The sequence below is a fragment of the Ilyobacter polytropus DSM 2926 genome, assembly GCF_000165505.1.
Taxonomy (GTDB): Bacteria; Fusobacteriota; Fusobacteriia; order Fusobacteriales; family Fusobacteriaceae; genus Ilyobacter; species Ilyobacter polytropus.
Genome location: NC_014633.1, coordinates 747,254 through 804,924 on the forward strand (window position 1 = coordinate 747,254; position 57,671 = coordinate 804,924).

Below are 57,671 nucleotides of genomic sequence, written 5' to 3' on the forward strand. Positions count from 1 at the left end.
TTCTCCTTTCTAAAAAGTCTGACGTTTTTCTCTTTTCACCTTGTATACATTCCCCAATACATCCACTTGGTATTTTTTTATGTTCTTGACAGTTTTTATCCCGATTCTCATTTGAATTTTCCCATCCTGAGTGTCTATAGTAGCCGCACCTGTAGATGTATCCATTCCCCGATAGTACCCCAAAACTTCACTTAAATTAACTTCAGGAATTTCAGTTTTAGTAAGTTTATTATCATTTTTTATAGATTTACTTTTACCAAATTCAATTTCAATCAAATCATTTGGATAGAATGAATATAAAAACTCAAAGCTACCGTCTATCAAATCCCAATCTTTATAGGGCTTTCCATTTATTGCCCTATTGGGAAGTTCTTTAAGCAGGGTTTGGTGAACATAAATTGGAACCGTGTAAAATTTTCCGTTTTTCCTAAAAACGTCTATCCTGACCATGCTTCCATTAGATGCTTGTCCTCCGTTAACATAAACTCCGACATTTTGTTTTTCCTCTACTTTTATTCCTCTGACAAGTGGTCCTCTTTTGCCACTGTTAGTCGGTTTATAAAAAGGTTCCGCAAAGGCTTTTTCAGGTTTGTCATCATATTCTTCCAGTCTATTTTTTAGTGCTTCATAGAGTTTTCTATCCGTATCTCTCCCCTGCATTTTTTCCAAGTCTTTCAACTTTATTGAATTTAAGGGTTTCTTTGATACTGCTATCTGATTACTTATTTTTTTGCTGCTTCTTATTGTTTCTTGGTGGGCCTGGCCCTTTACCCCACGGTTAGGCATCCTAGACACAAACACAGGTCTTAATTTTTCTATAAACCCTTCTTCGTAGTTAAACCATCCCAAATACCTCTTATCTGAGAGCAGATTATAAAATTCTTCTCTGGGATTTTCACTTTCAAGTCTTTTTTGTAGTTCCAAATCAAAACCACTCCAAGGCATTGGAAAACGGGTGTCTTTTACTTCTTCAAAATAAACTTCTCCTGTCTCTTCATCTGCGTGGTATTCGATACTTGGAATTACATCTTTACAATTTTTTAATTCTTTGTACCTTGAAATGTTTGATATATTATTTATTGCCTTTTGATCTGTCACAGCAACCACAGCTGCGTCAAGTGCATGATGTAAATCTCCATTTTCTCTGACTTTGTTAAGCCTCCATCTTGCTCTCAGCTGTGCTGTCAATTGTCCTGGTATCATAAACACCCTTTTTTTAGGGGAATCATCCCTGTACTCTAGAGCGTTTTCTAAATAGTTGGCTACAAATCTGGATATATATCTTGTGTCATTCAAAGCTCTTGATTTCCAATCTTTGTTGTCCTCCCTGGTAAATTTTTCCTTTAAAAGATTTGATTTCTTTCGAGGGTGGATTTTCATTGCTTTTACATTTAGAACAAAAGTATCCCAGTCTCTTCCTTGACGATCGAAATACTCTTTTGGAAGTAGATTGCTCTTTTTTCGATTCTCGCCAGAAAGTACCAAAACTTTATTACTATAGGAATCATCCATACTTCTACTGTAAGGTATTATATGGTCAATATCTGTCATACTTTCGTCTAATATTACTTCACTTAAACTCAACTCTTTTCTGGAATAAGCACATCTTCCCTCTTGTTCTTGATACAGCCTGTATTTAAGTAGTAACTTTCCTTTTACATTTTTTATTCCAAATTCTTCAGATATAAATTTTTTAGTTTTCTCATTTTCAAGCTCTCTTTTTTTATTCTCTTTTATAATGGTTTGCCTGTCGTCATATGATTTTGCAAGGTCTCTTGCCACTTCTACATGGATTGTATGTGGAGTCCCGTATTTTCTTATTATGGCATTTACCACTTTCCTCGTCTGGGATATTGCTCTTAGTACGACTGGATTTGCTATCAAATCCTTATCTACCACAGGAAGTAACTCCCCTCTTTTAAACTTTATTCCATTATTCTTATAATCGTAGTCTGCCTTTTCACAAGCCTCATTATAGGACAATCCTTTTTCTAAATAAGGCAGTATTTTTTTTATTGCTTTCAAAGACAGATTTAAGGTTCCAGAAAACTCCTCCGAAAGAAGGATTTCAATATCTTCTCTACTTAGTTCTAGTTTTTTCAAATTTGACTCAATAGTTTTATCACTCTTGTTGAAAGTTAATATTTCTATTATTTTATCTAGTTTACTTTTGTCTTCTTCTATTTCACTTTTGAGTTTTTCTGATAAATTAAGTTTTTTAATCGTATAATTTCCAATTAATGATATGAATTTGGTTTTTTCAGTTTTTTTATCCTGCTTTTCGTCCTTGCTGTAATTTAAATCCCCAAACCTTTCTTCTTCTTTTAAATACAGTATTTTTCTTAACTTTTCATATCTTACCTCTTTTTTTAAATAGACCTCTTTTTCAACAATGTCCCTTTCTTCTTCTGTTAATGGCCTTTTACCTGACAGTCCCACTATCCTAAAATTATTTAGTTTTTGGAGAAATACAAACCTCTCACCACTCCAAGTGTTTTTTGCAGTTCTTTTTTCAGAGGATTCGAAGGTACAATTACCTATCATTTTAGCTATCTGCCCTATTTCACTATAATAAGGAGAAGGCTTGCTTGGACCTTCATCAAAATTCCTTTGGCTGTTGAAAACCTCTATATATTTTTCCAAAACATCATCAGTAAAGTGAGTATTACCAAGTTCCTTTTGCTTAGCCTGTATTTTTCTAACCTCATCTTCTAATAATTTTCTTGAAAAAGAAAAAAGATAACTTCCTGCTTTATTTCTTACATGAGTATTAAATTTAGGATCTTTCGCTACCATGTCTCCAATTGTTAAATATCCTTTCTCTTCCATAATCTTTTTATTTTCCTGTATTCCGCTTAACAGTTTTCCTGTATCATCTGCGTTTCTATCAGTTTTTCTAAAAGATTTGAACCCTCTTCTTTTAGCTATATGAAGGAGTATTTGAGCTATTTCTTTATTCGAAATTTTAGCTTCTAAAGACTTTGCTCTGAGTTCCCATGGTGATTTTAAATACGCATTTTTATATATTTTTTCTATCTCATTTTTCTTTACAAGTCCGCTTTCACATAAAATATTTTTTATCCTATCCAATCTATGTTTTTTCCTCCTGTTTCTTCTTCTAGAACCTCTTTTTTCTCTTCTAGAAGATGCCAAGGAGCTGCCGTCTTTTGGATTTTCAGCCTTTTGAAATATTCTTACACCCATGTCTTCTATACGTTCTTTATCTTTATTTATAACACTCCAACCCACTGATGCTATACCTATGTCCAGACCGATACTATATTTCATAAATATCCCCCCATGATATAAAATTATCTATCACCAAAAAAAGGATAAACCTCTAGTCAAGAGACTAGAGGTTTAGAGCCTTACAGGATTAATACTAAAAGTATTTACCTTTATTGTACTAACCTATATTATTTTAGCTATGTTGACGACTTCCCTTTCGTCATATTTATTTTAATACAAAATTTATTCAAAGTCAATTTTTTTATATCTTCACAGAAATATTCTTTTGATATATATAGCTTGTCATGGAATAGCCTTTAAAGATAAACCAATTTAAGTGCTCCTAAAAATAATTTCTAAGCATATTGAACCGATAGTTTTTTCAGTTTTTTATTGTTCTTCAGCAAAAAAACCCCTGTAATCATAAATATTATAACATCACTAACTGGAGCAGCGAACCAAATACCGTTCAGTCCAAAATATTTTGGCAAAATAATAATAAGTGGAATAAACAAACCTAGCTGTTTGAAGATATTCAAAAACAATGATTTATTCGCCTGACCCACAGCCTGAAAGTAATTGGCACCTACAACATAAATGGCGTTAAATACAACCAAGGCCATAAAAATTCTTATCCCACTTTTTCCGATCTCCAATAACTCTTCATTTCCGTTATTAAATAGATTTATAAAAAATTCAGGTTTTATCATAATCAAAGCAGTCAAAACAAGTGAAATAATTACCCCGTATAAAAGAGCCATATTAAGTATCTTTTTTACTCTATCATATTTTTGAGCACCATAGTTATATCCCAATAGCGGCTGTGCCCCCTGGATTATCCCTGAAAGAGTCATCATAAGAAACATAAATACACTGTTTATAGCTCCCATCGCTCCTACTGCCATATCTCCTCCATAGATCAAAAGAGCCCTGTTGGCAAAAACCGCCACCAAACTATTGGCAAGCTGAAGGGTAAATGGAGATATCCCGATCGAGAAGATCTCTTTTATTATTTTAAAATCAGGTTTTAGATATTTTAGTTTTAGTTTTATATTACTTCTGTCGCTGTATATAAAATGGTATAAGACCATTATCGATCCCACTATATTTGCAATGGCAGTTGCCATGGCAGCTCCCTTTATCCCGTAGTCAAGGACAAATATAAATATAAAATCTAAAAACACATTAGTCAAAGCCCCTACAATCATTATTATCATCGAGAACTTTGGATTCCCTTCTGACCTCAGAAGATTATTTACACCCATGGCTATAAAATCAAATAAAACCAAAAAGTTTATGATATAAAGATAGTCTTTTGCGTATATAATGGTATTTTCAGTGGCTCCAAATATTATCATAAGTCGGTCCATAAGCAGATAACCCAAAGTCATGAGAATAATACTAAATACCCCGTATAGCGTAAACACGTTTCCCAGTACACGATCGGCTTCCTCTTTTCTTCCCTGCCCAAGCCTTAGAGAGACTATGCTGCCTCCTCCGTGGCCTACTAGCATTCCCACAGCTATATAAATGGTAAATATAGGAAAGGTAATACTGATCCCCGCCATGGCATAGGGTCCCAGACACTTCCCGATAAACATCCTGTCCACTACATTGTATAATGCAAAAACAAGACTTGAAATTATTGCCGTCAAAGAAAATTCCACGAGAAGTTTGCTTATCTTTTCTTCACCTAATCTTTTTATTTTTTCCAATCTGAACTCCCTCCGCTTTCTAAATATTCCGAAATATTTGATTTCATGCAGTCTACTACTTTTAAAAATATTTTTATCTCCTCCTGAGAGATCCCATGAGTCAATACCTGCTTCTCTAAATTAATCAGTTTCTTAATCTTTTTAAAAATAAGATCTGCCTTATGAGTAGTGTAAAGTTTTTTCGATCTCCTATCATTTTCATCTTCCTCTTTTATGATGTATCCATTTTCCACAAGTTTTTTTACAGTCTTGGCAATGGTTGTCTTGTCCACACCCATCTTTTGAGCCAGAGCATCCTGGTTTATTCCTTTGTTTTCACTTACTTCTATAACAATTGCAAACTGACCATTCCCTAGCTGGTACTCGTTGAGATGAAAATCCAAAAATTTTCTTATCTCTATATTTAAAAATTTTACAGTTCTTCCCAAAGGTTCTTTCATAATCTTGTCCTCCTTTTTTTGTTGGCTACACAACTAATTTCTATTTTAAAAGTTTATCATATTTTAGATGGGTAGTCAACTAATTTTCAGTTTTTTTAAAGCTTGTTTTTTTGGTACAAAGTTGATAGAATTGTAGGACGCTTCAAAGAGCCGAAAGGGGAAGGCTTTTTTAAGCAAGTTCAGATTCATTATAAAGGGGGAAATTATGTCTGAAAAATTAGATACTCACGGAACAGCAGAAATATGTGATATCCATAGAGAAAATATCCAGGTGTTCCAGCCTATGTCTTTCAAATCTTACGGGGGAAAAACACGTTGCAGCGGTGAGATTGTGACAGTCTCATTATATGAAGACAATTCTACTCTGAAAACACTGCTTCAGACTCCAGGAAATAATCGTATTGCAGTGGCGAAGGTCTCAGGGGACTTTTGTGCAGTAGTTGGAGATAATCTTTGTAAATTTGCCATAGACAATGGATGGGGTGGAATAATTATAGATGGTTTTGTGAGAGATACCAATATGCTAAAAACTATGCCAATGACAGTACTGGCAATGGGAACTTATCCTCTCAGAAGCAGCAAAAAATCCCAAGGGAAAATAGGAGATACACTTGAGATCGCCGGAGTCAAAGTTGATCATGGGTCCTATCTTTACCTAGATGAAGACGGTATCCTAGTTACCAAAGAAAAATTTTCTGATATTAATTTTGTAAAATAGATTATATATTTGTTAAATTAAAAAATCAGTCTCTGCCGAAAATAGATTCGGTATAGACTGATTTTTTTTACACTCCGTAGAGTGAACTGATATATTCTCTTCCTGTCTTTGTCTCAAAATATTTCTTTTTAACAGTAGCAGCAGTTTCCGAATTCAATTTATCCTCGTATATATTTACAAGAAAGTCAGCCTCTACAAGTATCTGAAAATCAATTCCATCTATCTTGTCATAACTGTGATGATTCCCTATGAGATAGCATATCCTTTCCTTTATTTTTTCAGATAAGTCTATATCTTTTATGAGTTTTCTGGCTACATCTGGGCCTTCTAACTCCTGGTACTTTCCCGCTGAGGAATTATATTTTTCTTCACTAATTTTTATACCTATGTCATGGAGAATAGCTGATATCTCCAGAATTTTCTGCTTTTCACTATCTAAATTTTCCGATTCCCCTATACTTTTGGCAAAGCAGTAGACTTTCAGGGCATGGTTTATCCTTCTTACATCCTTCCCGAAATATGAGATCATAAGTTTTTGAATTTCGTTTACTTCCATAAAAACCTCCCTGAATATTTTCTACAATAATATCTTAAAAAGATCTTCTACATTATCTGCCTGAAACTGAGGACAGGCAGCATCTATCTCTCCTGGGTCTGCAAAACCGTATTTTACCCCTATAGATAATATGCCGTTTTCTCTGGCTCCCTCTATATCAAATTTTCTGTCCCCTACCATAACAGTTTTTTCCTTTGAAATCCCAGGAAATCTTTTCAAGGTTTCAGCTATTATTTCATTTTTATGGGAAAAGCTGTTGTCTAGACTGCTTCCTATTATCTCGTCAAAATATTGACTCAGAAGAAAATGATCTAGTATTTTTTCAGAAAAATGCTGAGGTTTAGATGTAGCCACTGCAAGTTTCATCCCGGACTTTTTTAAATCGGACAAAAGAGTATTTATATTATGAAATGGGATATTTTCATAGAGCCCTTTTTCAGAATATCTTTCTCTGAAGAGATTTACCGCCTTTTCTGAATCACATTTGGAAAATTTATAATGTCCCATAAATGTGTCCATTAGGGGAGGCCCTATAAAATGTTCTAACTCCTTTAAAGAGGTCGGTTTTATACCCATTTTATCAAGGGCGTAACTAACTGATTTTGTTATCCCCACTCGGGAATCAGTGAGAGTACCGTCAAGGTCAAAAATAACCAGGTCAAATTTTTTCATGCTGTCTCCTTTTTTGTAAAATAATTAATTGTAGTTGCTAATTGAAAAAAAGTTCATAAATTGCTGACTATATTTGAACCTGTTACTTTTCTCTTGAAAGAAAAGTAACGGAACTTTGGATAAATCCAACTACTTAGACTAATCACAGCCGCAACATCTATTAAGGATATTAAAACTAATAAAAAACAGCCCTTTTTTAAGGGACTGTAATTTAACATCCTATAAACTGATTGGTTTCTTCACAATAATGATAGCCGATCTCTTTTATTTTATCAGTGAGATCACTCTCTTTCAAATTATAATACCTAAGCAAATCATCAAGACTCTCAAACTCGTCTCGGAGCTTCATATTTACAATACTTAACAAAAGATTTGGATCCATTGATTTCATGTTTTTGATTTCCATAAATTTCCCTCCTCTTTGTATCTTGTTATCTATTGTAATTATAACTTGAGATTTGTCCAAACTCAAGAAAGTACAAAAAAGAGAAAATTTTTATGACTGTTTTGAAAGTATTTTTTTGATTTCTTTCATAGCGTCTAATATTTTTATTGTGGGCCTAGAAAGAGCCCCTTCATCTATCATATAAATGCTTCCGGTTTTTACAGCCTTTATAGAGGAGTAACCAGGTGTTTTCTTTATGTCTTCTTTGGTTCTAGAGTTCATCCTACCCTGCTGTACAAGGTAAGTATCTATTGCTGACCCCTGGGATATTAGATACTCCATATTTACAGGGGTGATGGTAGAAGTTCCTTTTCTTAAGGGCTCTTCATTTCCAGTAAGAATATCTCCCCCGGCTTTTTCTATTATAAAATGAGCTATGGATTCTTTTGATGCAGTATAGAGTCCGTTTTGCATTCTTGCTTCAAAAAATACTTTTTTTCTTTTCCTATCTTGAACCCCTATACTCTCGAGGCCCTTACGGTACTTATTCACATACTCTTTCCCGGCATTTTCTCTCCCTATGAGACGACCTATATCCATCCAGTACCTCTCTAGGTCGTTATAGCTGACAGGCTGAAGTGACACCACTGTTATTCCCATAGATTCAAGTCTTTTAAATAAATTTTTGTTCTTATCTCTGTACATAGGCCTTATAATGACAAGGTCAGGTCTTACAGAAAGATATTTTTCCAGGGAATCGTTATAGGAGAACCCTTTAATCCCCTGGGTTCTTTCTGATATTCCCTTTTCTTTTACTGTCCCTACAAGTTTGCTCTTGCCGCCCAGATCCAAAATAACCTCTGTATGAGCAGGATAGATAGATATTATTCTCTGATAACTTTTTTCTAGTTTTCTAGGCTTACTGCCTTCCATGACCTCGTATGCAAAAACATTTATAGTAATAAGCATCCAGATCACAGCTATTTTGAATTTCATAAAAACCCCCTACATATACGGGATAACAAATTTCTTGTCATCACTTTCCATCATTTTACTGTTAATATTGAAGACATTTTTTATATTCTCCGGTGTGAGAGTATGCTCTGTTTCCCCAATCTTCACCACTTTACCATCTTTTAAAAAGATGATCTCGTCACAGTAAAGTGAAGCAAGGGTAAAATCATGAAACACAGATATCACAGTTAGGCTTTTTTCCTCTACCCTGTCCCTTACTTTTTTTAGAAGGGAGTGGGCATAATAGGGATCTAGATTGGATGTAGATTCATCTAGGAAAAGTATAGGGGTTTCCTGTATCAGTGCCTTCCCAAAAATCGCCCTCTGTCTCTCTCCACCACTAAGATCAGTTATTTTCTTGTCTATTATACTACCTAGTTCTAGTTCTTTTACCACTTCGTTTATTATCTCTCTGTCTTCTTTCCCAAGAAAGCTAAACTTTTTCTTATGTGGATATCTTCCCATCTCAAGGATCTCTTCCACATTAAATGAGAAGGAAGTATTAAAGTTTTGTGGAACTAGAGCCAAAACTTTGGCCAAATCTTTTTTATGATACTTTTTCAGGTCTTTACCCATGACCTCTATACTTCCATGGTAATCGGCTATCACTCCGCATATTATGTCCATAAGAGTTGTTTTCCCGCTTCCGTTAGGACCTAGTATCCCATAAAATCGCCCTTTTTTTATATGAAGGTCCACACCTTTTATTATATTTTTTCCAGGTACCGAATAATTTATATTCTCAGCTTTTATCATCTAGAGTCTACCTCCCGAAAGCCTTTTCCTAAATATAAAGGCAAAGAATGGTGCTCCTAAAAGTGAGGTCATTATTCCTATGGGAATCTCATTTGGCAGCACAGCTCTTACAAGGTTGTCTGCAGCAGATAATATTATAGCACCCCAGATGGCACATATAAATATAAGTTTCTTATTGTCAGTTCCAACAAGAAATCTCATTAGATGTGGTACTATCAGACCCACGAACCCTATTATCCCGCATACAGATACTGAAACTGCCGATATTATAGAAGCAGTTACCAGAAGTATTTTTCTGACTCTAGAGGTTTCAACCCCCATGGAAAGGGCATTTTTTTCACCTAGAGATAATATATTCATCTCTTCTCCATAATAAATAAACACAAGAAATCCGAGCAAAGTAACTATTCCCATAATAAGAGCCTCGCTCCAGGTCTTAGATGAAAAACTTCCCATGAGCCAGAAAACTATTGAAGCCACTTCATCACCGGCTATATACTTGGTAAAGGTGAGTCCAGCAGAAAAAAATGCACCTATTATTACCCCAGAAAGTATAAGTGATACAGAATTTATTTTCCCTCCGAAAGTAGCCATTTTTAAAACCATACTCAGGCTGATTATTGCAAAAACAAAGGCCATTAGCTGAACTGTAAAGCCACCTAGAAAACTTAGTTTCAATATTATGGCGAGGGCTGCTCCGAAGGATGCTCCTGCTGATATTCCCAGAGTATAGGGGTCTGCCAGTGGATTTAAGAGTACTCCCTGAAATACAAGACCACTGAGACTTAGAGCTGCTCCTGCTATCATAGATACTACTATCCGTGGGAGCCTGACCTCTCTTACTATAACCCATTCAGTCATCCCAACTTTTTCAGGATTTAGATTAAATAATATTTCAAAAACATCTTTTACAGGGATTTTGATATATCCCATCCCGGCATATACTAAAAGAGCTACGGAGAATATAGCTATCCCAGAGATAAGCCATATTCTAAACCTTCTTTTTTCCATTTCAAACATCACTTCCTATAGAGCTTTTGCATATTATATCACAACACTATGGCTATTTACAGTAATATCCCCAGCCAAGTTTATAATTTTATATGCTTTTAAGTATCGTATCTTTTTTATTTTTCAGATCTTTTTCTTTAGAATTTATAGATCTTTTGATATGTCCCGCAAATATCTCATGTATCTCAGGCATCTCTCCCATTCCCCTCATGATAACTTCCACAGAAAATCCTTCTTTTTCGAGAGTCTCCCGCCATTCTCCGTCTATGTCCTCTTTGACATGATTTCCTGCAACTATCATAAAAGGAACAAGGGTCACCTTTTTCACCCTGTCTTTTTTCAGCTGAGTTATCAGATCGTCTAAGGCAGGATATCCTTCTACAGTACTTATATAGAACTCCTCCATCTCTCTTATATTAAAAACTGTCTGAAGCATACCATAGGCAGAGTTAGAGTGATGTCTTGTTCCGTGACCTGCCAAAACAACTGCTCCCCCTGTATTTTCAAACTTCTTCTTAAAAATATCGGCTATCTGAATATAATCCTCTGGCAGAGTCAGAAGTGGGTCTCCCATTCTTATTTCCTGAAATTCATCTTTAAAATATTTTATCTCATCCTTTAGATACTCTCCCTCTAGACCGTTTATCACATGGCTAGCCTGAACTATAACATGGGTAAACCCATCTTGTGCCATCATCCTAAGGGCTTCTTTTGGAGTACTTTTTCTAACTTCATATTTTGTATATATTCTTTTTATTATCATTCTGGAAGTATAGGCCTCTCTTATCTGAAATTCCTGAAACTTTTCAGCTATGTTTTTATTTAGTAAACCCAAAGTATTTTTTCTGACTTCTGCTTTTACTGTACCAAAGTGAACCATCAGAATACCCTTTTTCACATTTTCACAAATATTTAAATTATTATCCGAGTAATTTTTATTTGCCATCCAACCTCTACCTCCTTTTTTATTCTTTTATGAAAATCTTAAGGTGTAAAACCAATATAATATCAACAAAGACTCTTCAATTAATTATCGGCTATTATTTCAAAAATATCAAATAGTTTATATTGACCCTACTCGAAATGAAAAAAACTTTGCAGAAATAAGGCTTTTCATTATTTTTTTAAGATCTCCTTAAACGAACAAAAAATGCAGGCAGATTTTCTGCCTGCATAAAATCATTATTCTTTACCTTCAGCGTATTCTTTTTTCTTTTTAGCCATATCTTCTGCTTCATGTTCGGCTGCAAACTTAGCGTGCTCCATATAGATATCCTGTATTTCAGCTTGCTGTCCTAGCCCTTCTAAGATAACTTCCACCTTAAATCCTTTTTCCTCTAGCATTTCTTTCCAGTCTACAGCGATATCATTATTGGCATGATCTCCTGCTACAAACATAAATGGCATAAGCTTTACTTTTTTTATCTTCGCTTGTTTTAGTCTAGAAACAACATTGTCAAATATAGGATAACCCTCTATAGTCCCTACATAAAAATTTTTATATCCTTCAGATTTGAAGACATAGTCCATCATAGGATAGGCAGCAGTTCCAGGGTCGTGAGTCCCGTGTCCTACAAATACTGCAGCTTCTTTTCTTTTCAGTTTACCGATTTTATCTCCTAAAATATGAGCCACTTCCTTATAGTCCTCTGGAGTTGTAAGAAGTGATGTTCCCAATCTTATCTCTTTGAAATCGTCCTCAAATTCTTCTATCTCTTTTTTTAGATTTTCAGCCTCTACACCGTCGATTACATGAGTCGCCTGAACTAACACATGTGTATATCCCTCAGCCTTTAAGGTTTCTAAAACCTCTTTAGGGTTATCTTTATCTATTCCTCTTCTTTTGAGTATTTTCATTATGATTCTAGAAGTAAAGGCATCTCTCACCTCTAAATCTTTAAATTCTTCTTCTGCCTTTTCGTTAATCGCTTCGATTGTTAATTTTCTTGTTTCAGGATAACTGCTTCCAAAGTGAACCATTACAACTGCCCCTTTGTCCGCTGCCCTCATAGTTTCAAACATAGGCTTCTTTTCATATCCTTCTGATGCAAAAAGAGTCCCTGCCAATAATAATGCTCCTGCCAAAATACTAAACTTCTTCATTTTTTCCTCCTTAAGATTTTTATAATGGTTTTCAGGAAATAAAAAAATCCTGAGTAATCTCAGGAGAGAAATTTTAAAAGCCTAAAAAAAGCCTCTACATCTCTCGTCCCCGCAAGTGATATTGACAATATTATTTTTAAGGCAGGTCTCCTGGCTCAGCTTCATCCTACTAGCACCCTTCCCAGATTTTAATCCAGTGGGTAATTTGCCTTCGTCTGCATTACAGTGGCGGGACCGCGGGAGTCTTTCACTCCTCTTCCCTTTTAATTCCAAAGTTGGAAAACCTTAAAAATGTATTCACTTTCAGTAAAAAATATACTATTATAAACCTTAAAAGTCAATAATAATTTAAAATTCCAATTATTATTTTCATATTTATTCTTAATATATGCTAAAATAGTTTGTACAAAAAATATATTATTGATAATTTCAATACTTGCTCATTTATAAGATAAACTTACAGAAGATAAATTTTTGCGTTATAATTTCAAAAAATAAACAGGCGGTGTAGTTGATATGAAGGATCTACTTTGTTTTGCAAGATATTATAAACCTCATTTTAAATTAGTAATACTGGACTTTATTTGTGCCTTTGCCATGGCAGGTCTTGACCTTTTATTTCCATTACTGGTACAAAGGACCCTAGATGATGTTATCCCAAGAGGAGATCTGAAACTACTTTATATATTCGGAGCTGTTCTTGTGGCACTTTATATTCTCAGGTATCTGGCTAGTTATGTTGTATATTACTGGGGTAAGATGCTAGGTATCCTTATCGAGTACGATATGAGAAGAGACTTATTTGCCCATGTTCAGAAGCTTTCCTTTACATTTTTTGACAATACAAAAACCGGGGCTATCATGTCTAGGATAGTAAATGATCTAAGTTATATATCTGAATTTGCTCATATCGGTCCCGAGGATTTCTTTTTGGCAATACTTAAGTTTACAGGGACATTTATCATTATGTTTACAATGAATAAAAAACTCACGCTTATTATATTCTCTTTGGTGCCTTTACTTATTTGGTTTGCAGCAGCCAAGAAGAACTTGATGAAAAAATCTTTTGGAAAATCCAGAAAAAAAATATCTGCCATAAACTCTCAGGTTGAAGATTCCATCTCTGGGATAAGGGTTGTACAGGCTTTTACAAATGAGAAATTTGAAAATGAAAAATTCCAGAAAAAAAATACTGAATTCAGAGAGGCTAAGAGGGAGAATTTCAAACTCTCTGCAGAATATTTTTCAGGTCTCAGTTTTATTATGAACATTATTCAGCTTACTACATTATTTTTCGGTGGGATATTTATCTTAAAAGGGGAAATCACAGCTGGTATAGTCATAGGTTTTCTTTTATATGTATCAAAATTTATGGAGCCTATAAGAAGAATGATGCTTCTTATGCAGAGTTTTCAAAAAGGTATGGCAGGTTTTGTAAGATTCAGAGAATTAATGGATAAAGACCCTGATATAAAAGACAAACCCAATGCAGTTGCACTGAAAAAACCAATGGGGACCATCCAGTTTGAAAATGTTTCTTTTAAATACGCTTCGTCTGAACAGGATATTCTAAAAGACTTTTCCATGTCAATAAAATCAGGAGAAAAAGTGGCTTTGGTAGGAAGCAGCGGAGCAGGTAAGACCACTATCTGTAACCTCATCCCTAGATTTTATGAGGTGGAGAGAGGTGCAATAAAAATAGATGATAGAGATATAAAAAACTACACCCTAGAATCTTTGAGAGATAATATTGGAATAATACAGCAGGACGTTTTTCTATTCAGTGGAAGTATAGAGGAGAATATTCTTTATGGAAATCTCACCGCTTCTAGAGAGGACGTTATAGAGGCTGCCAAAAAAGCCAGAATTTATGAGTTTATTTTATCTCTAGCTGACGGATTTGACACAAATGTAGGAGAGAGAGGAGTAAAGCTTAGTGGCGGTCAGAAGCAACGGATAGCCATTGCCAGAATATTTTTGAAAAACCCAAAAATACTGATTTTAGACGAAGCCACCAGTGCACTAGACAACAACACCGAAAGACTTATCCAGGAATCAATCGATGAACTCACCACAGACCGAACAACTATTACAATCGCTCACAGACTTTCTACAATTGAAAATGCAGACAGAATAATAGTCTTAAACAGCGAAGGAATTGTAGAAGAGGGAACTCATAACGACCTGGTAGAAAAAAAAGGAGAGTATTTCTCACTAGTAGAAAAACATATTCAGGAGACCGCATAGGCTGAGACCTCTCTAAATAAATAAGAACTTTCTTATATTTATTTCCTATTTTTTTGTACTTTACAAATTAAATATAATTTTTTTGTCATCTTCCCTTGAATTTATGAAATTTACAGGCTAGACTTGTATTAGAGAAGAAGGGAGTGGTGTTTATGGAAATGTTCTTATTGTTGGCTGTGGCTGCGGTTTTAATCTCTTTTTTTGCCTTTAGAGAAGGGAGGAATACTATCCCTGATGAAAATAAGGAGTACAATACAAAATACTCTGCACTCCATAGATTGAGTCAGGACCAGGATAAAAATGAAATGCAACTATCTCAAGAAGCAGAAGAGATCAAAAATAACCCTTCTGAAGAAGATCATGCAGAACCTTTTATAGCCCCTGAGGTAAAAATGGTCTATATGTCTCACGGAAGTAAAAAATATCATAAAAAAGGCTGTAAATTTATTCGTGAAGAAGAAAATCCAATTTCAGTTTCTGATGCAGAAGCTATGGGACTTACACCTTGTAAAGTATGCAAACCAAATTTAGAAAATTAAAAAGACTGTTAGTAGGTCTTTTTTTTTTATAAATATCCCCTGATTCCATAGTACACTATCCCTGCAAATTCCCATATAAGCCTCATAAAATAAGATAAGTTGTCACTTCTTGGAATAAAGTCTAGCATATTATAGTTTTTATAATTCTGTATATAACCGCATGGTGCAGGTACTACATTAAATCCTTGCTTTTCAAAAGTCATTTTACTTCTTGTCATATGAGATGCTGAGGTAACCAAAACTATGTTTTTAATATTAGATTTTTTTAGGAGTTCAGATGTATACCTGGCATTTTCCATAGTTGTTCTACTTCTTTCTTCTGTCAGAATATCCGAGTCTGGAATATTTAAACCAATTAAAATTTTTTTATATACAGAACTTTCACTTACTTGTTGATTTGTTACCTTACCACCGGTTATATATATTGTTTTAGGGTGACTATTGTATAAAATTGCAGTGTTCATCAATCTAACTGAAGCAGTTTCACTAGGAATGTTTCCTACTGGAGTTTTTTCTATAATCCCTCCTCCTAAAACTACATAGGCCTCTCCCTTTTCTATCTCCTCTGCTGCTGCAGGTTGAACTCTGTTTTCCACTAGTTTAGCAGTTAAATCTACTGTGGGTCTTATAGTTATGATGTACAATATTATCCCTAACAGAATACTTACTCTTTTTATTTTTTTTAGATTATATCTGTTTGAAAATATTCCTAAAAAAATAAACAAGGCTATAAATATAGCAGGGGATATAACTAGCTGTCCTATTATTTTTCCAAGTATAAACATTTTTTTCCTCCTATAAATTTATAAGCACTATTATACATATGTATTTCGTATAAAACAAGAAAATTTCAGTTAAACATCATAAAAACATCACATTCATCTCGTACTATAAATCAAGCTATGTGTGAGCTTGTAATTCTTTCCCATGATTAAAAGTTTTGAAAACACCTGAAATGTCAGGGAGCTTGTCTGTGATTAAGCACGGAAAAGCTTATTTCAAAATTCTAATTTTCGTGTTACCTTTGTTTTATTTTTTCTCAACCCTATTTTCCCTATTAAAAAAGCTAGCTAAAGCTAGCTTTTTTAATTTATCATATTTTTTTCACAGATATATCTTTTTTCATCCCTGGAATTACCCTTAAAAGTGTCTCTCCACCAAAATCCTGAGTATAATCTATATCTTCATCTTCGTTGATATCTAAATCCACTGTTATAAAAAACTCTATATCCTCTTTTTTAGATTGGTTGGAGTTTATGACTTCATAAGCGTCTTTTGGAAATTCCATTTTAAAATAAAGGGGGTTCTCATTTATATTTATCTTTTTTATAGTAATGAGTGCTGTGGTTTCATCTGGAAGATTTTTATCATAACCGTAAAGATGTGCTATTGCCTTCCCTTTTTGGGGAAAGTCTCCTTTGACAGTAAGTTCTATAGTATTATCTTCTCTTTCGTTACAGGATAAAATTACAACTAAAATAATTGTAATAAATAATATCATCAATTTTTTCATAGGCTCACTTCCCTGTATTTACTTCTATTTATAAATGAAAAATACAAACATTAAGAGCGGGCACTACACCCGCTCCTTTTATTTTACCTCATTAATTACCCTTTGTGCAAGTTGTGGCGGCATCTCTTCATATCTTTCGAAAGAGAGCTCAAACTTACCTCTTGCCTGGGTTATAGACCTTAGATCTGTTGCATATTTTATCATTTCACTTTGAGGAACTTCTGCTATGACTTTTTGTTCTCCCTGAGATACAGGGTTCATACCTAGTATTCTTCCTCGGCGTTTATTTATATCTCCCATTATATCTCCCATATAATTTTCAGGTATTACTATCTCAGCCTTCATAATCGGTTCTAACATTACAGGTTCCGCATCTGGAATCCCTTTTCTAAATGCTAAAATTGCCGCTTGTTTAAAAGAAAGCTCATTGGAATCAACAGAATGATAAGACCCGTCATGAAGAGTAGCTTTGAAATTTATCACAGGATATCCTGCTAAAATTCCTTTGTTCTTTGCTTCTAAAAGTCCTTTTTCAACTGCAGGAATATATTGCTTTGGAACTACTCCTCCCTTTATCTTGTCTATAAATTCAAACTCCTCTTGGCTAGGTTCAAATTTTATAAAAACATCTCCAAACTGACCTGCTCCTCCTGATTGTTTTTTATGCCTTCCCTCTATATCTATGGATTTTTTTATAGTTTCTCTATAAGCAATCTTAGGCTCTGATACAATACTGTGAACACCAAATTTATTCTCAAGTTTATGAATTATCACCCTGAGATGTTTCTCTCCTAATCCCCCTATAAGAAGTTGTTTTGTTTCATAGTTACGTTCTACCACAAAAGTTGGGTCCTCTTCAGTAAGTCTTTGTAAAGATAAGCTTATTTTCTCGTCATCACTTTTATTCTGAGGTTCTACAGCCATATATAGACATGGTTTAGGAAAAGCTATATTGGGATAGACTATAGGATGACTCTTAGTGCAGAGTGTGTCTCCAGTCTCTGCATACTGAAGTTTTGTTGTAGCCCCTATATCTCCTGACCGTATTTCATCTGCCTCTATCTGCTTTATCCCTCTTAGGAAAAATATATTAGATATCTTTTCTTTTTTATGTTTGGTAGCATTTAAAATTTCCATATCTTTTCTAAGAACTCCCGAATTCACCTTAAAAAGTGATACCTTTCCAACAAAGGGGTCTACGATAGTCTTAAAAATTATGGCAGAAAATTCTTCAGATTCATCAACTTTTCTGATCTCCACATCTTCAGTCTCAGGGTTTGTACCCATCCTCTCCCCATCTTTCATCTCTTTAGGAGTAGGCATATAATCATAGAGCATCTCAAACAGTGTATGAACCCCTATACCCTTTACTGCAGATCCAACCAGCACAGGTACTATATCTCCGGCAACTATACCTTTGTGCAGTCCTCTGTGTATCTCATCCTGTGTAAACTCTTCTCCTGCAAAATATTTTTCCATAAGCTCTTCATCAGATTCTGCAACTGCCTCAAAAAGCATATTTCTTATCTCTGATATATCCAGATCTGATGGAATTTCACTGTCTACACATTTTTTACCGTCAAATTTTCTTCCCTTTAAGTCCACTACATTTACAAAACCCTGAAAATTATCCTTTTCCCCAACGGGAATGCAAAATGGAGCCACCTTTTTTCCAAATTTTTCTTTAAGTTCTCCCAATAGTTTTGTGTAGTTTACAAATCCCTTGTCCATTTTATTTATAAAAAATATTCTGGGGATTCCCCGTTCCTCTAATTTTTTCCAGGATTTTTCTGTCCCTACCTCTACTCCCGAAGTTGCATCTACTACAATTACAGCACCTCCTGAAACTCTTAGAGAAGATACCACCTCCCCTTCAAAGTCGAAGTAACCGGGAGTATCCAGGATATTATATTTATGGCCTTCATATTCTAGAGGTACCACAGAAGAATTTACAGAGAAACTTCTGTGAATTTCTTCTTTATCATAGTCTGAAACTGTATTTCCTTCATCTACATTTCCCATCCTGTTTATAGCACCGGATATGTATAACAGTGATTCAGCTAGGGTGGTCTTCCCGCTTCCTCCATGGCCTAGAAAAGCTACATTTCTTATTTGATTCATCTCATAGTTTTTCATAATTGCCCCCTATTTTCTTATTTTGTAAGATTATATATATTACTCTTATGATAGTTATATTTTAAAAAGAACTCCCTTTCCTTTTTATATATTTTAAATTAATCTTAGTTGTGAGCAATTTAGACTAAGTTACTGAGCCTATCTAAAAGCCTGTGTTACTTTCTTTTCTTGATAAAAAAAGTAACCTACTAAGTTAATACTTTAATTGAAAATAAAGAAGTAAGCTTAGGGTACTAAATTTTTTTAATTTTTTTAAATGAAAATAACTTTATCTCAGTAGTATATATCTATTAAGCATATATTTTTAGCTGGAGGTTAGTATATTGAAAAATATCGTATCAGTTATAGACATTTTAGAAAAATGGACCACCCCAAAGGGAATCAGAAAAATAATACTGACTCTTTTCATATTATCACTTCAGATGATGATTTATAGGGTGGTATATCTGACTGGAGGGGCGAAATTTTCCTATTCTCAGGCTATGTATATTCCTCTTATACTGGGATCTCTTTTTTTTGGAGTGATTGGTGGAGTTACCTTTGGAGCGAGCGGTGGTCTCCTTTTAGGACCTTTGATGCCTTTAGATACAATCACCATGGAGATGCAGGATTTTATAAACTGGAACTATAGACTTGGTTTTTATATCGTCATAGGATTGATAACTGGTATAATAATTGATTTCTTAGTTTCCACAATTAAAAAACTAAACAAACTGAGCTTCTATAATCATTTTACAAATCTTCCCAATGCAAGATATTTTGAAAACATGAGGATAAAAGAAAATACTCCGGGATATTTTTTCATAATCGAGATGAACAACTATTCCCAGATTCTTTACAATCTAGGCTATGAATTCAGTATGAAGTTTGTAATAGCCTTTGCCAAAGAAGTCTCAGGCATTATAAAAAGTTATGAAGATAGTCAGGTTTTTCATCTTCAGGACAACAAATTCGGGGTTCTTATAAAAGATCCAAATGAAAAGGAGATCTCAAAAAAGTTTCTGAAACTAGGCCAGATGGCTATAAAAGTAGACGGTATAGAGGTTCACCCCTATATCTTTGTAGGGGCTGCTCGGTGTGAAAAAAACAGCTGCGACCTCCTGAAAAAAGCTGAGTATGCCAGATTATTTGCTAAAAAAAATCTAAGAGACTATCATATGTATATACCTGAGACATCTTCAAAGATTGACAGAAATTTCAAACTTTTTGAAGAATTCCCAAGGGCAATAAGTAATGATGAGTTTTTTCTCTGCTACCATCCAAAATTTGAGGTTTCTACCGGACTGGTAAAAGAGGCCGAAGTCCTTATAAGATGGATGCACCCTAAAAAAGGGACTGTAGGCCCCAATGAATTTATCCCTTATCTAGAGACTACCACCTTTATAACAAAAATTACAAAATGGATTTTAAGACAGTCTCTGAAATCTCTCAACATAATGGAAAAAGCAGGGGTTGATATCAAACTCTCAATAAATGTACCTCTGAAGATTTTAGAAGATCCTGAATTTATTGCCTATTTAAAAGAATTGAGACAGATGGGGTATCCGTTAAAGAAAATAGAATTTGAAATCTTAGAAAGGGACTGTGTTGAAGACTTTAAAAAAATATCTCACATAATGAATTCCATAAAAAAAATGGGGATCAGCTTTTCTCTAGATGATTTTGGGACCGGTTATTCGGCTCTTTCCTATGTAAAAAAACTTCCTTTCGACAAGATAAAATTGGATATGATGTTTATAAAAGATCTCGAACAAAGTAGAGAGAATATGGGAATTGTAAAATCTGCCATAGATATGGCTCACAATATGGGAATAACTGTTGTGGCTGAGGGAGTGGAGTCTGAAGATACCCTTGAAATGCTGAAAAAGTTAAAATGTGATCATGCACAGGGGTTTTATTTTAACCACCCTCTAAGGCGTGTAGAGTTTATCAAATGGTATCACAGTGATGAAAATAAAAAATTTTTCCAAGAGATGACATCTTGAAAATGATTTTAAATTTCTAAGAATTTTAAATAAAATCTTTTTTACCTTTAGAAACCTTAATAAATTAAGGTTTCTATTTTTTTATTCAAAATAAAATTCACATGTTTTAGGTCATTTTCATGAATCTAAGTTATAAAAATTTTCTGAGTTTTTATGTGAAAGTTTTTCTCATGAATTCATTAGACTATTTTTGATGGCTCTTCCACAGGCCAAGAGATATTTTAGATCCTCTTCAGTTTCTTTCCCTGTAACCAGAGGGTTGGTATTAAGAAGGGCTTTTCCCCTTCCAAGGCTAACTGTGATGTTTTTTTTGTTAGTTTGATTTTGGATTATATGCTTAATTTTTTTTAAATACTCATCTTTTTCAATCTCTTTATCTTTTGGATACAAGTTGATTACCTTAGAATTTTTATCCATTATAAAAAACAGATCTATCTCTTCAGGAACATCAAATGATATGTATATATGGTTTTGATGAGTTGTTTCAGGGTTCCCATAGGGATTTAGATCTCGAAGCTCTATGCCCCTAAAAAGAAAAAACTCCCCGTCCCCTATAATATCTTTGATTTTCATAAATGTTCTCAAGAATCCATTTTCTTTGATAGCAAGTTTTTTATTCAACTGAATTTCCAAATCGTTGTTATCCTGATAAATATGTTTTAGATTATTCTTTTGAGCAAACTTTTTCAGCATTTTCCTTCTTTTACTTGAATAAATCATAAGGTGAACTCCAATAGCCAAAAACAAAATAATTAATATGGGCCATATCATGGGATTTCCTTGAGCTTTCATTTGACCTCCTGTTTTTAGCGTCTTTAGATTCATTATAATTTAATTTTAAAAGCAACACAATTTAGAATATAAGCTATATTTATATCAAAATGGATTAAAATTATGCCAGACTATTTTGCTAAGGGTTATATTAGAATTTGAACTTAAATTAATGGAAATAATACTAGCTTCCTTTGGTATCTGTGGGTCAAACCTAAGGTTGAGAGCTTTATCTGCTCTTCCAAAAATTAAAGGACTATAGGATCTACCATTGCTATCTATCAAGGTGACGTCGAGATCTACAACAGTCCCATCAGCAAGTTTTATCTGTTTCCAAGGAAAGAAAGTCGACCATTTTTCCTCAATAAAAACTAAAATAGAACCTTCATTTCTAATTCGTTTCAAAGGGGGATCACATTTGATTTCTGTCGTTATCTCACTTAGGATAATCTTATCCTTTTCAATTACCACGTCAACAGGCTCTAAAAAGCCACACGATGCTATAAATATTAAGATAAACAAAGCTAATATTTTCATTTTATTACCTCGATCAGATATTATTGAAAAATATATTAAAAAGATACCTATTATATTGAATTAACACTTTATTTTTACTGGCAACTTGAATTTTTCTATAGCTTTTTTTATTACTCCTGGAATGATAAGTCCATCTATGGTCAGATCCTTTGGAACATCGAGATTATGGTGATAAATTATTACCTGAAGGGATTTTATTTCAATATAGTCAATTTCTGTGTAAGATAAATTATATTTTTCTACCAAGGCATTTAAAAATATACTATCTTTAAATAAAACTACTTTTCCCAAGGGCCATTTTGCTGTTACTAGTTTTGGAAAATCTCCTGCTGATATACTGGTCCTCTTCTCTAATAATTTCACCTTATCACTACTATGGCTATTATTATCCGATGAATATTTATCTTTTTCATGCATAGCTATCTCCCTTTTTTATCTCTGTCATTCCATCAATAAAAAATCTAAGTCTTTACAAACTTTGAATAAGAATAAGTCATATTCTTATTTTTCGAGTATAGAAATATTATTTTTCTATGATCTAAATATTCTCTCACTTAGTAATTATACCAAATTTATATATATTTCATAATAAAAAAAGGGTCCTAGGACCCTTTTTTTATTTTAGTTAACTTTGTCGTTTAATTTTTTACCAGCTTTGAATTTAACAACTTTCTTAGCTTCGATTTTGATTTCTTCTCCAGTCTTAGGGTTTCTACCAAGTCTAGCAGCTCTTTCAGCTACTTCAAATTTTCCCCATCCGATGAAGTTTACGTCATCTCCGTCGTTTAATACATCTTCTACAGTTGTTAAAAAAGCGTCTAGCTTTCTTTCTGCATCTGCCTTAGATTCAAATTCACCTTTTTCAAAAAATAATTTAACAAATTCTTTTTTAGTCATTCGATTTCCTCCTGCTCTCTGTTTATCCCTTAAAAATCAAGGTCTTTTGCCTAATCTTTTATACCATAGAATTTTTATAATTTCAATGATTTTTTCAAAAAACCTTTAGTTTTTAAGGGTTTAAACTGTTTTTTCACCTTTTTTCGAAGTTTTATGTACAATAATACTAAAAATCAATACAATCCCTTTAAATATGGTAGTTTATAAAAATCCTTGAGATATCTACTTGCTCAATTGTGTGTATATCTTAAAATTCTTATAACCTCCCGAAAGATTATAACAGTCAAATCCCATATTCAGCATTATATTTTGAGCTGCATTTCCCGAGACACCTTTGTTGCAGTGGACTACATACTTTTCACTATTTGGCAAAGCTTTTGCCTTATTTCTCAATTTTTCAAGGGGAATATTTACAGCTCCCGGGATATGACCTATTCCGTATTGTTTTGGAGACCTCACATCTATAACTATATAATCGTCTCTTTCTTTTATAAGTTCTTCGGGAGTTATTATCTTATTCTTTCCATTTATGGCATTGCTGAGTATCATACCGGTATACATAACCGGGTCTTTTGTGGTAGAGAAAGGAGGAGCATAGGCAAGGTCCAAATGAAATAATTGATCTACTGTTGCCCCCATGGATATTAATGAAACAAAAACATCTATTCTTTTATCTACACCTCGGGCACCTACTATCTGTACACCCAGAATTTTAGCGCTCTTTCTATCAGCTATGGCTTTTATTACCATCTCTCTGCTTTCTTCAAAGTATTCTGTCTGATTTGGTTTTAGGTTGTGGATTACCTCTATATCATAGCCCTTATTCTTTGCCTGAGCCTCTGTCATCCCTGTCTGAGCTACTGCCATATCAAATACCTGAAATATCCCTGTCCCAAGTATCCCTTTGAACCTCAGAGCGCCTCCTGTGAGAACATCCCCGCATATTCTACCCATCTTGTTGGCAGTTGAACCTAGGGGTACGTACATGGGAGCTCCATCTATAATAGACCAAGACATGGCAACATCACCTACTGCATATATATCTTCCATACTTGTTTCTAACTTATGATTAATTTTTATTGCACCGTTATCAAAGGTTTCTATACCTATCTCCTTTGCCAGTTTGGAGTTTGGACGAACTCCTGTGCAAGAAACCACAAAATCAGCCTCTATAGACTTGCCTGATTTTGTAATTACTTTTTTCTCAGTAATCTCAGATACTTCCTCACCTAATAAAAACTTTACTTTTTTATCCTTTAGATACTCCTCTAAGTATATTGATATATCTCTGTCTAATTTTCCCGCTAGACTTTTTTCTCTTTCTATTAAGACTACATCTATACCAAGTTTTACAAGGTTTTCTAGGAGTTCTAAACCGATGTATCCCCCTCCTATTATCACAGCCTTTTTGGGAAAAGTTTTAGCTATATATCCTATTATTTTGTCGGCACTCTCTATATTTCTCACAGTAAAAACATTATTATTGTCTACCCCTGTTATATCTGGATTTATAGGTTTTGCTCCAGTTGCTATAACGAGCTTGTCATAAAAATCTTCAAATATCTCTCCTGTGTGATGATCTTTTACCTCTATACTTTTTTTTGAAGGATCAATTGTAAGTACCTCATATCCTGTTCTCACATCCATATTGAACCTTTTTTTAAACCAGCATGCATCTCTAGGAGTAAGATCAGATCTCTCTATCCCCTTTTGTCCTATATAATACGGAAGTCCGCATGCAGAGTAACTTATATCTCTATCTCTCTCATATATTACTATTTCACATTCTTCAGAATTTCTTCTGGCCTTTGCAGCAACCGACGTTCCTGCGGCAACTGATCCGATTATGATAATCCTCATATTATCCCTCCAAAACTTTATTCAATACTCAAAATAAGTGAATAAAAAACCGGTAATATACTTCTTGGTACAATATCAATAATTTATGTAAAAATACATTTTAATTAGCTTTACATTTATTATTTTTAACTTAATTTCTGATTATCCTCTTTTAAATCTTTTTACAGGAATTTCATATAAGCACTTTAGAGCATATATCCTTTATTCATATTATCACAAAAGTTTATTTTATAAAAATGTAATCTTTTCAATTTGATATATCTATAAAAATTACATTTTTTCTATTTACTGAGGTATAATAGTTGAAAGTTAAATTTAAAAATAAATTTATGACATAAGACAAAAAAAGAGGTGAACTTACTTGAAAATGATAGAAACAAAACTAGATAAAATTGCAGAAATATGGAATGATTTTATTTTAAATGAAAAATTCTTTCAAAGAAAGATAAATTTTGATTCAGAGGTAGAAACAAATTATTTTGGGGATATACTTCATTATTTTTATGATTCTCTCATACTTATCAAAGAAAACATCCCGGAAGATGATAAAGACAATTTTTCAGCTTCTGTTTTTTATGCTATCGGCTTACTTCAGATTATCTTTATACAGCATGATCTCATGAGAGAGTTCTTTTATATTTTCAATATAGACAAGGCTGAAAAAAAAGAGTTTGAAAAAGAGATAAAAAGAATAAGAGATCTCAGAAATGAGTTAATAGGACACCCTATAAACAGAAATTCAAAAACGGGAGAACTCAGATCCACCGTCTTTTGGGGAAATAGAATGAGTAAAAATCAAATCCATTACCTAAAATACACAAGGAAAGATAACTTTAAAAGAGGGATACAAAAAGAATTCTCAATAACACATTTGATCGGTAATCAAGAAGTTGTGTTTAAAAAATATCTGAATTTGATTCTTTTAGACCTAAAAGAAGATCTTAGGGAATACCTTGATAATATCAGTCAAATTGAAGTTAGCCTAAATAAAGGTCATGATTTTTTTTATCTGATAGATAATATAGAAAATAACTGTTCTCTTCTCTGGAACAAGCATATAATTTTTGACAAAGACATCCTTTTAGAATGTTATACAAAAGAAAGTGAGCACCCAAGATATGAAAATACCCTGGAAATTTTCAGAAACAAACTAAACTACAACATAGTAAATTTAAGAAACAGAGTTTATGAAAAATTAGATGAAGAGAACAAAACCACTTCATATCAAAATAAAAACCGAGAAACCTTTAAATACAGCGAAGAACTTACTCATTTTCTTGTAAGGCTTTTTGAGAAAAGACAGGTAAAAGAGAGAATAACCTCACTTAGGGATACTTTTTCTGACTTTCCCTGTATAATAGAGGAGTTGGAAAACATGGAATCCAACACAGAAAATAATACAGAATATTACTCCTCATATTTTTATTTGACAGGGGTTCTTTTAAAAAAAGCTGTTTCTCATGTGAAATTTTAGTAGATTATATAAACGAAAAGAAGACCCCAGTTTAGATTGAACTGAGGTCTTCTTTCTTATAACCGATATACTATTCTTTAATAAGTTTCTTTACTTCGTCTACAGATAAGACCCTTCCTGTTGACACAACTTTACCATCAATTACAACGGCAGGAGTGGACATTACACCATAACCCATAATATCTTTCATGTCCTCTACTTTTTCTATAGAGGCTTCTACTGTAGTTTCAGATATAGCCTCCTTTACGTTGTTTGTAAGAGTGTTGCATTTTTTACATCCTGTCCCTAAAATTTTAATATCCATAATTCCTCCTTTATATTATTATATTGAAAAGATATCCTACACCTATAATACTTACTCCTGTTATTCCTGTAAAAATACCTATAAGTTTTGGTTTAACAACTTTTCTCAAGAGTATCATCTCAGGAAGTGATAAGGCTGTGGTGGCCATCATGAAGGCCATGGCTGTACCCATTCCAACCCCTTTGTTTATGAGGGCTTCTGCTATTGGTATAGTTCCCATTGCATTAGAATATAGTGGTATTGCTATTACCGTAGAAACAATCACTGAAAGAGGATTGTCAGGACCTGCATATTTTGATAAAATCTCCTCTGGAGCCCATCCGTGAATCAAGGCCCCTATACCTATTCCCACAAGAAGATATTTCCATATCTTACTTACGATATCTTTTACATTTTCCTTGGCAAAACTTATTCTCTCTTTACGGTTTAACTCTACTATTTCCTGGTTTCCCATTTTCATCTGATACACATACTCTTCTACATATTTTTCCAATTTTAAGACGTGTATTAAGTAGCCTCCTAAAACTCCTATTACCACTCCAGAGATCACATATAAAAGAGCCACCTTAAAACCAAATGTCCCCAATAAAATTACTAGTGCAGCTTCATTTACAATTGGTGAGGTTATGAGAAAGGAAAAGGTTACTCCTAGTGGAATCCCACCCTCTACAAAACCTATGAAAAGCGGCACACTTGAGCAAGAACAAAAAGGAGTCACTATCCCAAATAAACTAGCCGCAATATGTGCTTTGAGACCTCCGATTTTTTCTAAAGCCTGCTTGGTTTTTTCCACAGAAAAATAACTTCTTATATAAGATATCCCAAATATCATTATAGACAATAGTATTAGTATCTTGATACTGTCAAAGATAAAGAAGTGTACACTTCCACCTAGGTGGGTGTCCATGGATATTTTAAAAATATTTTCCACAAGCATTCTGACTAGGTCATCTAGCCAACCAAAATTAAATATATAACCTAACATCTTAAACCATCTCCTGTTTAAATTTTTTTATTCTTATTTCATCCCTTCTGCCATCTCAAGGATATCTTTTTTCACAAAACTTTCAACTAACCTTATTACCTCTATAATCTCATCCCTTTTTATTTTATAATGTACATTGAGTCCTTTTTTTTCTGAGGAAAGGACTCCGGAGTTTTTCAGTATCTTTAGATGCTGAGAAAGATTGGACTGAGAAAAGTCAACGTCTTCTTGAAGTTGACACACACATCTTTCCCCTTCTAGAAGTTTTTTTACTATTGCAAATCTCACAGGGTGACCCAGAGCCTTAAATACTTTTATCTGAAAATCGTCAATGATCATATTCCACCGTCCTTTATAACTATATAATTATTTTCTAATATAATTATACTCATATACAGACTTTTGTCAATATTTTTTTAAAATTTTGAGAATTTCTATAGACGAATATAAAATTTAAAAGGGCTCCGGATATCCGGAACCCTAAAAAGTATATCTATTTTGTTTTTTTAATGTATCTCGATATTTACCATGTCTTCTCTCTTAGCATTTTCTAATTTTGGAAGATGTATTGTTAAAACTCCGTCATGATGCATACTGTCTATTTTTGAAAAGTCCACATCTGGAGGCAGATTAAAACTTCTGGTGAAAGAACTGCATTGGAACTCTCGTTTGTGATAGTTTTTATCTCTGTACTCATCTGAAGTCTTTTGTTCATAAGAGACAGTAAGCATATCTTTATCCCTGGTAATATTGATATTTTCTTTTTCTATTCCAGGAACAGACAACTCAATCTGATATTTTTCATTGTCTTCAGAAACATTTACAGGCGGCATTCCTCTTCTGTGGAAGAACCTGTCGTTAAATATATCATCTTCAAAAAAATCTTTGAAAATACTAGGGCTGAAAAAGTCATTTTTTTTAATTAAGTTTCCCATTGTTGTCCTCCTTTCATATAAATAAAAGCAGTAAAAAAAGAATAAATATTTTGAAATACAATTTTTTGTTTTGAGCAAATCAATACGTACATGCTTCTAATATAATATTCTACTTATCAATAATTATTCCTACATAACTTTTTAATTATTTTAAAATTTTTTTAAAATAAATTTTAGTTAGACTTCCAACTAATTTGGCAAGGTCTATCTATAAAAAATAGTTATGATTTTGACTCTCTCTTTACATAAAATTCTCTCAAATCCGAAAACTCCCCCTATTATCTGGTGATAATAGGGGGAACTTTTATTCTTCTTTTTCTTTCTTAAAGCTTTCAGGAGAGATTTCTTTAATTTTATCCATTAAGTCTGGTACCATATCTATAAGTTTATCAAGTCCTGTATTTCTATTGATCGGAAGAACACTGATCTCCCCATTCTTAATGACAATCATTGCTATGGGCATCACACGTCCTCCCATACCAGCGCCATCTCCAAAGCTTTTTTTAGAGGATGTTTTTTCTTCGCTTCCAGACCCCAAGCCAAAAGAGATGGAAAGGGTGGGAATCAAGGTAATATCTCCAATCTGAAATGGTTCTCCGATGACAGTTTTGTTTTTTATGAAATTCTCGAATTTCTCAAACAGTTGATCAATACTTTCTTTTGTGGCCATAACTACAACCTCCATTAAATTTTTATCTAAGTAAATTTCTTGTGGGTTTGTATAAAATCAGCTTTAAAAAAATAAAAAACAGATAATATCCAGTAATTTTACCACTTGTATGAAGTTTCCAATTATATATCTCTTTGTCGTATATTAATTTGAGATCTTCTATATCTACGGGAAGTTCAAAAGTGCTGGCTAAACCCTGTATAAAACCTGTAATACTTGGGTCTTCAAAGCCTATTTCCCCTATGAGAACAAGCTTTTTCGGCCTATATTTTTTTACTAATTTAGTAAAACACTCTACAAAGTATTTTACCCCTTTTTTAGTTAATTTCCTTCCTTTATGCTTTTTCCCGGACTTTTCATAGTTTTCATTCTTATTTTTTATTTTAACTTTTTTATACTTCTTGGGCTTTATTTTGATCAATATACCGAAGAGCCTCACATAAAGCAAATTTTCCCTGTTGTACGCCAACTGAAATAAGCCAAATATCCAGCAGATATGAGCTCTATAAAAAAACCCTTTTTCATCATTACTTAATTTGATTCCATAACAGAAAGGTACAAAGAGCAACAGCATCAAGAGTACCAAAACAAGTGTTAAAGTAATTATAAAAATATCAATAATGACCATAATATACCTCTTTTCCAATTCTAAACTCAAAAGATTGTATATGCATTTAACTTTCCTTATTCTAATTAAATTATACAATTCAAAGGCTAAAATCCCTGCCCATGCCTAAATCGACAAAAGAAAAACCCCTATACCAAAAGGGGTTTTTAATCGGATAATACCTATTATATTTAGACAGTTTTATTATCTAAAATTTTTAGTTTGAGATTATTTTTTAGCATCAAAATTATCGAAACAAACTTCTAAAGAGTTGATTGAGGTTTTATCTAATTTCTTTAATTCCTATTTCTCTTAATGAGAAGTCTCCTTATTATAGTAGTTTTTATATAGATACAGTTTATGAATGTTCAGCAAGAGCGTGGTGTGAATAGTTTGAGTCTGCTGTAAATATTAAGCCCAATCTCTAATTGATTTGAACCAAGTTTTTATTTCTTCAAAAGCTCCTAATTCAATTAAATGTTCTTTTGTAATATTTTTAGTAATTTTCCCATTTAATATTTGCTTAAAATCAGATGATTTAATTTTAGTTTTTGAATAAACTCTTTCTATAAAATCACATTCATTCCATTTTTCACACGAAAGGCATTCTCCCTCTTTGCAAGAGCAAATAATTTTCTCGAAATGATCATTTATTAGTTCTGGATGAATATAATTTTCCATCTCATATTTTTCCGTAATAAAACCTTTTCTAAATTTTTTTTCTGCATTTATTTTTTCAACTTTTATTTTATAATCTTCTCTGTCATTATCATAAATATGTATCTCTTTAATATTCGAACCTTCGAGATAATTTTTATCAACCCAATTCTTTAAATTAGATCCCTGTAAGGGCATAATTGTAACTTTATTTAAATCAATAATCCCCTTAAATTCCTCAATATTTTGATTAATATTTATTAAAAAATTTACATCATTTGGACCTTCAACACAAACAATAGTTTTTGAAGTAACTTCCGGAAGAATACCAAGTGTTTCAACAATTTTTTCAATTTTATTTTTTTTGACAACAAATGGATTATTATTAATTTTATCTAAGAATATTAATTCATTTGGTTTTGCGAATTTTGCAATATTAGGAGTATGAGTTGTTACTAAAATTTGATAATTCTCTGTACTTGATAAATTAATAAATGATTCAACTAGCATTTTTTGATAATTTGGATGTTGGGAATTTTCAGGTTCTTCAAAAGCATAAATTACATCATTATTATTTTGATTTTTTGTTGCCCTTTCTGCTTCTGCCATAAAATAACTAAGTAAAATAAGTCTTCTAACTCCACTTCCTCTTTTATTCAAAGGGATTTCATTATTGTCAATCAAATTAAAATTGAATAATGAATCCCAGGCTTTTAAGTTAAGAATAGTTTTTAAATCACTAGCAATTTCCTTATCAAATTCCTTTAAATAATTAATAGTTTCATTACTAATGGTTTCAACTCTTTCTTTAACTTCTTTTTTTATTTCATTTAGCTTTTCTTCAATTTCAGACAATACTTTTTTTGTTTCTATTTTTAAAGGATTTTGAACTTCGTTATCACTATCTTTATTTTGCCTATCTGATTGAAATAAAAAATACAACGGCAAATTTTGACTAATACTTTCCCATAACTTTTTACCATCTTCCTTATTCAAATCAATCAACTTATTATCAAGTTCAGTTTCTTTATCTAAGCAATTTTCATAATAAGCTTTTCTTAATTCTGCATTCTTTGTTTTATTTATTGTATCTATATTAGGAATTGAAGATTTGGAATTTTCTATAAGTTTTTTTAGTTCGGAATTTTTTAAATTAATAAGTGGTAACTCGATTGAATTAGGATAAAATACTTTTAAATATATTTTTAAAGATGAAGCAGTCAATTTAGATTTAGAGCAATCCCAAATTTTATGAATTTCGAGTAGCCCTTTATTATTTAATAGAAATTCTTTATCTAAAGTTGTAGGATTTGTTGTATCAATAATAATTTTATCGGATGATTTAACTTCAAAGCAACATCCAATTGTCATCGATTTTTCAGATGCAAGAACATTATAATCTCCTAAATCAGCTTTAATTGAATTCGAATTAAAAAAAATTTCCATTGCTTCCATAATTGTAGATTTTCCGACATCATTTTTTCCAACGATGACATTAAAATTTTTTTCAATTGGTATTTCAATATCTTTATATCCTCTAAAATTTTTTAAGATTATTTTTTTTAATTTCATGTCTATTTAATCCTCTCCCTTAAATTAATTTAATTGATTTTTTATTACTGATAAAAGGCTCTAATGGTCTTCTGTCAATATAGTAGTCAACCTAACACCAATTTTTTCTGTATTTTTTCAAACTCAACAGGGGAGACATTTCCTAAGAAACTGTGTCTCCTCTCTTTATTATAAAATTCTATGTAATCAAATACCATTGCCTTCATATACCTTTTAGTTACTAAACCTTCTACATAAATCATCTCTTTCTTCAAAGAAGCATGAAAGGATTCTATTACTGCATTATCATAACAGTTCCCACGTCTACTCATAGATTGGATTAATCCTAGCTTCTTTACAAGGTTAGAGTACTCCCTACTCGAATATTGCGATCCTTGATCACTATGAATTATCAGTTCTTCCTCTGGTTCCTCCAGTAAAAATGACCTTGTTAAAGTATCTATTACTAACTCACTAGTCATGCGCTTACCTATATCGTAGGCGATAATCCTTCTAGAAAAAAGATCCATAATTGTGCTTAAATATAGCCAACCTTCGCTTGTCCAAATATATGTGATATCTGTAACCCAGACCTCATTTTTTCTACCTACTTTGAATTTTCTTTTTACAATATTTCCTGTGATATTTTCTCTTTTACTCTTTTCATTTCCTGTTTTAAACTTCTTGGTAGAATTAACTGATATATCATTTTCTTTCATTATTCTATTTATTCGTCTTTCGCTTGTTATTATGCCATATTCATCTTTGAGCTCAACCTTTAGTCTAGGGGCTCCATAGCTCCTCTTATGTCTGTTCTTTCTGACCTCTAGAATACTATCTAGAATCCCTTGATCCTTTTTCTTTCTCTCAGTAGTTTTGTTATTCTGAAACTTATTAAAACCACTTCGAGAGACTTCTAGGGCTCTACATATCTGAGATATAGAATGAACATTTCTGTGTATTTCAACGAAGATAAAGAGTTCCCTCTTAGTTATCTTTTTTTCCTTGAGAATATGGCTGTAGCCTTTTTTAAGATCTCTATATCCTCTTCTTTTTCCTTAAGTAGATTTTTCAACCTGATAATTTCTTTGTCTTGAGCGCTTAACTCCATGTCCTTCTTAGGACCTCCAAAGTATTTCTTTTCCCAGGCAGCAACAGTATTAGTGGTAATACCGTATTCATTTGATAGCTCTACCTTTGTTTTTATTTTAAGGAAAGAAAGCTCAGCGATTTGCTTCTGTTTCTCCTCTGAAAATCTTGCATATCTTCTTTTTTCTTCCATCATAGCCACTCCTAAATATGTTTATTTTTTATTATATATTTTTGAGTGCTAAACTGTCTACTAAACCATCATAACACCACTAATTTTTATATATAAATTTCTTTAAGTGCTATTTTTTAAGTAAGTAGCAACTTGGGTTAATATATAAAAAATATTCTAAAAGAATAATTGCTAAAAATAAAACAGAATTACTCTTGGCTACTCCACCATCCCCTATAATAATCTACATCTACATGAAAATAATATACAGAACATAACTTGGGCGGATACTGACCCACAATATATCCCTCGACCATAAACATAGCCTCGTTTCCAACTGTGGACTGCTTATTGAAAGGATAATATGAACTTAAAATACTAACAACAGGTGACGCAGGTTCATCTGACTCAATCTGTGCCATTAATTTTGCAAGGTCTTCTTCTTTGATCCATGTTTTTGAATCAACCGGTTCTACCACAACTGGATTATCCGGGTTGATAGCTAAACTTTTCAAATAATCAATCGGATCAATATCTGTAATTTTTTCAGAAAGTAAAACAGAATTTTCACTGCTTTCTTTTGATTTAATTGCTCTGTCATTTTTTACTGTCATACACGAAACTAAGAATGAAGAGATGATGACAGATAATAAAAATTTTTTCATAACTGATCTCCTAGGGAATTCAAAAGATATTAAATATTGAAAATTTAAATATGGCTGTGCGAACGCTTTTTTCTGTGCAATTTTAATTTTTCTCTGTGCGCCTCATCTTTTAAAACTCTGTGACCTCTGTGGCCAAGGGTTTTTTATCGTTTTTCTGTTTATAACAATATTTTTTTCTTTCATTAGTGTCAATTCGTGACGAAATCTTCTAATCATTTTTTTCATAAATTTTAACCCCTACCCTAAAACAAATATATCTCATACAACATAATTTTGCAAAAGATAAAAGATTTTACTATTTTTCACAAAAGCATTGACGAAAACATATTAGGAATGTATAATTTGTATGAAAAGTATGAATTATATGAAAAGGAGGAGTTATGCTGGAATTCAAAGATGGAAAATGTATCTGTGGGACAGTAACTGTAGGAGAAAGAGGTCAGATAGTTATCCCAAAGAAGGCCAGAGACTATTTTGATATACAGCCTGGAGACCAGTTGGTGGTTTTAGGGGACAAGAGTAAGGGAATTACCGTTTTTAAGGCCGGGGATTTAAAGGAATTTGCAAATTTTATATTAAATAACGCCAATGATGAATAGACCGACAAAGGGGGAAAAAAAATGAAAATATTAATAGTAGGTGGTGTCGCAGGGGGGGCTTCTGCTGCTGCGAGGCTTAGAAGAATAAATGAAGATGCAGAGATTGTAATGTTTGAAAGAGGGGAATATATCTCCTTTGCAAACTGTGGACTGCCTTATCATATCGGTGGGGTTATAAAAGAAAGAGATAACCTCCTTGTTCAGACAATCGAGGGAATGAAAACTAGATTCAACATCGATGTAAAAATAAAGACAGAAATAACAAAAATAGACAAAGAAAATAAAAAAGTCTACGCCAAGAATTTAAAAACAGGAGAAACCTTTGAAGAGAGCTATGACAGACTTCTTTTGTCACCAGGGGCAGCGCCATTTATACCTCCTATTCCAGGGGTAAACTCTCCAAATATTTTCTCTCTGAGAAACATGAACGATATGGACAGTATCATTAGTCATATCGAAAAAAATAGTGTGAAAAGAGCTGTTGTGGTAGGTGCCGGATTTATCGGTATAGAGGTTGCGGAAAATCTCCTTGAAAGGGATATAGAGGTCTCTATATTAGAAAAAGCTCCCCAGGTTCTCACCATGGTAGATGAAGAAATAGCTGCTCAGGTGCATCAAAACATAAAGGATAAAGAGGTTGAACTTTATCTAGAGGACGGCGTTACCCAGTTTGAGGATATAGAGGGTAAGACAGTTGTAAAATTAGAAAGCGGAAAAAAAATCACCGCAGACATGGTGGTAATGGCTATAGGGGTAAAACCAGAAAATGACCTGGCAAAAGAAGCTGGCCTTGAAACAGGAAAAAAAGGCGGAGTCACAGTAAATAAGTATCTTCAAACTTCTGATGAAAATATCTATGCTGTGGGAGATGCTATAGAGGTAAAACACTATCTAAGCGGTGAAGAATCCATTATTCCTCTGGCATGGCCTGCTAACAGACAGGGTCGTATAGTGGCTGACAATATGCTAGGAATAAACTTAAAGGCATATAACGGATCACTGGGAACGTCTATAATTAAGGCTTTTGATACCACTGTTGCTGCTACAGGTCTGAATGAAAGATATCTCAAAAATGCCGGTACAGAGTATATGGTGGCAACTGTAAACAGAAACAGTCATGCCAGTTATTACCCAGGAGGGGTTCCAATCACCCTAAAACTGATATTTACAAAGGATGGAGATATCTTAGGGGCACAAGGGTTAGGATGTAAAGGAGTAGACAAGAGAATAGATGTCATAGCCACTGCAATCAAAGGTAAAATGAAAGTCTGGGATCTTCAGGACCTGGAATTGGCCTATGCACCTCCTTACAACTCTGCAAAAGATCCGGTAAATATTCTAGGCTACGTGGCTGAAAATATGATAAATGGTGAAGTGGAAACAATAAGCTATTTCCAGATAGAAGATTATCTAAAAAACAACAACGCCCAGCTTCTTGATATAAGAACAAAAGATGAAAATGAGTTGGGATCTATCCCAAATTCTACGCATATCGACCTTGCAGAACTACGTGATAACTTGTCTAAGCTGGATAAAGATAAAGAGTATCTTGTCTACTGTCAGGTTGGCCTTCGAGGTTATATAGCGTACAGGATGCTCGTACAGCACGGGTTCAAGGCAAAGAACCTCGACGGTGGTTATAAACTCTGGCAATATACTGTAATGGATCAAAGCAACAGAGATGTATTCGAAAAAATAAATGACTTTAAGCATAAGGAGGCTTCCTGCTGCGGAACAGTCTCAGAACTTATAGATGAGGAGAGAGAGATGAATAAGATTATAGAGGTTGATGCCTGTGGACTCCAGTGTCCAGGACCTATTCTAAAAACAAAAAAAACCATGGAAACCATCAAAGATGGAGAAGTCCTATCGATAAAATCAACAGATACCGGATTTAAAAAGGATATAGCTACCTGGGCAGAAAAGACTGGAAACAAGCTTCTAGACGTCCAGTTGGAAAATGGTATAGTTACTGCCCATGTAAAAAAAGGAAGTGAATCAAAAAATCTAACCCCTATAGCAGAAAAAGATACCCAGACTATGGTAGTCTTCAGCGGAGATCTAGACAAAATCCTGGCAAGTTTTATTATCGCAAACGGTGCCTTGGCAATGGGTAAAAAAGTAAGCATGTTTTTTACTTTCTGGGGATTAAATGCTTTAAGAAAGGAAAATTATACAAATAAAAACAAGGGTGTTATAGACAAGATGTTTGGAATGATGATGCCAAAGGGTGTCAATAAACTAAAACTTTCTAAAATGAACATGGGTGGAATGGGAACAGCCATGATGAAATATGTCATGAAAGAAAAAAATGTAGATTCATTAGAAAAACTAATGAAAACCTACCTTGAAAATGGTGGAAAGATTACTGCCTGTACTATGTCTATGGATGTCATGGGAATAGCCAAAGAGGAGCTCATAGATGAAATAGATTATGGAGGAGTAGCCTCATATCTCGGAGATTCTCAAGAATCATATTCAAATCTCTTTATATAACAAAAATAATAGTGGTCTTATTACAAATCAAAATATAATAACTCCAAGACAGTAAACTCTCTCTATATAGTTTATTGTCCTTTTAATTTTCATATAGACTCATGACTTTATTTTAAGCTTTTTATTTTCAGTTATTTTTTTGCTAAAAAATAATTTCCACAAAAAAACCTTTTAAAAATGATTATATTTTTAGAAGGTTTTTTTGTGGAAATTCAGAATAGCTGAATAACCAATCTGCTTTAATGCAAATGAAAACTCATGGGGGAGGAGCAAACATGTATAAAAAATTTATAATCTTAACAGTATTTTTATTAATAAGTCTTGGTATAGAGGCTGCCTGGACTGAGACAATATTAAATAAAAAAACAGGCGAAACCGTCATTCTTTCTGTAACAGAAGGTATAGATATGACAACCACATCTTCATCGGGCTCTGACAGCAGCTCTACCAATTCTAATGATTCTAATTCATCATCAGATGATTCCAGTAGTTCATCTGGTTCTGATAGTAGCTCTAATACTTCTAATGATTCTAATTCATCATCAGATGATTCCAGTAGTTCCTCTAGTTCTGATAGCAGCTCTAATACTTCTAATGATTCTAATTCATCATCAGATGATTCCAGTAGTTCCTCTAGTTCTGATAGCAGCTCTAATACTTCTAATGATTCTAATTCATCATCAGATGATTCCAGTAGTTCCTCTAGTTCTGATAGCAGCTCTAATACTTCTAATGATTCTAATTCATCATCAGATGATTCCAGTAGTTCCTCTAGTTCTGATAGCAGCTCTAATACTTCTAATGATTCTAATTCATCATCAGATGATTCCAGTAGTTCCTCTAGTTCTGATAGCAGCTCTAATACTTCTAATAATTCTATTTCATCATCAAGCAATAGTATTAGTTCTACTTTCAGTGATATCTCCACAAGTGAAGCACAAAATAGAACTTCCCTAAATGCTTCAAACAGCTCTATTACTAATTTGGATGGTATCGAACTCTTTGTTGATTTAGAGGTATTAAATTTAGAAAACAATGAGATACAGTCTCTGGATGGTATCGAAAACCTCACAAATTTAAAAAGACTTTATCTAAGAGGAAATCCTCTTACAGCATCTGATTTAGAAATACTTTTAAAATTAAAAAATCTCCAATTTTTGAGTTTTTCCAATGTCCCAGGAAACTATCTAGATGTTCTCTATGTATTTATCCCAGATAAAAACCTTAAGTCATCAGTCTGGGAAAATATCCAAACTTTTTCTGAATATACTTCTACTGCAGATAAAATAACCTTTGAAGATGCAGAAAAAATTACAGAACTTTATTGCAAAGGAAAAGATATAAAAAACTTGAGAGGAATCGAGAATTTTATAAATCTTGAAATATTAGACTTAGAGGAAAACATGATCAGAACCCTCTATAAAATAGATTTTTCCAAGTTACATAAATTGGAGTACTTAAATATAGCCGGTAACGAAATATATTCTCTTGAAAAGTTTGAGGAATTTCTTCCAGTCCCAGATAAAGAGCTTGATATTTATTTTCAGAAAGATGATTATACTAACCCTGTAATATCTTCTTCTAGTTTTCCTAATGTTATCAAAAAAATTAAAAGAAAATTCAATAACAAAATTCAACTCATAATATAAGTTGAAATGCTTTTGTACATCCTAAATATAATATCCTTATAATTTCTAAAATTTAATCATAATTCTCTAAAATAAAAAAATGCACCTATGTACGGAGAGATTTCTCCATCAAGGTGCATTTTATATCTATATTTAGAATATTAACTCTACAACAGATAATATTCCTATAAACCACATTGTAGGTTTTATTTTTTTCAGATCCCCTGAGAAAATAGAAACAGCCACATAAGATATAAATCCAAAAGCTATTCCAGTGGATATACTATAAGTCAATGGCATAAGTATAATTGTAAGGAAGCTTGGTATGGCAACTTCTATATCATGAAAATCTATATCTAGAAGGTTCTTGAACATATATATTCCTACAAGTATAAGTGCCGGTGCAGTTGCAAAAGCCGGTACAATCCCTATAAGAGGAGCAAAGAATAAGGCCACAATGAATAAAACTGCAGTAGTTATAGCAGTAAGTCCCGTTCTTCCTCCCTCGGCAATTCCAGATGCAGACTCTACATAGGTTGTGGTTGTAGATGTCCCTAAAAGAGAACCTATAACTGTGGCCATGGCATCTGCTTCAAGTAATTTACTTACATTTTGGATTTTACCTTTTTCATCTATCATCTCAGCTTCATGTGCACATGCCATTATCGTTCCTACAGAATCAAATAAATCTACGAACATGAAAGAGAAAATAGTACCAAATAATGATATCTTAAGTGCTCCTAGTATATTTAACTTAAATGCTATCGGTGCTATACTCGGTGGCATTGCTATCACGCTACTAGGTAATGCTACTTCTTTGAAGACAATTCCCAATACCGTAGTTACAATTATTCCTACCAGTATCCCACCTTTTACTCTTTTCATCTCAAGATAACCCATTACAGCCAAACCTATAAGACCAAGAAGTACAGGTAGATTAAGCTCTCCAAGTCCAACTAAAGTAGCAGGATTACTAACAATAAGCCCCATATTCTGCATACCTATAAAGGCTATGAAAAGACCTATCCCCGCTCCTACAGCAAGTCTTAACTGTGACGGTATTGCATCAATTATTTTTTCTCTGAAACCGGTAAATGTCAAAATAAGAAATATTATTCCAGAAATAAATACTACTCCCAAGGCCTCTTGCCAAGTGGCCCCGTGTCCCATAACAAGTGTATAGGTAAAAAATGCATTGAGCCCCATTCCTGGTGCCATAGCAAAGGGTACATTTACCCATAGTCCAGCAAAAGCCGTACCGATAAAGGCCGCTAAACAAGTCACAGTGATAAGGGCGCCCTTATCCATCCCAGCAGCACTTAATATTGCCGGATTAACAAAAATAATATAGGCCATAGTAAGAAAAGTAGTTATTCCTGCTACTACCTCCTGTCTCACATTTGTTCCGTGTTCTTTCAACTTAAAAAATTTCTCCATTTTACCAAAACCCTCCTAAAGTTAAAAAATAAAAAAAGCCCTTTGTTAAAGGGCCACCTGGAATGGTTAAAAAACCAAAAGTATATGGCCATAGTAAGTCGTTTACGGCGACTTGTAGAGACTCTTCACCTTATTAGAAGATTATATGGAGATTTCACAATTTTTTCACTTTATATTATTATAAGATTAGTTATATTGTCAAGTTATATTTGATAGAATTTGCTGTTCAGATAATTTACATAGCTTTGCGTTATGGTAAAAATATATATATGGAAATTTATAAAGACCTGTATTTTCTAGTTCTAGAAGGTGGACCATCCACTGAATTCCTGAAATCTATAGAGAAAATATTTCACATAGGACTCATCTGCTTTTTCCTCGTAGGGAAGAGTATATTCACCCCCTATATTTCCCCACATATTATCAAAATAAACATTCACCGCCAATGAGAGTTCATTTTTTTTAGAGGCCTCTAACATCAGGTCTGTCTCTAAATTGTATCCCTGTATGTTTCTCTTGGTGAAGTTAGCCGATCCCCCTATAATAGCCACTTCATCTTTTTTGTTACTGATTATGAATTTGGAATGAAATTGCTCTCCCGATGTTTTATACCACCTGACCTCTATATTTTCACCACCTTTTTTAGTGAGCTCCCAGGCCACCAACCTGTTGGGTATTCCATTTTTATGCCTTCCAAAAGCCTCTATATTCGCATCTAATATTATTTTTATCTTTACTCCTCGTTCTCCTGCATTTATTAGCTCCCTTATTATCCTCCTGTCACCTAGATAGAATATACCTATTTTTATCTCGTCTCCCGATTCAGACGCTTTTATCAGATTCTCTATATTTTCACCTATCATTTTCTCTGTCAGGAGAGCTACCTTTATCTCACCGCCTTTCACTTCTGGATTTTGTATCTCAAGAGAGATATCTTCACCTGAAAAACTCGCCACATCTATCTCGCTGGTGAGAATCTCCTTTATAACAGGCCCCTCCACACCAAAGCCTATATTTGAGTGATATCCGCTGGCATCGTGGAAATTCATAGAGGCCACCAGGGCTTTTTTTTCACTTACTACTACCTTCCTGTGATTTGCCTTTAGATTGAGAAGCTTTAAATACCCCCTCACTGTGACTTTGGGAGCATCTTCAGAAAATGGATTTTTCACCCAGCCTATCCCTCCTGTTCCAAACCATTTAAAAACTGTCCTCCAGAGTATTGAGTAAGTTATGTTAGAGTCTCTCACCTTGGTCATGTCTGTTTCTATTATTTTTATCCCAGCTTTTCTAAGTACCTGAAATTCCCATATATCATATACCTTGTAAAAGGTGTTTATTTCATCTGTTATGAGGTAGACCTCAAGCCCCTCTTTCTTTTTTTCTATTAGTTTCTCTGTTACTTTCTTTGTTATCTCTGGAAATTCTTTATCTTTGTCATATATACTGTTGTAAAGAAACATATCTACAACTATAAAGTCTTCTGCACTGTCAATAATGTCCAAAGCATAGTCTAGTATCTCCTGCTCTACATGCCTTTCTCCGTCTTTCATATAGGTCATATCTTTAAGAAAATCAACTTTCTCTGTGTAATAGGGAGTGCCTTTTATTGATGTCCCCTTTGGAACCCTCGTGCATCCCATAATCATTATAAGTAATATAATATAAATTATATTTGATTTTTTCATAATTTCCATAAAAATTCCCCCTGAAAAGCTATTCAAAATCCATCTTTCTATCCTTTTTTATTCCCTGTGTCAAGTTTTCCAAAATCTTTTCTGCATCTTTTAATTAATACTTTTTTCAGAACTCAGTTGACTTTTATTCTGCTTTAGGCTACACTAATAAAAAATGACTAAAAAACTAAAACAGTCAGGAGGTTTGATGGACGATAAGAAAACTAAAATTTTAGAGAAGGCCAAGGAATTGTTTTTAATATATGGAGTTAAAAAGACAACCGTTGATGAAATAGCAAAAGCTGCCGGCGTCGGAAAAGGTACTGTATATCTTTATTTTACATCAAAAGGAGATATAGTTTCAGATTTAGCTGTTCAAGAGGCAAATAGTATCGCATCTCAACTTAACGATGTTATCGAAAAAGAAAATAGTGCAGAGGAAAAACTGAGAGTATTTATAAAATCATTCATATTAAACTGTCATGACTTTGTCAATTCAAATAGACATGCAGCTGATATATTTGATGTTATAAGACAGCACAGAAGTAAGTGTGAAATTAATGATCAGAGTTATGAAGGGGAGATGGCAGAAATTACAAAGATTTCGTCGGAAATCTTATTAGCAGGAAAAGAGAAAGATGCCTTTATATTTGATGATCTTTTAGAGCTAATTGGTAATATGTCTTTTGCTCTTCAAAGTTATTTCCCCCCTTTTTCAAACTCTCTTTCAAGAGAGGAATTAGATAAAAAAAGTGATTATATAATAGATATAATTATAAAAGGCCTAAAGCAGTAATCAATAAATCCGACTTATTAATAATTTTAATAAAGTCGGAAATTTTTCACATCTTTCTGACCAAAAAACCAAAACAGTTCTGAGGTATTAGATTAAAATAAATTAAAGGAGTTTATTTAAAAATGAAAATATTATATTTTACAGCAACTGGTAATAGCCTCTATATTTCAAAAGCATTGGGGGGAGAATTATTATCTATACCTCAAATGGTTAAAGAGGAAAAATTTGAATTTACTGACGAAAAAATTGGAATTGTATTTCCAGTTTACGGGTGGGGAGTTCCATCGTATATCGTAGATTTTTTAAGAAAAGCAAAATTTGATACTGACTACCTTTTTGCCGTTCCCACTTATGGTGTTTATTCTGGTGCAGTAGCTAATCACTTAACAGACATCAGCAAAAATACAGGGTATGAATTTTCTTATATTAATCCGATAAAAATGGTGGATAACTATCTCCCTGGATTCGATATGAAAAAGGAAGCTGCAAATAAAGGAAAAAAAGGAACTGAAGAAAACTTGATAACTATCAAAGCTGATGTTGCAAGCTCTAAAAAATGGATAAAAGCTGAAAACTTCTTACAAAAAGGAGCCTTCAATATTATGCACAAGAGAAAAAAACCCTTTAGTAAAAAACAGTTAAAAATTCATACTTATGGTGAAGGGATTGAAAACTACGTTTATACAGATGAAAATTGTACGGGATGTGGACTTTGTGCAAAAGTATGTCCAGTTGATAATATCATAGTAGATAAGGAGAATAAAAAGATAGCATTGCAAGACAAGTGCTTTGGGTGCTTCGCTTGCATACAAAACTGTCCCTCAAGAGCTATTCATATCAGAGGTGAAGTAAACGGAAATAGATATCGTCATCACCATATCAGAGTAAGTGAAATTATAGAGGCCAATAGCTAAAAATAAAAAATATTTAGAAAGCAAGGTGATTAAACAATGAATATCCAAAACAAATACGGGGCAAAGGGATGGACGCCGGAGCAAATCGGATCCCTCTCAGGTAAGACATATGTTATAACTGGTGCCACCTCTGGAGCAGGATTTGAAGCAACTAAAATATTACTGTCTAAGGGTGCAAAAGTTGTGATGATGAACCGTAACGTTAATAAATCAAATGCGGCTATCGCCACTATAAAACAGGAATTTGGAAATAATACTGATGTGAGCTTTGTGCAAATGGATTTAGAAATGCTGGATTCTGTACGTGAAGCAGCGGCTGAGATACTAGAGAAAGTTCCTCATATCAGCTCACTTATCTGCAACGCAGCTATTGCACAGGTAGCTAAACAGAAGTTCACCGCCGACGGATTTGAAAGCCAGCTAGGAGTAAATCACTACGGACATTTTCTTCTGTGTGGATTGCTTTTCGACAGAGTAGAAGAGTCTAATGGGCGTATCGTGGTCGTTGGCAGTAATGCCTATAAAATGGGACTGAAGAGAATTAAGTTCGAAGATCTTAATTTCGATAAAAATTACACTGCTTGGAACTCTTATGCTCAGAGTAAACTTGCACAGATGATGTTTGCCTACGAATTACAGCGTCGGATCAAAGCATCGAATAAGAGCGTCCAGGTTCAAGTTTGCCATCCAGGGGCGTCACGAACCAATTTACTCAATGACACAGCTAGTTCTTTCAATAAGATTTTGTGGTTTGTACTTTCTCGTATTATCGCACAATCAGCTGAAAGAGGCTCATGACCAGAAGTTATGTGTGCAACGGAAGAGGGGTTGGAACCGGAAAGGCTGTATGGCCCTACAAAGCGATCTGAAATGGTGGGCCCTGTCGCCGAGTGTCTTTTGGACGAGATAGCTCTAGATCGAGAAATGGCTGCTAAATTGTGGACGATTTCCGAGGAAAATACGTCTCTTAACTGGCCGCTGTAGTTAATAAAAATCCTAGTTGACCAACTAAAAGTATTTTTAGGATAATTTAGGCTATTGCAAAAGTTTTAATGCTGCAATAGCCTTTTATGTCTCTAACAACAATATTTTTAACATTTATTCTTTATACTGATTCTCCCTGAAGACCTTTCCAGATGATAGATCCATCGGATATTAAAAGGCCTTTCCCTGTTTTCTTCTGAAAATAAATACCACTCTCTAATCCAGCCTCTATACAAAAGTTTTCTTTCTGCTGAAATCTTAAAGGGATGTATTTCCACACCTTCCCTTGTAAACAAAATTTCCTCCTGGTTTAAATAAACAAATTTTATTTTCTCTTTTTTATCTATACTCTCCCTCAAAAAATCCAGTTTGTATGAAAGCAGATTTTTTTCTACCTCCTTTATCCTTTTGGAAGAATAGTAAAGATGACTTTTTACTCCGAGATTTTCTAGCCTTATAAGTTCATACTTTTTGTAATACTCATCTGGAAGAGTGTCTCCCTTCTTTCTATTGCACTTTTCACACAAAACCACTGCATTTAAACCTGCTTCCTTATCCTTTAAGGGATAACCCTTAGAAATTGGAATGTGATGGTCTATTGATAAATGCTCTGTACTACTGCATTTAAAACACTTATTTTCAAAGATACCGTAAAGTTTAAGCTTTTCAGAATCTGTCAGCTTGTCGTCAAAAAATACTTTTATCTCTTTTCTCTTTATGTTATCGAAATTTATTTTCTCAGAACCTAGAATCCCTCCATCTTTTTTATCTCCATAAGGAGATTTAGACTTTCTTGTAAAAATAAAAATTATTATAAAAACTGCCATCCAGAAAAAAATAACATTTATCATAAAACCTCCCCTGAAATATACCTCAATATTGCCAAGGCAATTAATAAAATATTCAAAAGTGCTTTAGTTTATCCTTTTAATATTCTTGTCCAAAAAATTAGGACTAAAGTACCAAACTTAATATTTTTTCAAATTTTCTTTGACAATTAGAATAAAATACTATAGAATGACTTCGATAAATAAAATTTAATAAAGTCGGACGAAGGTATAGGGAGAGAGCTGATTAATCAGCCACCGAAGGAGTAAAACTCTCAGGTAAAAGGACCTATTCTGGACGAGCCTCTGGAGAGAACTGTTTAGTCAGTCGCCGAAGGAGTAATACTCTCAGGTACAATGGACAGAGGAAAACAATCACTTGTTTTCTAGAGGCTGCATTTTTTGTAGCCTTTTTTTATATCTCATCCGGATTTTTTGTTGGTCGTAAAATATTTATTATAGATAATTTTAGGGGGGATAAAGATGGAAAGAACATTTGCGAGTGATAATTTTAGTGGGGTAGACCCAAAGATTATGGAAAAACTTATGGAGGCAAACCAAGGACATGCTTTTGCCTATGGTATGGATCCTCTAACTATAAAAGCAAAAGAAAAATTTAAAGAGATTTTTGGAGATGTAGAGGTATTTTTCGTATTCAATGGAACCGGGTGTAACGTACTGGCACTAGAGGCTATGAAAGGAAGAGCTACCTGTGTTCTATGCCCTGATACAGCTCATATATTTCAGGACGAAGCTGGTGCACCTTCGAAAATAACTGGGATGCAACTTCTGCCTGTTCCATCTGAAGATGGAAAATTCAGTATAAAAGCTGCTGAAAAATTCCTGTCTTTTAAGGGCGCCATTCATAAACCTGAGGCTCATATAATATCTATAACTCAGGCTACAGAGCTTGGAACTGTATACACTCCTGCAGAGATAAAAAATATTTCTGCCTTTGCAAAAAGAAACAACATGCTTCTGCACATGGACGGAACTAGACTTTCTAATGCTGCTGCAGCCTTAGGATGCTCTTTAAAAGAGATGACTGCCGACTGTGGTGTAGACGTGCTGTCTTTTGGAGGTACAAAAAACGGTCTTATGTTTGGAGAGGCTATCGTATTTTTCAACAAAGAGTTAGCAAAGGACTTCTTTAGACTTCGTAAACAAAATCTTCAGCTTCACTCAAAAATGAGATTTATATCTGCCCAGTATCTTGGACTTTTAGAGGATAATTTATGGCATACAAATGCATCTAAAGCCAACAGTATGGCAAAGTACCTCAAGAAAAAACTTGTAAATCTAGGTGTGGAAGTGACAAATGATGTCATGGCAAATATTGTCTTTGCTAAGATCCCTATGGATGCAGTTGAAGAGATGCAGGAATTTTCATACTTTTACCTATGGAATGAATACAAAAAAGAATCAAGATTTGTAATGTCATTTGATATAACAGAAGAGGATATCGATATTTTTGTGGATAAATTAGAGGATGTGTTAAAAAAACAAAGTATATATTTGTCTGAAGGGACGTGCTGTGCTTCGTAAAACAAAAAGGCATCGACCTTCCCTGAAAAACTAATTTTTACGGAGGGATAAAAATGACTTTTGACTTTGACCTCATTGTTATAGGAGCAGGGGCAGCAGGACTAACATGCGCTATCACTGCAAAGGGTTTTGGCAAATCAGTACTTCTCATAGAAAAAAACAGAACTGGTGGGGAATGTACCTGGTCAGGCTGTGTTCCTAGTAAAGCCCTTATAAATATTTCAAAAGAGATAAATTCAGCCAGAAAGTACTGTGACTTTGTACCTGATACAAGAAAAATAATGAAAGATGTAAAAAAAGTAATTGAGGATGTCTATTCTCATGAGACTCCCGAAGTCCTTGAAAAAACTGGAATTAATTTTCTAGAGGGAGAGGCTGAATTTACAGAAAATAAAACTATAAAAATAGGGGAGAATACCTTTAGCGGTAAGAGTATTATTATTGCAACAGGGTCTTCTCCCTTTGTGCCCCCTATACCTGGTATAAATACTGTGGAATATCTTACAAATGAATCTTTATTCCTCCTTGAAGAAATTCCGAAATCCATGATCATCCTAGGCGGTGGGGCTATTGGAGTGGAAATGGCCCAGGCTTTAAACCGTATCGGAGTTGAAGTTCATCTAGTGGAGATGTTAGATAATATTCTCTTTAGGGAGGACCAGGAGTTTGCACACATCTTAAGGGAAAAACTAATAGACGAAGGAGTCAATATACACATTAAAACAAAGGCTGTGGAAGTTAAAAAAAACAATAACACTATAATCCTCACTGTGGAAAAAGATGGACAAAAAAGTGAACTATCTGCAGAATCTATGCTAGTGGCTGTAGGGAGAAAACCTTCGACAGCATCTCTAAAGCTTGAAAATGCAGGTATAGAATATAACAAAAAGGGTATAGAGGTGGATAAACATCTAGAGACAAACATCCACAACATATATGCTGTAGGAGACGTTGTAGGCCCATATCAGTTTTCGCATATGGCCAATTATCAAGGTATAATTGCGGTGCAAAACGCCCTTACACCTCTTAAAAAGTCCATAGACTACTCTAATGTAGCCTGGACAACATTCACCCAGCCTGAGCTTGCCAGTGCAGGTATGAGTGAGAAAGAAGCCCGTGAAAAACATGACAATATTCATATCTATTCTTTGAAAAGAGATGAATTGGACAGGGCAAAGACAAAAAAAGATGATATTTTTAATGTTAAAATTATCTGTGATCACAAGAAAAAGATTTTGGGAGCTCAGATTTTGGCTGACAGGGCAGGAGAACTGATATGCGAGATACAGGCCATGAAATCAAACGGTCTCTCTCTAGATAAACTTGCCGGGGTAATTCATCCATATCCCACATATGCAGAGGCTTTTAGTAAACTGGGCAAAAAAGCTTATGTAGATAAATTGATGGATAATCCAGTTGTAAGCCTTATAAAGTCCATAAAACATTAGACAAATAAAAACCCCTCCTAACTAGGAGGGGTTTTTATTTATTAATATTTTTCTTCATTTAACTTTTCAGGTTCACCCTTTAAAATTTCATTCTCTGTTTCTGGATTTTCTGACCATTCTTTCCATCCGCCTTCATAAAGAGATACTTTATCTAATCCCATAGCATCTGCATAAAAAAGAACTTCACTGGCTCTCCAGCCTGTACCGCAGTAAAATGCGATATTTTTATCAGTATTTATTTTCAGATCTTCCCACATCTCTAAGATTTCATTGTATGGTCTCATATAAGTCCCATACTCTGCACGGTAATCTTCTAGATGCCAAGGGTCAGATCCACCCATACCCCATTTGTCCCCTCTTATTCTTCCTCTCGGTTTTATATAATCGTAACCACTGGTTTTTCCTATATATTCCTTCCAGCTTCTGATACTTACAAGGTCGCTTTGATCGCTTTTCAAATAATTTTCAGCTTCAGGTAAATCTATTATAATATCTGGATTTCCTGGAACTTCTGTACCAAAATCATCTACAGGTTGAGGATATTCTATACCCTCTTCTGTAGAGTATCCGGCTTCCTGCCAGGCTTTCCATCCTCCATTTACAACTCTCACATCTTCAACACCGGCATACTTGCATATTATAGCAAATCTCGCCGCCGGCATAGGGTCCTCACCATAAACAATTACCAGAGTTTCCTTTGTTATTCCTAATTTTTCAAGCTCGGCTTTTATATTTTCGTCACTTACTCTATTCCATAGAGGCCCAACTTCAAACCAACCTGTATGAACATAATAAGAACCTGGAATATGTCCATTTTTATGAAATTTACCCTTTTTTCCCCATCCTGCATTAATGACCTTTACAGGTCTTCCGTCATATTCAGGAACTTCTTTACCTTCTAGGAGTTTTTTTACCCAACTCACAGGCACAAGAGATTCATATTTTGGAAGTTTTTCGATGGAATTTTTTTTCTCAGTCCATTCTTTTATTCCTTTTTCATATACATATACATTGTATCCCTTATCAGAAAGTACCTCTGACATACTTATATCGTCACCGTATAAGATTATCTCATTATCTTTTGTTATTCCCTTTCTATCAAGAAAATCCTCTATATCTCCGTGCTCTAGAGAACTAGCAGGAAGATTGTAGGCCCCGGAAATATGACCCTGTATCCCTGTTTCTTTGATGTCCCAGCCATTATATTCATCATAACTTCTGGTGTCGATAAGCACTGTGTTTTGGTTTTTTAAGCTTTTCTTCACCTTTCTTGTGGATAAAACCTCAATTTTTTTTGAGACTTCTCCTGGATTTTCAGACTTATTGCTACATCCTATAACAAAAAGCATTACTGAAAGTACTAGTAGTATTTTTTTCAATGTTATTCCTCCCTTAAAGATTAATTATATTAATATTTTTATTACTCTGTTAATTTTTATCAAACTTAAAAAAAAATATTGTCTATTCAATTTGATTAAATAAGGCTGCACTGATCATTGTATCATTTTTTTGTGTTTTGTCAATTAACATAGGGGCGTATCTCTTTTGTTCCAAGTACTAAGTTCAAAAGTATTTTTTATTTTCAGGAGGAATTTTTTATATGAAACTGTAAAATATAACAGGAAAGGCTACGGAGGTGAAAAGGACATGAAAATGTCTCAAGTTTTGGATTGTGATGCTGTCAACTGTATTTATAACAAGGATAAGAAATGTCATACTCTGGCTGTAAATATAGGGGATAAAGAGCCTCTATGCGATACTTTTATGACTGGAGCGTCAAAAGGTGGTTTTGACGATGTTATCGGTGGAGTAGGTTCTTGTAAAGTTTCAGAATGTTCTTTTAACAAGTCCTACGAATGTATGTCTACAGGTGTTCATATGTCTATTGTCGGTGACCATGTAGATTGTAAAACTTATCACAAAAAATAATCTTTGCCTTTCCTAAGCTAAAAAATGCTGTCTGATATTATTCAGACAGCATTTTGCTTTTTTCACCCAAAAGTTTTTGATAAATTTCTTTCTCAAGATCTAAAAGCTCTCCGGATTTTAAAATTCTGTTTTTTCTAGGTGTATTTATATCATAACTCTCAACTATATTCATAGGATCTTTATCTAAAATAAATATTCTGTCACCTATAAGCAGAGCTTCCTGTATATCATGGCTTATTATTACCATGGTTTTTGACTCATGGCTTATATTGTCAGATATTTCTTCTATAATTTTTAGTTTTAAAAGCATATCTAAAGACCTCAAGGCCTCGTCCATAAGAATAATTTCTCCACCGTGGTAAAAAGCCCTGGCTATAGATACCCTCTGTTTTTCCCCCCCGCTCAGATTCCTTGCAAGGGTTTTTGCCTTAGACTCCACATGAAATTTCTCCAAAACACCGTTTATATCTTTTTCCTGTGAGGATATCAGACTGAGGTTTTCCTCGACTGTAAGCCATGGAATGAGCCTGTCCTCCTGAAAAATATAACTGACCTTGCCGTCTATAAGAATCTTGCCCCTATACTCCTTGTCCAGTGAAGACAACATATTGAAAAGAGTGCTTTTCCCACATCCTGAAGACCCCAACAAAACAGAAACCTTATTTTTTTCAAAATTTATATTAAAATCTTTCATGATTACTTTAGAGTCATAATTTTTATAAATATTTTCTACTTTTATCATAGATATCTTCCCCACTTTATTTTTATAGCTTTACTAATGAGTTTTTCCAGTAAACCTGTGAGAATTATAAGATATATTGTCCATGCCAGCAGGGAGTCTGTCTCTATATTTATCCAGGCTGTATTCATTTCCCCCCCTATACCTCTTGGCAGACGACCTATAATCTCTGCTGTTGCCAAGACTTTCAAAGAAGAATTAGCAGTTATCTTTATCCCCCCCATGAGAGAAGAAAGCATAGAGGGCAGCATTATTTTTGAAAACACCTGTTTTTCCTCTATCCCGTAGGCCGAGGCCATTTCCAGCAGTTTTTCATCGGTGCTCATAAGACCGTTAAATGTATTTATTATTATCACTGGAAGTGTAAAGATACCCAGGATAAAATAAGGGATAATTTCAGAGGGAAACCAAAGTAAGGCCAAGAGAACCCATGATATAACAGGAGTAGACTGAAGTATGGTTATAAATGGCCATAAAAAACTTTTTACTGTGCTGTTTTTAAAAATAAGCATTCCACAGAGAATTCCCAACGATACTGAAACTGAATAAGCCATAAAAAATCTGTATAAGGTGATGCATGTTTCTGCAATACCTTTTCCAGTCAGTATATTATTTCTAAAAACATTTAGAATACTTATTGGAGAGGGCAAAATAAGAGGATCTAACTTCATAGAGATCCCCTGCCATACTATCAAAAGGAAAATTATTCCTTTAAAATTTTTACCAGGCATAAAATTCATCTCCAGGAAGTTTTATCCCCAAAGCATCTAGATAGTGCTCTACAGACTTTTTACATCCTGTATCTAAGGTGAGATTCATATATCTAACAGATTCTTCTAGGTCCCCTATACTTAGTTTCAAAGAAAATTCTTCGATTGCTCTTTCCAGAAGTTTTACTTCGTTTTTTCTTTCAAGAGCCTTTTTGTACTTCTCTATAATTTTGTCTACCTCTATAGGGTTTTCATCATATACTTTACCCATAACAAATATCCCTACCTGGGGAATCTCTTTTCCCTTCCATAGATCCTTTAGCTCTGTCACTCTTTTAAAATTTTTATTTTTAGAAAGAACCATTGTAGCCAGTGGTTCCGGAAGAACCAGGTTATCTATTTTTCCTGCCATGGCAAGTTTTGCAATCTCCCCTGAAGATCTATAACTTATATCAAGGGAAATGTTTTTCTTTTCCAGAATATTTTTCATAACTACATCTGGAGAAGATCCCTGTCCTCCTATATAAAGTTTCTTTCCCTCTAGATCCACTATTTTTTCTATATCCTTTGATAAAAAAGATAAAAGTCCCCTGCTTGTAATTCCTAAAAGTCTGATGTCTACCCCTTTATTATACAGTGTCGCCGCGACATTTACAGGAATTATATAAAGTTCACCTTTTTTTCTTATTATCTTTGGAACAACCTCTGTGGAGACATTTTGATAAAAGTTTATATTTATATCCTCTATAGCCAGCAACGGTATGCTAGGTGGTGCTTTAGGAGCATCTATTTCTAAACCCCATACAGCAAGTGACACAATCATAAAAACAGATGCAATTATTTTCTTCATGTTCTTCCCCCTGTTACAGTTATCTATTATTTTTGATTTAAGTTAAATTATTGAATTTACACAAACTTCCGTTACTTTTTCTTAATGAAAAGCACCCCAAGAGTGTTTCCTCCCTTCGGTCAGGGCATAACCAAAAATCAAGGCCTGTGAAAAATAAGCTAAATGCCTTCGGAAATCTAATAAGAATAATGAAACTCAGAAATTAAGTTTCTGAGAACCATAAAATATACTCGTATAACTCGTTATTTTATGGTCACTCGCTTCGCTCAGATAGTTGATTTTTTCTAGAGATTTCTCTCAGTCATTCTTAACGCTTATTTTGTCAATGCCAAAAGAATTTCAAAAGATTAAAAAAAAGTCATTTGAAAATTTTGAATTCCCCCTTTAAAAAATACCGTTAAGAAATCATCTTGTGAAATCCACTTTCATTGAAATAAGGAGGTTTACCGACTATATTTCAATAGAAAGTTAGTTCAGAAGGGATTTTAGGTATTTTTTAGGGGTGCCTTTTCTTTGGTTACTTTCTTTGGGCAAGCAAAGAAAGTAACACAGGTTTTGGATAAAGTCAGTAGTTTATAAAAACATCAAATCTCTATTTTTTCAAGTAAAGACTCTACTTCTTCCTCTATATAAACTGTCTCTAGAGTTTCTTCTGCCCAGGTATACTTGTCTTTTATCTTTCTCAAGGCATAAATCGCCACAGCTTTTACAATAGGTACCTCACTCCATACGGCAGAATTTAAAAATCTCAGATCATTTTCTCCAGCCTTGTTAAGATTATCAAGTATTTTACTGCACTGCTCACATATAAACATACACTGCTCAAACTGAGGCTCTTCATTTATCGGCGGTACCTCGTAAATTTTCAGACTTTCATTTTTAGCTTCACAAAGTTCGCAGCTTGATTTTGATCGTCTTGCCAGGTCTTTTCCAAAAAATAGTACCTTGCTTTTTCTTTCCCTGTCTCTATCTAAACCCTTTGCCATGTTTTGCCTCCTTGACAACTATATTTTTATTCTGTTGATAATATTTAAAATCAAAAATTTCTGAGTTTAAAATTCTAAAATTATTTATAAATTCATTATAACTTAAATTTTAAATTTTTGTGTTAAATTTATCTATAATTTTGATTCAATATATTGTTAAACTAAAAAAAACTTGAAAAAAAACAGATTCAACCTTATAATAAACATATGTTTATGTTGTAAACTTTATTGTTAGAGGAGGGCATATGACCGATCGTGAAAAAGATGTATTTGATCTCATAAATTCTAATCCTCTGGTATCTCAGGAAGAGATATCAGAAAGACTGAAAATTGCAAGATCCTCAGTAGCTGTACATATAAGTAATCTAATGAAAAAAGGATATATTTTGGGGAAGGGATATGTGTTAAAAGATGCACCCTATACTGCTGTTCTCGGAGGTGCAAATATAGATATAGAGGGAACTCCCATAGGAAGCCTTAAAATGAGAGATTCCAATCCGGGAATCGTAAATAAATCCTTTGGAGGAGTGGCAAGGAATATAGCAGAGAACATCTCCAAAATAGGAATAGACACCAAGCTTCTGACCCTTGTAGGAGATGACTCTCACGGAAATGATCTTTTAGATTACTGTCGTAAAAAGGGTATAGATACTTCTTATTCTCTCTCTCTTCAGGGAAAATCCACATCTACGTATATCTCTATACTAGATAAGAATAAAGATATGGCCGTAGCTATCTCCCATATGGATATAATGACTAAAATGGATATCTCTTTTATAACTAAAAGGGCTTCTGTGATTCAGGGTTCCTCTCTATGTGTTGTCGACACAAATATACCTTTTGAAACACTGGAATACATATTAAAAAACTTTATAAAAACAAAATTCATAGTAGACACAGTTTCATTGGAAAAATCCAAAAAAATAAAAAATCTACTACCATATATTGATACATTAAAGCCAAATAAAATAGAGGCCGAAGAACTGAGCGGAATAAACATAAACACAAAACAGGATGTAGAAAAAGCAGCAGAAATAATTGTTGAAAAAGGCGTCAAAAATATATTTATCTCCCTTGGAAAAGAGGGCGTTTATTATTTCAACGGTGGTGATAAAGGATTTATAAAACCTCCTGAAATCGAAGTCACAACAGCTACCGGAGCCGGAGATGCATTTATAGCCGGTGTGATTTACGGCAAATCCGAAAGAGAGAATATAAAAAAACAGGCAATTTACGGTGTCTCTGCTAGTATAGCAGTCCTCACCAATGGAAAAGACAGAGAAAACAATCTTAACATAGACAAGATTAATAAAATTTTTAAGGAGGTCAAAAGATGCAATTCTATGAAAAATATTTAGACATATCCCCGGAAATAGAAAAAGCTTTAGAAAAAGGTACGCCTGTGGTGGCGTTAGAATCCACAATCATATCACACGGAATGCCTTATCCGGAAAATGTAGAAACTGCTTTAAATGTTGAAAAGATAATAAGAGAAAACGGTGCTATTCCCGCTACCATAGCCATCTTAAACGGTAGACTCAAAGTAGGACTTTCCAAAGATGAGATTGATTTCCTTGGGAAAACAGGCTTAGATGCAGTAAAAACAAGCCGAAGGGATCTGCCTTTTATTATATCTAAGAAACTTACAGGAGCTACTACTGTGGCATCTACCATGATTATAGCATCTTTTGCAGGGATAAGAATCTTTGCAACTGGAGGTATAGGGGGGGTTCACAGGGGAGCTGAGACTACCTTTGACATATCGGCAGACCTTCAGGAACTTGCAAATACCAATGTGGCAGTCGTATGTGCCGGAGCCAAATCCATCCTTGATATTGGTCTTACTTTAGAATATCTTGAAACAAACGGTGTTCCTGTAGTAGGATATCAGACAGATGAACTCCCTGCTTTTTACACAAGAAAAAGTGGATTTAAAGTGGACTACAAGGTGGATAATCCAAAAGAGATCGCCCTGGCACTAAAAGCCAAATGGGAACTAGGACTAAATGGGGGGATGGTCATAGCAAACCCTATTCCAGAAGAGTACTCAATGGATAATAAGCTTATCACCCATGTAATAGAAAATGCCCTTATAGAAGCAGAAAAAAAGAATATAAAAGGTAAAGAATCTACTCCTTTCCTTCTTGCGAAAGTAAAAGAACTTACTGAAGGTAAATCTCTCGAATCAAATATACAACTTGTATACAACAACGCTAAATTAGCAGCTGAAATCTCAAAAGAATTAGCAGCTCTAAATCATGTTAAATACTAAAACACTCAAAAAGGCTGTCTCTAATGAGACAGCCTTTTCTATATTTAAATTCCCCCGAATTTTTTAACCCTTTTTTCTCTGTTTACAAATTTTTACTAAAGGTTTATTTCTTTTATATAGCTTTCCATTCTATCCATTGCTTTTTTTAGAAGTTCTTTTTCTTTAGTACAGGCTATTCTGATATATCCTTCAGTTGAAAAAGCCTTCCCTGGAACTAAAGCTACCCCAGTCTTTTCAAGAATTTCTAGTGCAAAATCCAAAGAATCCTTGCTGCTTATTTTGCTGTAACCTGCATAAACATAAAAAGCACCCTTTGGCATAACCACATCAAATCCCATAGCATCTAGTCTAGAGCATATGAGTTTTGCCCTCTCTTCGTATTCAGCTGCTATACTACTCACATCTGAGGCATCTCTTAAGGCAATCATACCTCCAATTTGAGATAAGGTTGAAGGTGAGGTTACAGTGTACTGGCTAACCTTTATAAGTTCTTTTCTAAATTTTGCATGGGTCATCAGATATCCTACTCTCCACCCTGTCATAGAGTGGGATTTTGAAAATCCATTGATCACAATTACCTGGTCTTTTACATTTTTACATCTGGCGATAGAATAAAATTCTTCTCCTGAAAAAACCAGCTCACTATATATTTCATCAGAAATTATAAATAATTTCTTTTTCTCCAATACTGCAGCTATTTTTTCCGTCTCCTCTTTAGAGAGTATAACTCCCGTTGGATTTGTTGGATAATTTAATATTACAGCCTTGGTCTTGTCAGTTATTGCCTCTTCTAACATCTCTGGAGTCAGCTTAAAATTATTTTTGCTGGTATCTATAAATACAGCCTTAGCCCCGTACATCTTCAGAAGAGCTTCATAAAGAGAAAAAGCAGGAAGTACAACTACCACTTCATCTCCTTCAGTTAGAATTCCTTTGAGAGTGGTAGAAAGAGCTTCTGTAGAACCTACAGTTACCAATACTTCGTCTGCACTGTAGTCTATATTATATTTTTTCTTATAAAAAGAAGCTATCTCCTGTCTTAATTCAGGAACCCCTCCCAAAGGAGCATAAGAGAGCTGATTTTCCATCATGTATTTTGCTGTTTTTTGAGTTATTATTTCTGGAGTTTTTATATCAGGTTCTCCGATAGTGAGGTTAATACTATCAGGTATTTTTGCACACTTCTGAGCAATCTGACGTATTATCGATACCTCCATCTCTCTTACTCTCTGATTGACTTCCATTGCTTCCTCCTATTACTTTTTAAATTTCTAAGATCTTCCATTATCTGTGTTTTTCCTTCTGTTTTTTCATCTACATTTTTAATGATCTTCGCAGGACTTCCAGCCACTACGACCCCTGCAGGTACGTCTGCAGTTACTATTGCTCCTGCAGCTACTACAGAACCTTTTCCTATTCTTACTCCTTCTAGAACTACTGCATTGGCACCAACCATTACGTTGTCCTCTACTACTACAGGATCTGCTGAAGGAGGCTCTATAACTCCTGCAAGTATAGCTCCTGCTCCTATATGACAATTATTCCCAACTGTAGCTCTTCCTCCTAAGACAGCATTAAAGTCGATCATAGTTCCGTCTCCGACTACAGCCCCTATATTGATTGAAGCTCCCATCATGATTATT

At 33.9% G+C, this 57,671-nt stretch carries 55 protein-coding genes, 1 pseudogene and 4 riboswitches (1 of these 60 cut by a window edge); of the genes and pseudogenes, 16 read left to right on the top strand and 40 right to left on the bottom strand.

The window, feature by feature from the left end; genetic code table 11:
• Window positions 1–9 precede the first annotated feature (9 nt).
• The 3 genes from cas9 to ILYOP_RS13340 all read right to left on the bottom strand — a co-directional run bounded on the left by cas9 (window position 10) and on the right by ILYOP_RS13340 (window position 5,383).
• The gene (gene cas9, locus ILYOP_RS13330) at window positions 10–3,288 is read right to left on the bottom strand and encodes a type II CRISPR RNA-guided endonuclease Cas9 (RefSeq protein WP_013389026.1); all 3,279 of its coding nucleotides are present in this window, start codon (window positions 3,286–3,288) and stop codon (window positions 10–12) included.
• Window positions 3,289–3,584: 296 nt separating this feature from the next.
• Window positions 3,585–4,943, bottom strand: a complete 1,359-nt coding sequence (locus tag ILYOP_RS13335) for an MATE family efflux transporter (RefSeq protein ID WP_013389027.1) — start codon at window positions 4,941–4,943, stop codon at window positions 3,585–3,587.
• Window positions 4,931–5,383, bottom strand: a complete 453-nt coding sequence (locus ILYOP_RS13340; protein ID WP_013389028.1) for a MarR family winged helix-turn-helix transcriptional regulator — start codon at window positions 5,381–5,383, stop codon at window positions 4,931–4,933. Before ILYOP_RS13340 ends, ILYOP_RS13335 begins: the two co-directional genes overlap by 13 nt.
• A 205-nt stretch (window positions 5,384–5,588) precedes the next feature.
• On the opposite strand from ILYOP_RS13340, the gene rraA reads away from it, so the two are divergent.
• Window positions 5,589–6,101: a ribonuclease E activity regulator RraA gene (rraA, locus tag ILYOP_RS13345; protein ID WP_013389029.1), complete on the top strand. Its 513-nt coding sequence runs from the start codon at window positions 5,589–5,591 to the stop codon at window positions 6,099–6,101.
• A 67-nt stretch (window positions 6,102–6,168) separates the two neighbouring features.
• Here rraA and ILYOP_RS13350 read toward each other — a convergent pair whose 3' ends face one another.
• From ILYOP_RS13350 to ILYOP_RS13385, 8 genes are all read right to left on the bottom strand, one after another.
• Window positions 6,169–6,657 (bottom strand): HD domain-containing protein, encoded by a 489-nt coding sequence (locus tag ILYOP_RS13350; protein ID WP_013389030.1) that lies wholly within the window; start codon window positions 6,655–6,657, stop codon window positions 6,169–6,171.
• 21 nt (window positions 6,658–6,678) lie between these two features.
• Entirely contained in the window at window positions 6,679–7,329 is a 651-nt protein-coding gene (locus tag ILYOP_RS13355; RefSeq protein WP_013389031.1) for an HAD hydrolase-like protein, read from the bottom strand.
• A gap of 211 nt (window positions 7,330–7,540) precedes the next feature.
• Window positions 7,541–7,735, bottom strand: a complete 195-nt coding sequence (locus ILYOP_RS13360) for a DUF4250 domain-containing protein (protein WP_013389032.1) — start codon at window positions 7,733–7,735, stop codon at window positions 7,541–7,543.
• 90 nt (window positions 7,736–7,825) lie between these two features.
• Window positions 7,826–8,710, bottom strand: a complete 885-nt coding sequence (locus tag ILYOP_RS13365) for an ABC transporter substrate-binding protein (RefSeq protein ID WP_013389033.1) — start codon at window positions 8,708–8,710, stop codon at window positions 7,826–7,828.
• Between the two features lie 9 nt (window positions 8,711–8,719).
• A complete protein-coding gene (locus ILYOP_RS13370) occupies window positions 8,720–9,484 on the bottom strand; it encodes an ABC transporter ATP-binding protein (protein ID WP_013389034.1) in 765 nt (254 codons plus the stop codon).
• Window positions 9,485–10,495 (bottom strand): FecCD family ABC transporter permease, encoded by a 1,011-nt coding sequence (locus tag ILYOP_RS13375; RefSeq protein WP_187288123.1) that lies wholly within the window; start codon window positions 10,493–10,495, stop codon window positions 9,485–9,487.
• An 88-nt stretch (window positions 10,496–10,583) separates the two neighbouring features.
• Window positions 10,584–11,441 (bottom strand): sirohydrochlorin cobaltochelatase, encoded by an 858-nt coding sequence (locus ILYOP_RS13380; RefSeq protein ID WP_013389036.1) that lies wholly within the window; start codon window positions 11,439–11,441, stop codon window positions 10,584–10,586.
• 236 nt (window positions 11,442–11,677) lie between these two features.
• Complete coding sequence (locus tag ILYOP_RS13385) at window positions 11,678–12,598, bottom strand: sirohydrochlorin cobaltochelatase (RefSeq protein WP_013389037.1); 921 nt, start codon at window positions 12,596–12,598, stop codon at window positions 11,678–11,680.
• Between the two features lie 123 nt (window positions 12,599–12,721).
• A riboswitch (cobalamin riboswitch) is annotated at window positions 12,722–12,901 on the bottom strand.
• 213 nt (window positions 12,902–13,114) lie between these two features.
• Here ILYOP_RS13385 and ILYOP_RS13390 point away from each other — a divergent pair.
• Both ILYOP_RS13390 and ILYOP_RS13395 read left to right on the top strand, forming a co-directional pair.
• Entirely contained in the window at window positions 13,115–14,845 is a 1,731-nt protein-coding gene (locus tag ILYOP_RS13390) for an ABC transporter ATP-binding protein (protein WP_013389038.1), read from the top strand.
• A 152-nt stretch (window positions 14,846–14,997) separates the two neighbouring features.
• Window positions 14,998–15,384 carry a hypothetical protein gene (locus ILYOP_RS13395; protein WP_013389039.1) on the top strand — a complete coding sequence of 129 codons (387 nt, stop codon included), beginning with the start codon at window positions 14,998–15,000 and terminating at the stop codon, window positions 15,382–15,384.
• Window positions 15,385–15,410: 26 nt separating this feature from the next.
• On the opposite strand, the gene ILYOP_RS13400 is transcribed toward ILYOP_RS13395, so the two are convergent.
• The 3 genes from ILYOP_RS13400 to fusA form a co-directional block, all read right to left on the bottom strand.
• The gene (locus ILYOP_RS13400) at window positions 15,411–16,169 is read right to left on the bottom strand and encodes a YdcF family protein (protein WP_013389040.1); all 759 of its coding nucleotides are present in this window, start codon (window positions 16,167–16,169) and stop codon (window positions 15,411–15,413) included.
• 308 nt (window positions 16,170–16,477) lie between these two features.
• A complete protein-coding gene (locus ILYOP_RS13405; protein WP_013389041.1) occupies window positions 16,478–16,897 on the bottom strand; it encodes a hypothetical protein in 420 nt (139 codons plus the stop codon).
• Window positions 16,898–16,975: 78 nt separating this feature from the next.
• Window positions 16,976–19,033 (bottom strand): elongation factor G, encoded by a 2,058-nt coding sequence (gene fusA, locus ILYOP_RS13410; RefSeq protein WP_013389042.1) that lies wholly within the window; start codon window positions 19,031–19,033, stop codon window positions 16,976–16,978.
• A 323-nt stretch (window positions 19,034–19,356) separates the two neighbouring features.
• Here fusA and ILYOP_RS13415 point away from each other — a divergent pair, with 323 nt between their 5' ends.
• On the top strand, window positions 19,357–21,018 hold the full coding sequence (locus tag ILYOP_RS13415) for a bifunctional diguanylate cyclase/phosphodiesterase (protein ID WP_013389043.1): 1,662 nt from the start codon (window positions 19,357–19,359) through the stop codon (window positions 21,016–21,018).
• A gap of 168 nt (window positions 21,019–21,186) precedes the next feature.
• On the opposite strand, the gene ILYOP_RS13420 is transcribed toward ILYOP_RS13415, so the two are convergent.
• The 5 genes from ILYOP_RS13420 to ILYOP_RS13440 all read right to left on the bottom strand — a co-directional run bounded on the left by ILYOP_RS13420 (window position 21,187) and on the right by ILYOP_RS13440 (window position 25,083).
• The gene (locus tag ILYOP_RS13420) at window positions 21,187–21,810 is read right to left on the bottom strand and encodes a hypothetical protein (RefSeq protein ID WP_013389044.1); all 624 of its coding nucleotides are present in this window, start codon (window positions 21,808–21,810) and stop codon (window positions 21,187–21,189) included.
• 84 nt (window positions 21,811–21,894) lie between these two features.
• A complete protein-coding gene (locus ILYOP_RS13425; RefSeq protein WP_013389045.1) occupies window positions 21,895–22,326 on the bottom strand; it encodes a hypothetical protein in 432 nt (143 codons plus the stop codon).
• Between the two features lie 60 nt (window positions 22,327–22,386).
• Window positions 22,387–22,743 carry a hypothetical protein gene (locus ILYOP_RS13430; RefSeq protein WP_013389046.1) on the bottom strand — a complete coding sequence of 119 codons (357 nt, stop codon included), beginning with the start codon at window positions 22,741–22,743 and terminating at the stop codon, window positions 22,387–22,389.
• Window positions 22,744–22,947: 204 nt separating this feature from the next.
• Window positions 22,948–23,223: an HU family DNA-binding protein gene (locus ILYOP_RS13435; protein WP_013389047.1), complete on the bottom strand. Its 276-nt coding sequence runs from the start codon at window positions 23,221–23,223 to the stop codon at window positions 22,948–22,950.
• 222 nt (window positions 23,224–23,445) lie between these two features.
• Window positions 23,446–25,083, bottom strand: a complete 1,638-nt coding sequence (locus ILYOP_RS13440) for an FAD-dependent oxidoreductase (protein ID WP_013389048.1) — start codon at window positions 25,081–25,083, stop codon at window positions 23,446–23,448.
• Window positions 25,084–25,450: 367 nt separating this feature from the next.
• On the opposite strand from ILYOP_RS13440, the gene ILYOP_RS13445 reads away from it, so the two are divergent.
• Window positions 25,451–26,557, top strand: coding sequence for a hypothetical protein (locus ILYOP_RS13445; RefSeq protein WP_222838883.1), 1,107 nt, complete (start codon window positions 25,451–25,453; stop codon window positions 26,555–26,557).
• A 70-nt stretch (window positions 26,558–26,627) separates the two neighbouring features.
• On the opposite strand, the gene ILYOP_RS13450 is transcribed toward ILYOP_RS13445, so the two are convergent.
• The 10 genes from ILYOP_RS13450 to ILYOP_RS13495 form a co-directional block, all read right to left on the bottom strand.
• Window positions 26,628–26,861 (bottom strand): thioredoxin family protein, encoded by a 234-nt coding sequence (locus ILYOP_RS13450; RefSeq protein ID WP_013389050.1) that lies wholly within the window; start codon window positions 26,859–26,861, stop codon window positions 26,628–26,630.
• 10 nt (window positions 26,862–26,871) lie between these two features.
• Window positions 26,872–27,846 (bottom strand): permease, encoded by a 975-nt coding sequence (locus ILYOP_RS13455; RefSeq protein ID WP_013389051.1) that lies wholly within the window; start codon window positions 27,844–27,846, stop codon window positions 26,872–26,874.
• 33 nt (window positions 27,847–27,879) lie between these two features.
• Entirely contained in the window at window positions 27,880–28,185 is a 306-nt protein-coding gene (locus tag ILYOP_RS13460) for an ArsR/SmtB family transcription factor (RefSeq protein ID WP_013389052.1), read from the bottom strand.
• 167 nt (window positions 28,186–28,352) lie between these two features.
• Window positions 28,353–28,781 (bottom strand): Hsp20/alpha crystallin family protein, encoded by a 429-nt coding sequence (locus ILYOP_RS13465; RefSeq protein WP_013389053.1) that lies wholly within the window; start codon window positions 28,779–28,781, stop codon window positions 28,353–28,355.
• Between the two features lie 304 nt (window positions 28,782–29,085).
• Complete coding sequence (locus ILYOP_RS13470) at window positions 29,086–29,451, bottom strand: GerW family sporulation protein (RefSeq protein WP_013389054.1); 366 nt, start codon at window positions 29,449–29,451, stop codon at window positions 29,086–29,088.
• Between the two features lie 22 nt (window positions 29,452–29,473).
• Complete coding sequence (locus tag ILYOP_RS13475) at window positions 29,474–30,079, bottom strand: hypothetical protein (RefSeq protein WP_013389055.1); 606 nt, start codon at window positions 30,077–30,079, stop codon at window positions 29,474–29,476.
• 390 nt (window positions 30,080–30,469) lie between these two features.
• Complete coding sequence (locus tag ILYOP_RS13480) at window positions 30,470–32,287, bottom strand: ATP-binding protein (RefSeq protein WP_013389056.1); 1,818 nt, start codon at window positions 32,285–32,287, stop codon at window positions 30,470–30,472.
• Between the two features lie 86 nt (window positions 32,288–32,373).
• Window positions 32,374–33,279 carry an IS3 family transposase gene (locus ILYOP_RS13485; RefSeq protein ID WP_148223647.1) on the bottom strand — a complete coding sequence of 302 codons (906 nt, stop codon included), beginning with the start codon at window positions 33,277–33,279 and terminating at the stop codon, window positions 32,374–32,376.
• Window positions 33,258–33,551 carry a transposase gene (locus ILYOP_RS13490; protein ID WP_083789061.1) on the bottom strand — a complete coding sequence of 98 codons (294 nt, stop codon included), beginning with the start codon at window positions 33,549–33,551 and terminating at the stop codon, window positions 33,258–33,260. The genes ILYOP_RS13485 and ILYOP_RS13490 overlap by 22 nt, the downstream gene beginning before the upstream one ends.
• A 185-nt stretch (window positions 33,552–33,736) precedes the next feature.
• Window positions 33,737–34,192, bottom strand: a complete 456-nt coding sequence (locus ILYOP_RS13495) for a hypothetical protein (protein WP_013389057.1) — start codon at window positions 34,190–34,192, stop codon at window positions 33,737–33,739.
• A 380-nt stretch (window positions 34,193–34,572) separates the two neighbouring features.
• Between ILYOP_RS13495 and ILYOP_RS13500 the strand changes: the two genes are divergently transcribed.
• Together ILYOP_RS13500 and ILYOP_RS13505 are read left to right on the top strand one after the other, a co-directional pair.
• The gene (locus ILYOP_RS13500) at window positions 34,573–34,791 is read left to right on the top strand and encodes an AbrB/MazE/SpoVT family DNA-binding domain-containing protein (protein ID WP_013389058.1); all 219 of its coding nucleotides are present in this window, start codon (window positions 34,573–34,575) and stop codon (window positions 34,789–34,791) included.
• A gap of 21 nt (window positions 34,792–34,812) precedes the next feature.
• Entirely contained in the window at window positions 34,813–37,287 is a 2,475-nt protein-coding gene (locus tag ILYOP_RS13505) for a CoA-disulfide reductase (protein WP_013389059.1), read from the top strand.
• A gap of 256 nt (window positions 37,288–37,543) precedes the next feature.
• On the opposite strand, the gene ILYOP_RS15905 is transcribed toward ILYOP_RS13505, so the two are convergent.
• The gene (locus tag ILYOP_RS15905; RefSeq protein ID WP_013389060.1) at window positions 37,544–38,215 is read right to left on the bottom strand and encodes a hypothetical protein; all 672 of its coding nucleotides are present in this window, start codon (window positions 38,213–38,215) and stop codon (window positions 37,544–37,546) included.
• A 55-nt stretch (window positions 38,216–38,270) separates the two neighbouring features.
• Between ILYOP_RS15905 and ILYOP_RS15910 the strand changes: the two genes are divergently transcribed.
• On the top strand, window positions 38,271–38,936 hold the full coding sequence (locus tag ILYOP_RS15910) for a leucine-rich repeat domain-containing protein (protein ID WP_041921301.1): 666 nt from the start codon (window positions 38,271–38,273) through the stop codon (window positions 38,934–38,936).
• A 132-nt stretch (window positions 38,937–39,068) separates the two neighbouring features.
• Here ILYOP_RS15910 and ILYOP_RS13520 read toward each other — a convergent pair whose 3' ends face one another.
• Both ILYOP_RS13520 and ILYOP_RS13525 read right to left on the bottom strand, forming a co-directional pair.
• A complete protein-coding gene (locus tag ILYOP_RS13520; RefSeq protein WP_013389061.1) occupies window positions 39,069–40,352 on the bottom strand; it encodes an NCS2 family permease in 1,284 nt (427 codons plus the stop codon).
• 71 nt (window positions 40,353–40,423) lie between these two features.
• Window positions 40,424–40,521: riboswitch (purine riboswitch) on the bottom strand.
• A gap of 133 nt (window positions 40,522–40,654) precedes the next feature.
• A complete protein-coding gene (locus ILYOP_RS13525; RefSeq protein WP_013389062.1) occupies window positions 40,655–42,049 on the bottom strand; it encodes a phospholipase D-like domain-containing protein in 1,395 nt (464 codons plus the stop codon).
• A 187-nt stretch (window positions 42,050–42,236) separates the two neighbouring features.
• Between ILYOP_RS13525 and ILYOP_RS15360 the strand changes: the two genes are divergently transcribed.
• From ILYOP_RS15360 to ILYOP_RS13540, 3 genes and pseudogenes are all read left to right on the top strand, one after another.
• Window positions 42,237–42,824: a TetR/AcrR family transcriptional regulator gene (locus ILYOP_RS15360; protein ID WP_013389063.1), complete on the top strand. Its 588-nt coding sequence runs from the start codon at window positions 42,237–42,239 to the stop codon at window positions 42,822–42,824.
• Between the two features lie 122 nt (window positions 42,825–42,946).
• Window positions 42,947–43,738: an EFR1 family ferrodoxin gene (locus ILYOP_RS13535; RefSeq protein WP_013389064.1), complete on the top strand. Its 792-nt coding sequence runs from the start codon at window positions 42,947–42,949 to the stop codon at window positions 43,736–43,738.
• A gap of 36 nt (window positions 43,739–43,774) precedes the next feature.
• A pseudogene (locus ILYOP_RS13540) lies at window positions 43,775–44,722 on the top strand (SDR family oxidoreductase).
• A gap of 107 nt (window positions 44,723–44,829) precedes the next feature.
• Here ILYOP_RS13540 and ILYOP_RS13545 read toward each other — a convergent pair.
• The gene (locus ILYOP_RS13545; protein ID WP_013389066.1) at window positions 44,830–45,573 is read right to left on the bottom strand and encodes an HNH endonuclease; all 744 of its coding nucleotides are present in this window, start codon (window positions 45,571–45,573) and stop codon (window positions 44,830–44,832) included.
• 199 nt (window positions 45,574–45,772) lie between these two features.
• A riboswitch (glycine riboswitch) is annotated at window positions 45,773–45,850 on the top strand.
• Window positions 45,851–45,852: 2 nt separating this feature from the next.
• Window positions 45,853–45,917: riboswitch (glycine riboswitch) on the top strand.
• Between the two features lie 115 nt (window positions 45,918–46,032).
• Here ILYOP_RS13545 and ILYOP_RS13550 point away from each other — a divergent pair.
• Together ILYOP_RS13550 and ILYOP_RS13555 are read left to right on the top strand one after the other, a co-directional pair.
• On the top strand, window positions 46,033–47,094 hold the full coding sequence (locus ILYOP_RS13550) for a threonine aldolase family protein (protein ID WP_013389067.1): 1,062 nt from the start codon (window positions 46,033–46,035) through the stop codon (window positions 47,092–47,094).
• 53 nt (window positions 47,095–47,147) lie between these two features.
• A complete protein-coding gene (locus ILYOP_RS13555; RefSeq protein WP_013389068.1) occupies window positions 47,148–48,542 on the top strand; it encodes a dihydrolipoyl dehydrogenase family protein in 1,395 nt (464 codons plus the stop codon).
• A 41-nt stretch (window positions 48,543–48,583) separates the two neighbouring features.
• Here ILYOP_RS13555 and ILYOP_RS13560 read toward each other — a convergent pair whose 3' ends face one another.
• Window positions 48,584–49,921, bottom strand: a complete 1,338-nt coding sequence (locus ILYOP_RS13560) for a rhodanese-like domain-containing protein (protein ID WP_013389069.1) — start codon at window positions 49,919–49,921, stop codon at window positions 48,584–48,586.
• A 268-nt stretch (window positions 49,922–50,189) separates the two neighbouring features.
• Between ILYOP_RS13560 and ILYOP_RS13565 the strand changes: the two genes are divergently transcribed.
• Window positions 50,190–50,471 carry a DUF1540 domain-containing protein gene (locus ILYOP_RS13565; RefSeq protein WP_013389070.1) on the top strand — a complete coding sequence of 94 codons (282 nt, stop codon included), beginning with the start codon at window positions 50,190–50,192 and terminating at the stop codon, window positions 50,469–50,471.
• 37 nt (window positions 50,472–50,508) lie between these two features.
• Here ILYOP_RS13565 and ILYOP_RS13570 read toward each other — a convergent pair whose 3' ends face one another.
• The 4 genes from ILYOP_RS13570 to ILYOP_RS13585 form a co-directional block, all read right to left on the bottom strand.
• Window positions 50,509–51,213, bottom strand: coding sequence for an ABC transporter ATP-binding protein (locus ILYOP_RS13570; RefSeq protein WP_013389071.1), 705 nt, complete (start codon window positions 51,211–51,213; stop codon window positions 50,509–50,511).
• Window positions 51,210–51,941 (bottom strand): ABC transporter permease, encoded by a 732-nt coding sequence (locus tag ILYOP_RS13575; RefSeq protein ID WP_013389072.1) that lies wholly within the window; start codon window positions 51,939–51,941, stop codon window positions 51,210–51,212. The genes ILYOP_RS13570 and ILYOP_RS13575 overlap by 4 nt, the downstream gene beginning before the upstream one ends.
• Entirely contained in the window at window positions 51,931–52,770 is an 840-nt protein-coding gene (locus ILYOP_RS13580; RefSeq protein WP_013389073.1) for an ABC transporter substrate-binding protein, read from the bottom strand. Before ILYOP_RS13580 ends, ILYOP_RS13575 begins: the two co-directional genes overlap by 11 nt.
• A gap of 584 nt (window positions 52,771–53,354) precedes the next feature.
• Window positions 53,355–53,756 carry a PhnA protein gene (locus ILYOP_RS13585; protein WP_013389074.1) on the bottom strand — a complete coding sequence of 134 codons (402 nt, stop codon included), beginning with the start codon at window positions 53,754–53,756 and terminating at the stop codon, window positions 53,355–53,357.
• 245 nt (window positions 53,757–54,001) lie between these two features.
• Here ILYOP_RS13585 and ILYOP_RS13590 point away from each other — a divergent pair, with 245 nt between their 5' ends.
• The gene (locus tag ILYOP_RS13590; RefSeq protein WP_013389075.1) at window positions 54,002–55,114 is read left to right on the top strand and encodes a PfkB family carbohydrate kinase; all 1,113 of its coding nucleotides are present in this window, start codon (window positions 54,002–54,004) and stop codon (window positions 55,112–55,114) included.
• Window positions 55,090–56,028 (top strand): pseudouridine-5'-phosphate glycosidase, encoded by a 939-nt coding sequence (locus tag ILYOP_RS13595; protein ID WP_013389076.1) that lies wholly within the window; start codon window positions 55,090–55,092, stop codon window positions 56,026–56,028. The genes ILYOP_RS13590 and ILYOP_RS13595 overlap by 25 nt, the downstream gene beginning before the upstream one ends.
• 95 nt (window positions 56,029–56,123) lie before the next feature.
• Here ILYOP_RS13595 and ILYOP_RS13600 read toward each other — a convergent pair whose 3' ends face one another.
• Together ILYOP_RS13600 and dapD are read right to left on the bottom strand one after the other, a co-directional pair.
• On the bottom strand, window positions 56,124–57,272 hold the full coding sequence (locus ILYOP_RS13600; RefSeq protein WP_013389077.1) for a pyridoxal phosphate-dependent aminotransferase: 1,149 nt from the start codon (window positions 57,270–57,272) through the stop codon (window positions 56,124–56,126).
• Window positions 57,251–57,671: the 3' portion of a 2,3,4,5-tetrahydropyridine-2,6-dicarboxylate N-acetyltransferase gene (gene dapD, locus ILYOP_RS13605; RefSeq protein ID WP_013389078.1), read on the bottom strand. Its footprint extends 326 nt past the window's final position; 421 of the gene's 747 nt are visible here — the last part of the coding sequence; the start codon falls outside the window, past its right edge; it ends in the stop codon at window positions 57,251–57,253. The genes ILYOP_RS13600 and dapD overlap by 22 nt, the downstream gene beginning before the upstream one ends.

Excerpts from the sequence above, each read along its gene's own strand:
- ILYOP_RS13590 (WP_013389075.1), top strand. The coding sequence starts at position 54,002 with ATGACCGATCGTGAAAAAGATGTATTTGATCTCATAAATTCTAATCCT.
- ILYOP_RS13465 (WP_013389053.1), bottom strand. The coding sequence starts at position 28,781 with ATGGGAAACTTAATTAAAAAAAATGACTTTTTCAGCCCTAGTATTTTC.
- ILYOP_RS13585 (WP_013389074.1), bottom strand. The coding sequence starts at position 53,756 with ATGGCAAAGGGTTTAGATAGAGACAGGGAAAGAAAAAGCAAGGTACTA.
- ILYOP_RS13440 (WP_013389048.1), bottom strand. The coding sequence starts at position 25,083 with ATGAGGATTATCATAATCGGATCAGTTGCCGCAGGAACGTCGGTTGCT.
- ILYOP_RS13475 (WP_013389055.1), bottom strand. The coding sequence starts at position 30,079 with ATGGTCATTATTGATATTTTTATAATTACTTTAACACTTGTTTTGGTA.
- ILYOP_RS13520 (WP_013389061.1), bottom strand. The coding sequence starts at position 40,352 with ATGGAGAAATTTTTTAAGTTGAAAGAACACGGAACAAATGTGAGACAG.
- ILYOP_RS13490 (WP_083789061.1), bottom strand. The coding sequence starts at position 33,551 with ATGATGGAAGAAAAAAGAAGATATGCAAGATTTTCAGAGGAGAAACAG.
- ILYOP_RS13555 (WP_013389068.1), top strand. The coding sequence starts at position 47,148 with ATGACTTTTGACTTTGACCTCATTGTTATAGGAGCAGGGGCAGCAGGA.
- ILYOP_RS13425 (WP_013389045.1), bottom strand. The coding sequence starts at position 22,326 with ATGAAAATATTAGCTTTGTTTATCTTAATATTTATAGCATCGTGTGGC.
- ILYOP_RS13420 (WP_013389044.1), bottom strand. The coding sequence starts at position 21,810 with ATGAAAGCTCAAGGAAATCCCATGATATGGCCCATATTAATTATTTTG.
- ILYOP_RS13360 (WP_013389032.1), bottom strand. The coding sequence starts at position 7,735 with ATGGAAATCAAAAACATGAAATCAATGGATCCAAATCTTTTGTTAAGT.
- ILYOP_RS13595 (WP_013389076.1), top strand. The coding sequence starts at position 55,090 with ATGCAATTCTATGAAAAATATTTAGACATATCCCCGGAAATAGAAAAA.
- ILYOP_RS13500 (WP_013389058.1), top strand. The coding sequence starts at position 34,573 with ATGCTGGAATTCAAAGATGGAAAATGTATCTGTGGGACAGTAACTGTA.
- ILYOP_RS13570 (WP_013389071.1), bottom strand. The coding sequence starts at position 51,213 with ATGATAAAAGTAGAAAATATTTATAAAAATTATGACTCTAAAGTAATC.
- ILYOP_RS13470 (WP_013389054.1), bottom strand. The coding sequence starts at position 29,451 with ATGGCCACAAAAGAAAGTATTGATCAACTGTTTGAGAAATTCGAGAAT.
- ILYOP_RS13575 (WP_013389072.1), bottom strand. The coding sequence starts at position 51,941 with ATGCCTGGTAAAAATTTTAAAGGAATAATTTTCCTTTTGATAGTATGG.
- ILYOP_RS13505 (WP_013389059.1), top strand. The coding sequence starts at position 34,813 with ATGAAAATATTAATAGTAGGTGGTGTCGCAGGGGGGGCTTCTGCTGCT.
- ILYOP_RS15360 (WP_013389063.1), top strand. The coding sequence starts at position 42,237 with ATGGACGATAAGAAAACTAAAATTTTAGAGAAGGCCAAGGAATTGTTT.
- ILYOP_RS13355 (WP_013389031.1), bottom strand. The coding sequence starts at position 7,329 with ATGAAAAAATTTGACCTGGTTATTTTTGACCTTGACGGTACTCTCACT.
- ILYOP_RS13545 (WP_013389066.1), bottom strand. The coding sequence starts at position 45,573 with ATGATAAATGTTATTTTTTTCTGGATGGCAGTTTTTATAATAATTTTT.
- ILYOP_RS13455 (WP_013389051.1), bottom strand. The coding sequence starts at position 27,846 with ATGTTAGGTTATATATTTAATTTTGGTTGGCTAGATGACCTAGTCAGA.
- ILYOP_RS13435 (WP_013389047.1), bottom strand. The coding sequence starts at position 23,223 with ATGACTAAAAAAGAATTTGTTAAATTATTTTTTGAAAAAGGTGAATTT.
- ILYOP_RS13350 (WP_013389030.1), bottom strand. The coding sequence starts at position 6,657 with ATGGAAGTAAACGAAATTCAAAAACTTATGATCTCATATTTCGGGAAG.
- ILYOP_RS13550 (WP_013389067.1), top strand. The coding sequence starts at position 46,033 with ATGGAAAGAACATTTGCGAGTGATAATTTTAGTGGGGTAGACCCAAAG.
- rraA (WP_013389029.1), top strand. The coding sequence starts at position 5,589 with ATGTCTGAAAAATTAGATACTCACGGAACAGCAGAAATATGTGATATC.
- ILYOP_RS13565 (WP_013389070.1), top strand. The coding sequence starts at position 50,190 with ATGAAAATGTCTCAAGTTTTGGATTGTGATGCTGTCAACTGTATTTAT.
- fusA (WP_013389042.1), bottom strand. The coding sequence starts at position 19,033 with ATGAAAAACTATGAGATGAATCAAATAAGAAATGTAGCTTTTCTAGGC.
- ILYOP_RS13405 (WP_013389041.1), bottom strand. The coding sequence starts at position 16,897 with ATGAAAAAATTGATGATATTATTTATTACAATTATTTTAGTTGTAATT.
- ILYOP_RS13600 (WP_013389077.1), bottom strand. The coding sequence starts at position 57,272 with ATGGAAGTCAATCAGAGAGTAAGAGAGATGGAGGTATCGATAATACGT.
- ILYOP_RS13380 (WP_013389036.1), bottom strand. The coding sequence starts at position 11,441 with ATGGCAAATAAAAATTACTCGGATAATAATTTAAATATTTGTGAAAAT.
- ILYOP_RS13460 (WP_013389052.1), bottom strand. The coding sequence starts at position 28,185 with ATGATCATTGACGATTTTCAGATAAAAGTATTTAAGGCTCTGGGTCAC.
- ILYOP_RS13400 (WP_013389040.1), bottom strand. The coding sequence starts at position 16,169 with ATGTTTATACTTGGAAAAATAATAGGACAGCTAGTTATATCCCCTGCT.
- ILYOP_RS13580 (WP_013389073.1), bottom strand. The coding sequence starts at position 52,770 with ATGAAGAAAATAATTGCATCTGTTTTTATGATTGTGTCACTTGCTGTA.
- ILYOP_RS13480 (WP_013389056.1), bottom strand. The coding sequence starts at position 32,287 with ATGAAATTAAAAAAAATAATCTTAAAAAATTTTAGAGGATATAAAGAT.
- ILYOP_RS13495 (WP_013389057.1), bottom strand. The coding sequence starts at position 34,192 with ATGAAAAAATTTTTATTATCTGTCATCATCTCTTCATTCTTAGTTTCG.
- ILYOP_RS13535 (WP_013389064.1), top strand. The coding sequence starts at position 42,947 with ATGAAAATATTATATTTTACAGCAACTGGTAATAGCCTCTATATTTCA.
- ILYOP_RS13525 (WP_013389062.1), bottom strand. The coding sequence starts at position 42,049 with ATGGAAATTATGAAAAAATCAAATATAATTTATATTATATTACTTATA.
- ILYOP_RS13340 (WP_013389028.1), bottom strand. The coding sequence starts at position 5,383 with ATGAAAGAACCTTTGGGAAGAACTGTAAAATTTTTAAATATAGAGATA.
- ILYOP_RS13430 (WP_013389046.1), bottom strand. The coding sequence starts at position 22,743 with ATGCATGAAAAAGATAAATATTCATCGGATAATAATAGCCATAGTAGT.
- ILYOP_RS13385 (WP_013389037.1), bottom strand. The coding sequence starts at position 12,598 with ATGAAGAAGTTTAGTATTTTGGCAGGAGCATTATTATTGGCAGGGACT.
- ILYOP_RS13370 (WP_013389034.1), bottom strand. The coding sequence starts at position 9,484 with ATGATAAAAGCTGAGAATATAAATTATTCGGTACCTGGAAAAAATATA.
- cas9 (WP_013389026.1), bottom strand. The coding sequence starts at position 3,288 with ATGAAATATAGTATCGGTCTGGACATAGGTATAGCATCAGTGGGTTGG.
- ILYOP_RS13390 (WP_013389038.1), top strand. The coding sequence starts at position 13,115 with ATGAAGGATCTACTTTGTTTTGCAAGATATTATAAACCTCATTTTAAA.
- ILYOP_RS13445 (WP_222838883.1), top strand. The coding sequence starts at position 25,451 with ATGATAGAAACAAAACTAGATAAAATTGCAGAAATATGGAATGATTTT.
- ILYOP_RS13450 (WP_013389050.1), bottom strand. The coding sequence starts at position 26,861 with ATGGATATTAAAATTTTAGGGACAGGATGTAAAAAATGCAACACTCTT.
- ILYOP_RS13375 (WP_187288123.1), bottom strand. The coding sequence starts at position 10,495 with ATGGAAAAAAGAAGGTTTAGAATATGGCTTATCTCTGGGATAGCTATA.
- ILYOP_RS13365 (WP_013389033.1), bottom strand. The coding sequence starts at position 8,710 with ATGAAATTCAAAATAGCTGTGATCTGGATGCTTATTACTATAAATGTT.
- ILYOP_RS13395 (WP_013389039.1), top strand. The coding sequence starts at position 14,998 with ATGGAAATGTTCTTATTGTTGGCTGTGGCTGCGGTTTTAATCTCTTTT.